This window comes from Candidatus Cloacimonadota bacterium (genome assembly GCA_034722995.1).
GTDB lineage: Bacteria > Cloacimonadota > Cloacimonadia > JGIOTU-2 > JGIOTU-2 > JAGMCF01.
In genome coordinates, this window is sequence record JAYEOL010000048.1 from 1 (window position 1) to 44,895 (window position 44,895).

Below are 44,895 nucleotides of genomic sequence, written 5' to 3' on the forward strand. Positions count from 1 at the left end.
TAATATCAAAAAACTAAATATAATTGGAATTCAAAATTTAGGTAGAATAAATATTGATTGGGAAGAAAATAAAGTTAATGAAATAATAAACAACCAACTAAAAATGACATCCACATTAAAAGATAGCAAATTAGTATATAATTTAGTGGAAACGACACACAAAGAAAAATCAGAACAGTTCAGAACCCTAAAAGAGAACTTCCATAAAATCGGACAATATGATGATGAAGATAAAGCTTATGTTGAATTCAAAAAACATGAATTAAGAGAAGAAAAATCAAATTTTAAGAAGAGAAGATATAATATTAAAATTTATAGTTTATTGTATAAATTATTACGAAGGATATTTTTCTTTCAACAAGAAAATAAGTATGAAAATAATTATAAACGAATTAACAAACTTTTTAATTTGATTTACAAAAAATATTTAAAATATGGGAATATTAAATATAGGTTTAAAAAAATAATATTTGAAGATATGGGTTTATATGGAACCAGCCCGAAAAAAGTTGCAATTAGTATGTTTAAAATTTGGGGCTTTTTTACAGTTGTCTATACAATTTTATCAAAATATATTGTATTAAACTCTAAAGAAATAACCGAACTGCCAGGTTTATTTAAAGCTGCATATTTTAGTGCAATAACTTTTCTTACTATTGGTTATGGTGATTATGTTCCTAACGGAATAATTCGTTTGTTTTCTGGTATTGAAGGATTTTTGGGATTATTCTTAATGGCATATTTTACTGTTGCTTTTGTGAGAAAGGTTTTAAGATAATTTCTAGTATATGGAAAGAGAAACAAACATTTCCCTTTGCTTACACCCCTCACCTGTCATTCCTCCCGATATATCGGGAATTGGGAATCTATAATCAATTCTTTTTGTATTACTCATGAAATAATGAGAACAATAACCAAAAGAAATGGATTCCCGTCCACGATTTCACGAGGACAAGCTTTCACGGGAATGACAAAGGAGCGTGAGTGGAGACAAATTTAAAGGAAATGATACATAATTCCTTGACTAATGGACTAAATATTTCACGGAGTAGTTCTATTATAAAATAATTAACAGGAGAAATCATGAAAGAAAAACAACAAAAACAAATCAAAGTAAACATTCAGAAAGAAGCGGCAGAAGGTATTTATTCTAATATTGTATTTATGAATTTTAATAATTCAGAATTTATTGTTGATTTTGGCAGGATACTTCCAGCAATTCCAGAAGCAAAAATTTATTCAAGAATTATTATGAATCCTCAACATTGCAAAAGATTAATGCATCTACTTGAGAGAAATATTGATAAATTTGAGAAGCAATTTGGAGAAATTTCTTTGCCTGAGCAAAAAGGTGGTGCACGAGATATTGGATTTCACCCAGAGATGAAATAAAAGATAAATTTTAATAAACGATAAATATTTATTAATAAAGTAACTTAATCTCCAATTATTCTTGACTTAAAAATTACACTTTAAAAAATTTAACAAATTTTTCAATAAAAATAATTTGTAAGAGGTTTACTAATGAAAAAGCACTGGTTTCGGACTGTATGTATAATAGTAGTTTTTCTGGTTATAATCTATTATCTATTGCCACTTGTTGCAAAGCAGAAATATGCAATATGCAATTTAGAAGTTTATGACCAGAATAATGAAAAAATATATGAAGTTACCGGACAGGAATATAAGCTTGGCAGTAATAAATTTGGCTTGGATTTCGATAATGCCATAAATAACGCTACAATAAATGATACCATTACAGTTGAAGGCAGATTGCCAGATGAGATTTTACGAAATTTAGATGTAGAAGTTGATTTTACTCAAAAACAATTAATTAAAGCTAAACTTGTTAATAAGGTCTCCAAATCTGTATTGCCATCCTGGTTTAGCAAAAAGGAATTAAAGCTTGGACTGGATTTACAAGGTGGTATGCATTTAGTTCTTGATGTTGATACAGAAGGATTATCAAAAGATGCCGCGGAATCAAGTGTTAAAGGTGCTCTGGAAATTATACGAAATAGGATAGACCAGTTTGGAGTTTCTGAGCCAACGATTCAAAAAATTGGCGCTGAAAGAATTCTTGTTCAGCTACCAGGCCTGCGAGACGCAAATAGAGCCAAGGATTTGATTGGAAAGACTGCACTCCTTGAATTTAGTCTTTTAGCAAATAATGAAGATATTAAACAAACCGTTGAAGCTTTGGATAGTTATTTACAAAATAATTATGAAAAATATGCTTTCTTAAAGAAAGTTGAAGCGGAGAAAGCAACCGCGGTGGAAGAAGCACTTCTTGAAAAACCTGAAGAGCTTGCTGATACAACAAGCGCAGCAGCTGATACAACTGAAGTGATAGAAGATGAATCTGAATATAATAATCTTTTTTCTTCTTTGATTGCTGTTTATGGCTCTGAACTTGTGGTCAAGCCCGAGAATTTACCTTTTTTTAAAAAACTTATCTCCCTTCCTGAAATTAAGAAAATTATGCCAAGTGGAATTAAGATTTTGCTTGGAAAGATAAATCCGAAAGATATTTATGGAGCCCGACCTGTTTATTTTCTATATGATAAAGTAGAGTTGACGGGTGCTTCATTAAAGTCCGCTGATGTACGAATTGGTCAAGGAATGGATCCGAAAACCGCTAATAAGCCTTATGTAAGTTTACAATTTGATAATGAAGGTGCTCGCATTTTTTCAAATGTAACAGGCCAGCATATAAAAGAAAGATTAGCAATTGTGCTGGATAATATTGTTCATTCAGCACCAGTTATCCAGGATAAAATAAGAGGTGGTAATGCACAAATTACAGGGAATTTTAAGATGGAGGAAGCTAAAGATTTAGCAATTGTTTTACGCGCTGGTAACCTTCCTGCACCAGTTAATATAGTTGAAGAAAGAACAGTTGGTCCTTCTCTTGGCTCTGATTCAATTAAAGCTGGATTCAATGCAACTCTTATCGGTATGATAGTTGTGGTGCTTTTTATGATGATTTATTATAAAATTTCTGGAGTTATTGCTAATTTTGCACTTTTATGTAATATATTTATTATCCTGGGAGCTTTAACAATGTTGAATGCGAGTCTGACCTTACCAGGTATTGCTGGAATTATTCTTACTATTGGTATGGCTGTTGATGCTAATGTGCTTATTTTTGAGAGAATTAGAGAAGAAATTAGGTCGGGGAAAACCGTTAGAACTGCAATTGACAATGGATATAAAAAAGCTGTAATTACTATTGCCGATGCAAATATTACTACACTAATTACCGCTATTGTGCTTTATCAGTTTGGTACAGGTCCTATTAAAGGCTTTGCAGTAACATTGAGTTTGGGTATCTTAGCATCAATGTTTACAGCAATAGTTGTAACGAGAGCTATCTTTGATAATATTGTAACTCGTAAAGCCAGGAAAACTCTTAGCATATAAAAAAGGCATGAGCAGACATAAACTGTTACGAACAAAGATTTGAATAAGTTATAAAAAGGAGTTATCAAAAATGAATACTGTAAACTATAATTTAAATTTATCATTAAATTTTCAGCAGGTTTTGGAATTGATAAAGCAATTACCATTTAAGGAAAAAAAAGAATTAAGCAAAGAACTAGAAAAGGAAATGATAGATAAAAAATTATCAGCATTGCTTAATACTTTTAGAACTGATGAATTATCTTATGAAACGATTACTAATGAAGTTGAAAAGGTAAGAGAATCACCGAATTAACACCGAAAATTATTTATTTATTTTTTATTCGGTGTGTTTCGGTGACTTCGGTGGTTAATTTAAAAAACAACTATGATTCAGGTAATAAGAAGGTTATGGCAAAATAATTAATTGGAGATTGAAATGAGATTATTTAAGAATCCAAATTTTGATTTTAATAAAAGACGAAAGATAGGTTTTGTTGTATCTGCAATATTAATTGTTGCAGGAATTCTATCTTTAATTATCAATGAAGGACCAAAGTATGGGATAGATTTCACAGGTGGCACACTATTAGAATTTGATTTTACTCCGGATAATCCTGATTTACCTCCAATTGCCATTCAAGAAATAAGAGATGTTTTATCATTGCAAGGTTATAGTGATGCAGAAATTCAAGAGTTTGGAAATCCTCATCATGTTTTAATCAAAATAAAGACAAGCGAAAGCGCAAGAAAAGATGAATCAAAAGTAATAAGGATTTTACAAGATAAATTTCCTAAATATGCTGGTAATAAAGAAATTGCAGAATTTGAACGAAGAAGCGAACATGTTGGCTCAAAAATCGGTGAAGAATTAAGAGGGAAAGCAGTCATTGCTATTTTAATTTCATTATTAGGAATTATTCTATATATTTGGTGGAGATTTGAACTTACTTATGGATTTGCCGCAATACTGGCTTTATTCCATGATGTTATTATTACAATTGGTCTTTTTTCTATTTTTGGAAGAGAACTAAATATAGCTGTAATCGGCGCATTGTTAGCAATAGTTGGTTATTCTCTTAATGATACTATTGTTGTCTTTGTGCGAATAAGAGAAGACCTAAAAGTTTATCGTAGAGAAAAATATGAATCTATTATTAATCATAGTATTAATGAAGTATTATCTCGTACCGCGATAACCTCCTTAACCACCCTTATTGTTGTTCTTGCATTATTTATATTTGGTGGTGAGGTGATTCACAATTTTGCTTTTGCTCTTTTATGCGGAGTTATTGTAGGAACATACTCTTCTATTTTTATTGCCAGTCCGGTTCTTGTTGCATATAAAAATATGACCTTAAAGAAGTCAGTGACAAGATCAAAAAGAAGATAATAATATTTCATATAAAGTTTTTTTGTGCATTTTATAACCGGTAAATTCAAGGGGCAGAAGATTGACATTCCCAAATCCAATATTCGTCCAACAATGGACAAAGTGAGGGAAGCTGTCTGTTCAATGATAAGAGATAAGATTGCCAATTCTGTTGTTTTAGACCTGTATGCTGGTAGCGGTAGTTTTGGTCTGGAAGCAATTAGCGAAGGAGCAAAAATATGCCACTTTGTTGATAATTCATTTAAAGCTACAAGATGTATAAGAAAAAATCTAAACAAGTTTTGTATAACTGACAATGTGAAGGTTTTTGAAAGTTCAGTTTTAAGTTTTATTAATAGATGTGATTCAAATTATTACGATATTGTTTTTGTTGACCCACCCTATAATGCAAAAGTGATATCAAAAATAGTCAAAGCAATATTAGAAAGAAATATATTGAAGTCAGATGGAGTGATTGTAGCTGAATGTAGAATGGACGAAGATTTATCAAAAATAAAGGATAAAATTATAAAGTCAAAAACTTATGGTGATACAAAGATTCTTCTTATATCTGAATAAATAAATGAATAAAAGTAAAAAGACCGAATTGAAACTATATAATACCTATACAAGAGAAAAAGAGGTTTTTGTTCCCATAAGACCAGATTTAGTAACTCTGTATACCTGCGGATTAACAGTTTATAATTATGCCCATATAGGTAATCTGCGAACATACATTTTTGAGGATGTGTTAAAAAGGGTTCTCTTTTACAATGGATATAAAGTTAAGCATGTTATGAATATCACAGATATTGGTCATCTGACATCAGATGCTGATGAAGGTGAAGACAAAATGGTTCTATCAGCAAAGAAGGAGAAGAAAACTGTTTGGGAAATTGCTGAGTTTTACACCAAAGCTTTTGAAAATGATTTAAAGAAGTTGAATATTATTTTTCCTGATTATCATATTAAAGCATCAGAGCTTATACCTCAAATGATAAAATTAATTCAACGGCTTGAGCAAAAGGGTTACACATATTTTAGGAACGGAAATGTTTATTTTGATATTTCAAAATTTCCTAATTACGGTAAACTTGCAAGACTTAATATGGACAAATTAAGGGCTGGAGCGAGGGTTGCTGTTGATAAATCCAAAAAAAATCCTCTTGATTTTGTCTTGTGGTTTACAAAGTCAAAATTTGAGGACCAAGAGATGAAGTGGGATAGTCCTTGGGGGAAGGGGTATCCTGGTTGGCACATAGAATGCTCAGCAATTTCAATGCATTATCTGGGGGAGCAGTTTGACATTCACTGTGGCGGCATTGACCATATTCCAGTTCATCATACTAATGAGATTGCACAAAGCGAGGCTGCAACAGGCAAAAAATGGGTAAATTATTGGATGCATGGAGAATTTCTTATATTTAATAGAGAGAAAATGAGTAAGTCAAAAGGTGAGTTCTTAACATTAGATTTATTAAATAAGAAAGGGTATTCACCTATGGTATATCGTTATTTCTGCCTTGGTGCTCACTACCGCCAGCAGATTAGCTTTAGTTACGAAGCTCTTGAAACTGCAAAATTTTCTTATAATCGCCTAAGAAACAAAATAATGGAGATAAAATCAAATAAAGAGCAAAGTAAGCCAGATGAAAAATTTGTCAAAACGATAAAGGATGATTTTTTAGAAAGAATAAATGATGATTTGAATATGCCTGAAGCTCTTGCTGTTCTCTGGAAGGTTCTTAGAACAGACAAGATTGGCAATAAAGAAAAATATAACCTTATCGTAGGATTTGACAAGGTTTTTGGATTACTTCTTGAAAGAGTTGAAAAACTTCTCAGTGAGGAGGCAAAACAAAAGGTTGATACAGAATTAGTAGAAAAGTTAGTAAAGGAAAGGGATGAAGCTCGGGCAAGAAAAGATTGGACAAAATCTGATAAAATTAGGGAGAGATTAATTAGAATGGGAATAGAGGTTCGTGACACATCAAAGGGAACAATTTGGAAAGTAAAAGTATAAAGTCGTTAAGGCATATAAGTTTTTTTAAAATTATTTTGTAAAAAAGAATACAAAAAGTTTGACAGTTATTTTTATAATTTACGAAATTGTAAATTCTATAAATTATTTATAGGATTTATATGCCACCATAGCTCAGGGGTAGAGCAGGGGTTTTGTAAACCTCTGGTCGGGGGTTCAAATCCCTCTGGTGGCTCCAGGAAATTTATGTTTGTTTGGGGAATCTAAACAACAGAATTTTTATTAATTTTGGGGAGATACCCTAGTGGTCAAAGGGAGCAGACTGTAAATCTGCCGGCGAAGCCTTCGGAGGTTCAAATCCTTCTCTCCCCACCATTTGCGGGAATAGCTCAGCTGGCCAGAGCATTAGCCTTCCAAGCTAAGGGTCGCGGGTTCGAACCCCGTTTCCCGCTCCAGGCTCATGTAGCTCAGTCGGTAGAGCACCTCCTTGGTAAGGAGGAGGTCACCGGTTCAATCCCGGTCATGAGCTCCAGAAAAAAGTTAAATATCTTAGGAGGATATATGGCTAAAGAGAAATATGTAAGAACCAGGCCGCATGTTAATGTTGGAACCATAGGTCATATTGACCATGGAAAAACAACTTTAACTGCTGCAATGACATTGTGTCTTGAAAAGAAAGGACAAGCAAAGTATGTTACATTTGACCAGATAGATAATGCGCCTGAGGAAAGAAAAAGAGGAATTACTATTGCTACAGCTCATGTGGAATATGAAAGCGATAACAGACACTATGCTCATGTTGATTGTCCTGGACATGCCGACTATATCAAGAATATGATCACTGGCGCAGCACAAATGGATGGTGCAATATTAGTTGTCAGTGCTGCCGATGGCGTTATGCCACAAACAAGAGAACATATTCTTTTGGCAAGACAGGTTGGAGTTCCTTATATTGTTGTATATATGAACAAAGTTGATATGGTGGATGATCCAGAATTGTTAGAACTTGTTGAATTGGAGATTAGAGATTTATTAAATGAGTATGAATTCCCTGGAGATGAAATACCAATAATTCAAGGTAGTGCATTAAAAGCATTGAACTGTGGTTGCGGAAAGCCAGAATGTAAAAATTGTGGGTCAATTGTTAAGCTCATAACAGCTTTAGACGAGTATATCCCATTACCAAAGAGAGATGTTGATAAACCTTTCTTGATGCCAATTGAAGACATTTTCAGTATTCCTGGAAGAGGTACGGTTGCAACTGGCAGAGTTGAACGAGGACAGGTAAAAATTGGAGATAAAGTTGAAAGGGTTGGAATTAAAGAAACCCGTGAGATTGTTGTAACTGGCGTTGAGATGTTTAGAAAGATCCTTGATTCCGGACAAGCTGGAGATAATATTGGTGTGCTTCTGCGCGGTGTAGCAAAGGATGAGGTGGAACGTGGAATGGTTTTAGCAAAACCTAAAAGTATTACCCCACATAAAGTCTTTAAGGGTGAAACTTACATCCTGACAAAAGAAGAAGGTGGAAGACATAAACCATTTTTCAGTGGTTATAGACCTCAGTTCTACTTCAGAACAACAGATGTTACAGGAACATTATCCTTGCCAGAAGGCATTGATATGGTAATGCCAGGCGATAATGTAACAATGTCAGTAGAACTTATTACACCTATCGCTCTTGAAAAAGGTTTGCGCTTTGCTATCCGTGAAGGTGGACACACTGTAGGAGCCGGAGTAGTTGGAGATATTGTTGAGTAGGATTGTCTATGAGAGATATAATAAAGTTGGCTTGTTCCGTGTGTAAATCAAGAAATTATTCAACTACCAAGAACAAAAGAACACATCCTAAAAGAGTTGAATATAAAAAATATTGTCCAATTTGTAGAAAGCGTACTCTACATAAAGAGACAAAATAATCTTTGTAGGCCTGTAGCTTAAATGGTAAAGCAGCGGTCTCCAAAACCGAAGAGTGCGGGTTCAATTCCTGCCGGGCCTGCCATTATTCTATTATATTGAAAAATATGTTTAAAAAAATTGGAAAATTTCTTAGAGAAGTCAGACAAGAATTACACGTTGTTGTCTGGCCCACAAAGCCTGATATTAAAGAAGGAACGACTGTTGTAATCGTATTCTCACTTATTTTAGGTGTGTTTATATGGATTGTTGATAATATATTTAGTCAAATTGTTAGATTTGTACTTTTCAGATGATAAAAAAGCAGTGGTATGTACTACATACTTATGTAAGCAGGGAAAAACAGGTTAAAGAAGCTCTTGAAAAGCTTTTAGAAGATAGTAATCTAAAAGATTATTTTGGTCAGATTATTATTTCTTCTCATAAAACCTTTGTTATCAGAAAAGGTAAGAGGTTAGTGAGAGAAAGAAAGATATTTCCAAATTATCTTCTTATAGAAATGGCTATGACTCCAGAAACTTATAATTTCGTGTTGCGAATTCCCGGAGCAACTAAATTTCTTGGAAGTGGAAAAACACCTAAACCCCTTCCTGAGATTGAAATAAACCGTATTTTAGGCATTAAGCAGGATAAAAGTGAGCTTTCAAAAATTATGAGCTTTATTATTGGTGGGCGTATCAAAATTGTTGATGGACCTTTTAATGATTTTGAAGGCACGGTTGAAAGAATTATTGAAGATAAAGAGAAGTTAGTAGTTAATGTCACTGTGTTTGGACGAATTACACCTGTAGAGGTGAGTTTCAATCAAGTAGAAAAGCTTGATTAAAGGAAAGAAAGATGGCAAAAAAGATCTTGGCTAAGGTAAAATTACAACTCCCTGCTGGACAAGCAACTCCAGCTCCACCAGTTGGCCCAGCTTTAGGACAACATGGAGTTAATATTGGAGATTTTTGTAAGCAATTTAATGAGAAAACTAAAAATGATATTGGAATGATTATTCCCGCTGAAATTAAAATTTATAAAGATAGATCTTTTAGTTTTATCTTAAAAACACCACCGGCTGCTATATTAATTAAAAAAGAGGTTGGTCTAGCAAAAGGTTCACCAATACCTAATCGCGACAAAGTTGGCACAATTACAAAGGAACAGCTTGAGAGGATTGCAAAGACCAAAATGAAAGACCTGAATGCAGCCAATCTTGAAGCTGCGACCAGAATGATTGCTGGAACCGCAAGAAGCCTGGGTGTTACGATAAAAGAGCAATAGATAGCAGGAGACTTTCTAATGAGACATGGCAAAAGATATTTGGAAACAGCAAAAAAGATTGAGAAAGACAAAAGTTATTCTTTAAATGAAGCCATTGAATTGCTTACACATTTACCTAACTCAAAATTTAATGAAACAGTAGAATTGCATTTAAGATTAGGTGTGGATCCGAAAAAAGCTAATCAAATGGTTAGAGGAACTGTTGTTCTTCCAGGTGGTACCGGCAAACAAATAAAGGTTTTGGTCTTTGCTGATGGCGATAAAGCTGAAGAAGCTAAGAATGCAGGGGCTAATTATGTTGGAATGGATGACCTTGCTGAAAAAATCCAAAAGGGATGGACTGATTTTGATGTTGCAATTGCAACTCCTAATTTAATGCGGAAAGTTGGAAAATTAGCAAGAATTTTAGGTCCTAGAAGACTTATGCCAAATCCAAAAACAGGAACAATTACTATGAATGTTGAACAAGCTGTTAAAGAATCCAAAGCAGGAAAGGTTGAATACAGAATAGATAAGTTTTCTAATATCCATGTGCCTGTCGGTAAAATTTCTTTTGAAAAAGAGAAAATTTATCATAATATTTTGACTTTAATGAAAGCAATTTTGAGAGATAGACCACCAGCAGCAAAGGGAAAATATATCAGAAGTATGACTTTGTGCTCTTCTATGAGTCCTGGAATCAAGATTGATTCAGTTTCTTTTCTAAAAGAGATGCAAACAAAGTAGGTGATTTTATGAAAAAGAAATCAGTTAATCCACTGAATATTGAAAGAGTAAGAAAAATAAAAGACAATCTTGAAAATGCCAAATCAATAATTCTTGTTGATTATAAAGGGCTTACAGTAAAAGAAGATACAGAGTTGAGAAGAAAGTTCCGAAAGAATAATGTTAATTATTTTGTTTGTAAAAATACCTTACTGAGGCTTGCAACTCGTGATCTGAAAATCAAAGGTGTGGATGAATATCTCTCTGGTCCAATAGCTGTTACTGTTTCAAAAGATGACGAAGTAATCCCTGCTAAGGTAATAGCTGGTTTTGCAAAAGAACTGTCAGAGGGAAGAAATTTACCTAAATTTAAAGTTGGAATTATTGATAGTAAGTTAATGAATATTGAAGACTTAAATAAAATTGTTACTTTGCCTTTAAAACAAGAACTTTTAGCAAAATTATTAGGAGGATTAAATTCGCCGATTTCAGGACTGGTTTGTACACTTAATAGTATCTTACAAAAGTTAGTTATTGTTTTAAACGAAATAAAGAATAAGAAACAATAATTAAATATTTATTTATTAATATTATCTCTAATTAAAAATTATTATAACTTTGACTCAATAAACTAATAGTAATGAAGAAATACATTTAATATGATAGGAGGATAGATGCCAGAAAGCAATGCAAAAGATAAGATAATTGAGCTTATTAAGAAGCTCAATGTTATGGAGTTAGCAGAATTAGTTAAATCATTAGAAGAGGAATTTGGTGTAACTGCCGCAGCACCAGTTACCATTGCTGCTGGAGCTGCAACTACAGAAGCAGCAAAACCGGCAGAAGAGAAGACTGAATTTGATGTAATACTTTCCTCAGCAGGAGCCAAGAAGATTCAAGTAATAAAAGTAGTTCGCCAGATTACAAAACTTGGATTAAAGGAATCTAAAGCTTTGGTTGATGAAGCACCCAAGCCAATCGTTCAAGGCGTTTCAAAAGATGAAGCTGAAAAGGTTAAAGAGAAGATAGAAGCTGAGGGTGGCTCAGTTGAAATAAAATAATTCATTGTTTAAAATAAACATTATAATCTTTTATGATTTACCTTAATTTCGGTATATTTTAATAACTAAATAGCAAGATAATTTCTTGGATTAAAGATTATAGGGAGAAGATTTGAAGGAAAGAAAATCCTTTTCTAAAATTAAGAAGAGTTTACATGGGTTTAAACTTCCCAGGATTGAGATTCCCAACCTTTTAGCTATGCAGAAAGGTTCTTATGCGCGATTCCTACAAAAGGAAGTTAATCCAACAAAGCGGAAAAATATTGGATTACAAAAGGTATTTAGTGAGAATTTCCCGATTGAAGACCCTCAAAACCAATATCTTCTTGAATTTATAAGCTATTCTATACTTAGAGAAAAGTACACTCCTGACGAGTGTATTGCTCGTAATCTTACTTATCAAGCTCCATTAAAAGTAAAATTCCGTCTTACTGTTTTTGAAAAAACCATTGAAGGTGAATCAAAAAGGATTAAGAATGTGATTGAACAAGACTTATTCCTCGGTGAGATTCCAATAATTACTAACAGAGGAACTTTTATCATTAATGGTGAAGAGAAAGTAATTATAAGTCAATTGCATCGGTCCCCAGGAATTGTTTTTACAAGTGAAACTCACGGTAGTGGAAAAGAACTTTTCAATGCTAAGGTAATTCCTGTAAAAGGCTCATGGTTTCAATTTGTGACAGATACAAAAGATGTTATCTCTGCTCTTATTGATAAAAGGCATAAAGTCCCTGTGACTACAATCCTTCGTTGTGTTGGACTTTCTGATAATAATACAATTCGTGCTACATTTTATAGAAGTGAAAAAATTGATATTACTAAGGACGATTTTAGTGATCGTTTTTTGTTTGAAGACATTATAGATAAAAAAAGTGGTGAAGTTCTGGCAGAAGGTGGAAATCTTATCACTGAATTGATAGTGGATAAATTATTAAATTTAGGAATTGAAAATGTTAAAGTTATTGATAAAAAATGGGAAGATGAAAGGAAAATTATTGAGAGCACTTTAGAGAAAGACCCAACTTCTTCAACTGAAGATGCATTAAAATCTATATATAATATTATTCGTCCTGGAGAAGAGCCATCACTTGATATGGCAAAAGAATTAATTGATAGGATATTTTTTAATGAAAAACGATATAGTTTAGGCGAAGTTGGAAGATTTAAACTAAATAAACATTTGAACTTAGATATTGACCTGAACATACAAATTCTTACACAATCCGATTTTATCGCAATTGTTAAAGAGATAATTAATCTTTATAAAAGTAAAAGTAGAACTGATGATATAGATCATTTATCTAATAGAAGAGTTGGTGGAGTCGGGGAATTAGTAGCGAATCAGTTTTCTATTGGACTCTCTAGAATTGCTCGTATTGCACGGGGAAGAATGACATTAAGTAATCCTGATGAAATTAATATACTTGGTTTGATTAATACAAATGCTTTGATGGCTGTTGTCCATTCATTCTTTTTAACTGGTGAGCTTTCACAGTTTATGGAGCAAACCAATCCTCTTGCCGCAATAACTCATATGAGAAGATTGAGTGCTTTAGGACCAGGAGGTCTAACCCGAGAAAGAGCAGGCTTTGAGGTACGGGATGTGCATTATTCTCATTATGGTAGAATATGCCCAATTGAAACCCCCGAAGGTCCTAATATCGGTTTGTTAACTTCACCTGCTATTTATTCTCGCGTAAATAAGTATGGATTTCTTGAAACACCATATATAAAAGTTAATAATGGAACACTTACTCGCGAGGTTGATTATTTGGATCCAGTACAAGAAGAACATCAGAATATTGCTCAGGCAGGAATTGAGGTCGATAAGGCTGGAGATATCTCTAAAAATACTATATTCTGTTTATCAGGAGGGGACTTTGTCAGGGTTCATAGAAATGAAGTTAACTATATTGATGCATCAAGACAGCAAATTGTTAGTGTTTCAGCAGGACTTATACCATTTTTAGACCATGACGATGCTAATCGTGCTCTAATGGGTTCTAATATGCAAAGACAAGCTGTGCCGTTAATCAAACCAGAACCACCTATAGTTGCCACAGGTATTGAAAAATTGGTAGCTAAAGATTCTGAACTTGCTGTAAAAGCTCCATTTGACGCTATTGTTGAAAAAGTTACTTCTGAACAAATTTTTCTTAAAAGAAATAAGGATACGCGAAAAAAGGATTCTATTTCATCGTTAGAAGAAACAAGAATAATAGAATTAAAGAAGTTTACTCGTACAAATCAAGATACCTGTGTTAATCAACATCCGGAAGTTGTTGTGGGACAAAGGATTAAAAAGGGAAATTTGATATCTGATGGACCCGCAATAAAAAATGGAGAATTGGCTCTTGGTAGAAATATGTTAGTTGCTTTTATGCCCTGGTATGGATATAATTATGAAGATGCTATTATAATTAGTGAACGGGTAGCAAGAGAGGATGAACTTACTTCAATCTATATTCAAGAACTGGAGGTATTAGTTAGAAAAACAAGGGAAGGTAATGAAGAATTAACTAATGATATACCAAATGTGCCTAAATATGCCTTAAGAAATCTTGATAAAAATGGTGTTGTGCGAGTAGGGTCTCATATAAAATCGGGCGATATTTTAGTAGGAAAAATTACTCCGAAATCCTCTGGAATAGACTTATCACCAGAGGAAAAACTTATGAGAGCTTTATTTGGTGAAAGAGCTGGTGACTTTGCAGATACTTCGTTAAAAGCAAAACCAGGAATGGAAGGGGTTGTAGTAGATGTGCAAGTTTTCTCACGACAAGAGGAAGATCAAATTTCCGAAGAAGAGAAAAGCGTAAAACTTAAGGAATTAAAATCTAAATATGACCAAGCGAACAAAAAAGTTTATAAATATATGAATAAAAAGCTATCAGAATTATTAATTGGAGAGACTGCTAATCGAATTACTGAAATAAAAACTGGTAGGTTCTTTATACCACCAAATACTGTTATTACAGAAGAAAATTTTAAAAAGATTAATTTTAAAAAGCTCAATATTGAAAAGGATCTTGTTGTAAATGAGAAGAAGAATGAGTTGATTTACAATGAGATTATCTATGATGTAAAGAGTATATTGGAGGAAAACGAGAATAATTATAGAAAAGAGAGAGACAGGATACGATATGGAGATGAACTCCCTTCAGGTGTTCTAAAAATGGTTAAGATTTTTATTGGGAAAAAACGTCAAATAGAAGTTGGTGATAAAATATCAGGAAGGCATGGCAATAAAGGGGTTATATCAAGGATTGCACCTATTGAGGATATGCCTTTTCTTGAAGATGGCACACAAGTAGATATAATTCTCAATCCTCTTGGAGTTCCTTCACGAATGAATATAGGTCAGATATTAGAAACTCATTTAGGTTGGGCTGCTAAAGTATTAGGTTATGGGGTAGAAACCCCTGTCTTTGACGGTGCAAAAATATCAGAAATTCTTGATCACTTGAAAAAAGCAGGCTTACCTGAAAATGGTAAAGTGGTTCTCTATGATGGAAAAGATGGAGAAGCTTTTCATGAAAAAGTCACTGTTGGCATAATATATATGATGAAACTTAATCATCTTGTTGTTGATAAAATGCATGCGCGATCAACCGGCCCATACTCACTGGTTACTCAACAACCGTTAGGTGGTAAAGCACAACATGGAGGGCAGAGATTAGGAGAAATGGAGGTTTGGGCATTAGAAGCCTATGGTGCTTCTCGTCTACTCCAGGAGATGCTTACTGTGAAATCTGATGATGTTGATGGAAGAAATCATACTTATGAAGCCATTACAAAAGGTAAAGAATTGCCAGCCCCAGGAATACCTGAATCATTTAATGTGTTAGTTAGCGAACTTAAAAGCCTATCCCTTGATGTTAAACTGATCTCAGAAAAATCAGAAAATAACTTGAGCAATTAATCATAACTTTATAAGGAATATTGAATGATTAGAGAATTAAAAAGAGATAAAGTTGTCAAAGATTATAATGCAGTTAGCATCAAAATTGCTTCTCCTGAAAAAATAAGAGACTGGTCTTACGGTGAGGTTACAAGACCGGAAACCATTAACTATAGAACCTTGAAGCCAGAAAAAGATGGCTTGTTTTGCGAGAAGATTTTTGGACCTGTAAAAGATTATGAATGTTCTTGTGGAAAGTATAAGAAGTATAGATTTAAAGGATTGATTTGCGATCGCTGTGGTGTGGAGGTTACAACTTCCAAAGTTCGCAGACAAAGGATGGGTCATATTGGGTTGGCTGTTCCAGTTGCTCATATCTGGTTTGTAAAATCCATTCCAAGCCCTATTCAGCTTCTTTTAGATCTAAAATCAAGTGAATTGCAACGCATTTTGTATTATGAATCATATATCGTATTAAAGCCTGGAGCTTCAGATTACAATATTGGTGATATAGTTGACGAAGTTGCATATATTGAAGCAAAAGATAAATATCCTACCGGGTTTGTTGCTGAAATGGGTGCTGAACCAGTTAGAAAACTTTTAGAACAAATTGATCTAAATGATGAGGCTGATAAGTTACGTACTGCTATTAAGTTTGAAACAAAACAAAAGAAGATAAAACTCATCAAAAAACTTAAAATTGTTGATTCTTTCATAAATTCTGGCAATAAGCCTGAATGGATGATTCTGGAAGTTCTTCCTGTTATGCCTCCTGACTTGCGACCCTTGGTTTATCTTGAAGGTGGAAATTTTGCTACTGCTGACTTTAATGACCTTTATCGTCGTGTGATAACTCGTAATAATAGATTAAAGGCTCTTATGGAAGGTCACGCTCCTGAAGTAATACTCCGAAACGAGAAAAGAATTCTACAAGAAGCTGTGGACGCTCTGATGGATAATAGTAGAAAATCAAGGCCTGTTAAAGGTAGAGGAAATCGTCCGCTTAAATCACTAAGCGATCAACTAAAAGGAAAACGAGGTAGATTTAGACAAAATTTATTAGGTAAAAGAGTTGATTACTCAGGGCGTTCAGTTATCGTTATAGGACCAGAACTAAAGTTAAATCAGTGTGGTTTGCCAAAAAGAATGGCTTTAGAGTTATTTAAACCATTCATTATTGAAAAGATTGAAAAAATTGGTGCCGCAAGCACAACAAAGCAAGCAAAGAGACTAATTGAGGGGAAAAAACCTGAGGTATGGAAAATCCTTGAAGAAGTAATAGAAGATTATCCTGTCCTCTTGAATAGAGCTCCAACATTACATCGTCTAAGTATCCAAGCATTTCAACCAATTTTGGTTGAGGAAAAATCAATCCAACTTCATCCGTTATTATGCTTCCCATTTAATGCTGATTTTGATGGTGACTCAATGTCTGTTCATATCCCTCTATCAGGTGAAGCGCAAATAGAAGCTCGTGTGCTGATGAGCCCCGTTAATAATATTCTCTCTCCTGCTAATGGAAAACCTGTCTTAGTGGCAAGTCAAGATATAGTCCTTGGAGTATATTTTTTAACCTGTGCTCTGTCTGATGAACCTGAAGAGACTAAAAATTTACCTAAATTCAGTTGTGCTAACGAAGTAGAAATGGCTTTTGAAAGAAATAGATCAGAACTTTATGGTAAAAATATAATGGAAGATCGAGATTCTAAGTCTGATAAGATTCATATCCATTCCTGGATTGACTACAAAATTCCAGGAAAAGATGAAAGAGTTATTACAACTGTTGGTAGAGTTATCTTTAATCAGATAGTTCCAGAAGAGTTAGGTTTCCAGAATTATGTCTTTGATAAAGGTAAAATAAATCAGCTAACATACGAAGTCTTTAAATCTATGGGCGCAAGGAGAACTGCAACTTATTTAGATGAATTGAAAGATTTAGGATTCAGATATGCTACAAAGTCTGGAACTACATTTAGCCAGAGCGATATCGTTGTTCCAAAAGGGAAAAAAGCAATATTAGGCTATGCAGATGCTGATGTTGATGAAATCCAGAATGATTATGAGAATGGTATAATTACTGATAGTGAGCGATATGAAAGATTAATTGATAGATGGAAAATTGCAACTGAGGATATTACAGATATAATGATGGAAGAGCTAGAAAAGGATAAAAATGGATTTAATCCTATATGGATAATGTCAAGATCTGGTGCTCGTGGTGGTCGTGACCAAATAAAACAATTAGGTGCAATGCGTGGCTTAATGGAAAAGCCTCAAAGAAAACTTACTGGTGAGATAGGCGAAATTATTGAAAATCCAATTAAATCGAATTTTAAAGAAGGTCTAAGCATATTGGAGTATTTCATATCAACACATGGTGCAAGAAAAGGACTTGCAGATACAGCCTTAAAAACAGCAGATGCCGGTTATCTAACAAGAAGATTGGTTGATGTTGCTCAAACTGCTGTTATTACAGAAGAAGATTGTGGCACAATGGAAGGTGTTGAGATGACACCACTTAAAGAAGGAAATAAGATTATAGAGCCCATCGGTGATAGAATTAAAGGAAGGACGGCAGTTGAAGAAGTTCTTGACCCAGTTAGTGGAGAGATTATTGTAGAGGTCGGGGAAACTATATCTGATGAAAAAGCAAGTCTGATTCAGAAACATGGTATAAGATCTGTTAAAATCCGTTCCGTTCTTACTTGTGAAGCAGAAAAAGGAATTTGTGCAAAATGTTATGGAAGAAATCTTGCAACGAATAAACCAGTTGTCATTGGTGAACCAGTTGGAGTTATTGCTGCTCAAAGTATTGGAGAACCTGGCACTCAACTAACATTAAGAACTTTTCATATTGGCGGAGCCACAAGTACTGCTGTTGAAAAAGCAGAAGTCAATGCTGAAAGTGACGGTCTTATTAAATTTGAGAGACTTGATTATGTTTTTAATCGCGAAAACCAGAAAATCTCAGTTAGTCACTTAGGAAAGATAAAAATAACACACGCGGAAACAAAAGAAGAATTGAATCGTTACGATGTGGAATACGGAGCCAATATTTATGTTTCAGATAATCAGAAAATTGTAAAAGATACATTACTTTTTAGTTGGGATACATATAATAACCCGTTAATTTCTACTGTAAAAGGTACTATATATTTTGAAGATTTCATACCTGATGTTACTTATAAAAATGAATTCAATGAGCTAACAGGAAGAAATGAAATAACTATTATTGAATCTCGCGATGTTGCAAAACAAGCACAGTTGAGAATTGAAACCAAAGATGGTGAGGACGAATTCATCCCTCTACCAGCTGGACTTAATTTAGATGTAGAAGAAGGAAGTATAATATTTCCTGGAGAAATTTTAGGCAAAACCTCACGAGTGACTATCAAACAAAGAGATATTACAGGTGGATTACCAAGAGTGGTTGAATTATTTGAAGCACGCTCCCCACATAATAAGGCTATCATTTCGGAAATTGACGGTGTAGTAAAAATTGGTAAACTTGCACGCCTGGGAAGAAAAGTAAAAATCGTATCTCCAGATGAAAATTACGAGAAAGAATATACAATCCCATATGGAAGAAGAATAATAGTCCATGAAAATGATGTAGTGGAAAGTGGAGACCCGCTTTCAGATGGTCCTTTAGATCCCCATGATATTTTGTCAGCAAGGGGAATTACCACCACTCAAGAGTTTATAACTAACGAGATATTAGAAATATACAGAAAGCAGGGAGTGGATATCAATGATAAGCATATTAGAGTGATTGTTAGTCAGATGATGCAAAAGGTAAAAATTATTGATACAGGCGACACGATTTTTTTAGAGGGAGAAATAGTAGATAAAAATCATGTAAAAAAGGTGAATCAACAAGTTGAAGCTCAGGGCGGCAGAGTTGCAACATTTGAACAATTACTTATGGGTATTACAAAATCTGCACTAATTACCGATAGTTTTATATCTGCAGCATCATTCCAAAATACTACTAAAGTTCTTACTGAAGCTGCAGTAATGGGTAAACTTGATACACTTGAAGGACTAAAAGAAAGTGTTATTATTGGACACAGAATTCCCGCAGGCACAGGTGAAAAATTATATCATGACAAGGTTAGAGACACAATTGAGCAGGAATTAAGTCTGAGGAAAAGTGTCAGAAAATTGCTTAATTTTAGTTAAAAATGAATTTTAAAAATAGGAGGCTTTAGTGCCCACAATTTCACAACTTATTAGAAAAGGCAGAACACGAAGTATGAAGTCAAAGAAATATAAGGCATTGTCAGGCTGCCCCCAAAAACGAGGGGTATGTACAAGAGTGTACACTACTACACCCAAAAAGCCTAATTCAGCATTAAGAAAAGTCGCTCGCGTTAGACTATCAAACGGTATGGAAGTAACTTGCTATATACCTGGTGAAGGTCATAATTTACAAGAACACTCAATAGTTTTAATTAGAGGAGGGAGAGTAAAAGACATTCCTGGTGTGAGGTATCATATTATTAGAGGAACTCTTGATGCAAGTGGTGTAGAAGAAAGAAAAAAAAGCCGTTCCAAATATGGAACTAAATATACTAAAAAATTATAGTGAGGGTCAATGTCAAGAAGAAAAAGAGCTCAAAAAAGAGAAATCCTTCCCGATCCAAAATATCATGATAAAATGATAGCTAAATTTATTAACCAAATGATGGTTTGTGGTAAAAAAAGTCTTGCGGAAAGAAAATTTTATAAAACTCTAGAATTGATTGAAAAGAAAGCAAATGATGACCCAGTTCAGATTTTTAAAAAAGCTGTTGAAAATGTAAGACCAAGAATTGAAGTAAAATCAAGAAGAATTGGAGGATCTACCTATCAAGTTCCCTTAGAGGTGAGACCAGATAGGCAACAAACCTTGGCATTTCGGTGGATTGTAAATTTTGCTAGAAAACGTAATGAAAAAACTGTTGAAGAAAAATTAGCTGCAGAGCTCCTGGCAGCATATAAGAATGAAGGCGCTTCTGTCAAAAAGCGTGAAGAAGTTTGGAGAATGGCAGAGTCAAATAAAGCTTTTGCTCACTTTAGATTTTGAGCCACGAAGAACGCCAAGATACACGAAGGAATTAAATAACAGAAAAATTAGTATTTCTTCGTGCCCTTAGTGGTTAAAAATGAATAACAAAAAAATTAGTGTTTCTTCGTGCCTTTAGTGGCTAAAAAATGAATAGAGATTATCCTTTAGAAAAAATTCGCAATATTGGCTTAATCGCTCATATTGATGCTGGAAAAACTACAGTTACTGAGCGAATCCTATTCTATACAGGCATTTTGCATCAAATGGGAGAAGTTCATGATGGAACTGCAACTATGGATTGGATGATTCAAGAAAGAGAAAGAGGTATAACCATTACCTCAGCTGCTACAACATGTTACTGGAAAAACCATAGGATAAATATTATTGATACTCCCGGTCATGTTGATTTTACTGTTGAAGTGGAACGCTCTCTTAGAATTCTTGATGGAGCTGTTGTTATTTTTTGTGGTGTGGCAGGAGTTGAACCACAATCAGAAACTGTCTGGCACCAAGCTGATAAATATCATATTCCCCGCTTGGCTTTCATTAATAAATTAGATAGAGTTGGTGCAGATTTTAGTTATGCTCTTGAAACTGTTAAATCAAAATTGCAACCTAATTCGTTTCCTATTCAGTTGCCAATTATGAATGGAGAAGATTTTCTTGGTGTTATCAATTTAATTGATAATAAAGCATATATTTTTGATAAAGATGAATTAGGCATAGATTACACAGTTTGCAACATAGCAAATGAAAATGTTAAAGGAATATCTTTGCAACAAAGAGAATTAGCAGAAAATTATCGCAGTCAACTTATTGAAAAGATTGCTGAATATGATGAAACTATTTTAAAAAAATATTTAAATGGTAAAAAAATAAGTGAGAAGGATTTAATTACTTCTATCCGCAAATTAACTCTAAGTTGTGATTTTGTTCCTGTCCTTTGCGGCTCAGCTCTTAAAAATAAAGGTATCCAGCTTATGATTAATGCTATAGTTGATTTCCTTCCTTCTCCAATAGATGTGCCTGCAATTGAAGCTACAATTCCAGATTCAAAAAATAAGAAGAAAATTATAGTAGATGAAACCCTTCCTTTTGCAGCTTTGGCTTTTAAAAATCAAGTTAACCCTTATGTAGGGAAACTTACTTACCTTAGAGCTTATTCTGGAAAGATCAATAAAGGTGATTATGTTCTCAATGTTAATACTGGAAAAAAGGAAAGAATAACTCGTATTCTGCAAATGCATTCAAATAAATCTATTAATAAAAAAGCATTATATGCTGGTGAAATCTGTGCAGTAGCAGGTCTAAATAATGCAGCCTCAGGTGATAGCATAGTTGAACTTGGTAATCCGGTTTTACTTGAAAAAATTGCGTTTGCTGAACCGGTTATGTCTATTGCTATTGAACCAAAGACTAAAGTTGATGAAGAGAATCTTGAAATAACTTTACCAAGATTATTTGATGAGGACCCAACATATCATATAAAGAAAGATAAGGAGACAGGACAAACTTTGATTTCTGGCATGGGTGAGCTTCATTTGGAGATTTTGATTGATAGGTTGAAAAGAGAATTTAAGGTTGATGTGAATGTAGGAAAGCCGAGAGTAAACTATAAGGAAACAATTATAAATCGTGCTGAAGCTGAAGGTATATTAGATCGCAAAGTTGGTGAACATGGACAATACGGGCATGTAAAATTGAGGATAGAACCTTATTCCGACAATTCACGGATTGGAAAATCAAAGTATAAGATTTATTTTGAAAATGCATCCTCAGAGTATGAGATTCCAAAGCATTTTCTAAATGCTATAAAAGCAGGAGTAATTGAATCTGCACAAAGTGGGGCACTTACCGGTAATAAAGTTGAAAATATAAAAGTAGTTGTAACAGGGGGTTCATTCAACCCTGTAGATTCTTCCGAATTAGCATTTAAAATTGCTGGCTCAATTGCCTTCACTAATGCACTTAGAAAAGCTAAATCTATTCTTTTAGAGCCAATTATGAACATTAATATTGTTACACCAGAAGAATATTTAGGCAATGTTATAAATGATTTGAATAGCAGAAGAGGTAAAATTATTGAAGTTTCAGATAAGGAATCAATCAAAATCGTAAATGGTTATGTTCCTTTGAATGAAACATTTGGATATGCAACTAATCTGAGGTCAGTATCTCAAGGTAGAGCTTCTTACTCCATGGAATTTTTTGAGTATGAAAAAGTACCAGAAAATATTTCAAACAAAATCATTAAAAAAATGCGTGGCTATTAATTTTATGAGGAGATAATGGATAAGATAAGAATCAGGCTTAAGGCGTATGACCATTCTCTTTTGGATAAATCTGTTGCAGAAATTGTTAGAAATACTAAAGGAACCGGAGCCAAAATAATCGGTCCGATTCCACTGCCAACCCAGAGACGGCTTTATACCGTTCTTCGCTCTCCACATGTTGATAAAAAATCAAGAGAACAGTTTGAAATGAGGATTCATAAAAGAATCATTGATATTCAGAATGCTACTCCCAAAACTGTAGATGCCATTAAGAACCTAAATATTCCAGCAGGTGTACATATTGAAATCAAAACCTGAGATGACCGTAAGATATTATTCTGTCCGTTCAGGCTTCCCGGTGAAATCGGGGAGACTAAAAGGAGAAAAATGTTAGGATTAATTGGGAAAAAAATAGGAATGACCAGAGCTTTCAGCGAAAATGGGGATTCAATCCCTGTTACCTTAATTCAGGCCGGTTCCTGCACTGTAGTTCAACAAAAAACTCCAAAGAGAGACGGCTATACCGCTCTTCAACTCGGTTTTTTTGAAGTTGACGAAAATAAGATTACCAAACCTTTAGCTGGTCATTTTAAGAGTAATAAGTTAAAGTATTATAAATTTCTAAAAGAGTTTAGGGTTGATAATAAATTGTTGAAAAAGTATCCATTAGGTTCTGTGTTGAATCCAGGAATTTTCAAATCTAATGAGATTGTTAATGTTTCTGGTACTTCTAAAGGACGCGGATTTGCTGGTGTAGTTAAAAGACACAATTTTCATGGCAAGAATATGACTCACGGGACTCACGAGTCATTTAGAGGTGGAGGTTCTATCGGGCAATGTGCGACTCCCTCAAGAGTTGTGCGTGGGAAGAAAATGCCAGGTCATATGGGAAACGAAAGTGTTACCGTTAGAAATCTAAATATATTTAAGGTTGATGAAAAAAGAAATTTGATTATGCTCATAGGTGCTGTCCCCGGTCATAGAAATAGTCTTGTCATTATTAAGAAAATAAAATAGATAAAGGCTTTTGTTATGGAAGTAATAAAATATACAAATAATGGAGAAAAGATCGGAAAGGTTTCATTACCCGTAAATCTTTTTGATGTTGAGATAAATACCAATGTTCTTTATGAGGTTATTAAGCTTTATTTGAAAAATCAAAGGCAAGGCACAAAATCGGTTAAAGGACGATCAGATATAAAAGGTTCTACACGCAAACTATTTAGACAGAAAGGAACTGGAAGGGCTCGTGCAGGTTCTGTTAAAAGTCCAATAAGAGTTGGGGGTGGTGTTGCGTTTGGTCCTCATCCTAAAAATTGGTATTCAAAAATTCCAAAGAAAAAGAAAAGAATTGCTCTTAAATCTGCATTAAGTGCAAAAAAGGAGCATATCGCAATTATTGAAGATTTTGAGTTTGAAAAGCCAAACACAAAGACAGCTAATCAGATAATAAAAAATATGAAAATTCAATATGATAGATGCTTAATTGTTGTGCCGAATAACTCCCTTAATGTTATCAAATCGTTTCATAATCTGAAAAATGTAAATACTATACGGGCTCAGGATCTTTGTTCCTATAAGGTAATGCGGTCAAGTAATTTGATTATAACTGAAAAAGCACTACAAAAGTTGGAGGATACTTTTATCCGTTCTCAGAAAGGTGAAAATGAGTAAGAATCCAAGAAAAATAATAATTCAACCTCTTATAACTGAAAAAGGAACTCATATTACGGAAGATGCAAATGGATACCTTTTTAAAGTTCATAGAGATTCTAACAAGATTGAGATTAAACATGCTGTGGAAGAAATTTTTGATGTAAAAGTAAAGAAAGTAAACACAATTTATTGCAAAGGAAAGCCGAAGAGTTTAGGAAGATATGTTGGCAGAAGACCCAATTGGAAGAAAGCAATAGTTTATTTAGAATCCGGTGAAAGTATTAAGGAATTTCAAGTAATGAAATGATGTTAATTTTCAATAAGTTTGACAGAAAAAAATATAAATTAGGTTCTTTACCCTAATATTTATTTTGGAGAAGTTTTAAATGGCAATAAAAAAATATAAACCTACTACTCCGTCAAGAAGGTTTTATACGGGTTATAAATTTGATGAGATTACAAAGAAGGGACCTGAAAAATCTCTTCTAAAACCTGTAAAAAGAACCGGTGGTAGAAATAATCAGGGACGAATGACTATTCGGCATCGTGGTGGAGGCCATAAAAAATTTTATAGGATTATTGATTTTAAAAGGTATGATAAAAAGAATATTTCAGCACGAGTACACTCAATTGAGTATGACCCGAATCGTTCTGCAAGAATCGCTTTGCTTTATTATGTTGATGGAGAGAAAAGATATATAATTGCACCAGATAAATTGCAGGTTAATGATGTAGTTATGGTAGGAGAAGATGTTGAAATCAGATATGGGAATGCTATGCCTTTAAAGAAGATTCCAATTGGGACAATGATTCACAATATTGAATTCAAACCTAATAGAGGTGCGCAGATAGCGAGAAGTGCTGGTGTAAGCGGTGAAATCATTGCAAAGGAAGATAAATATGTTCATATTAAGATGCCATCCGGTGCGGTGCAGTTAATAAGCGGAGAATGTTATGCATCAATTGGACAGGTGAGTAATATTGAGCATAATAGTATTTCTCTTGGTAAGGCTGGTAGAAAGCGTTGGTTAGGAAGACGCCCGAAAACAAGAGGGGTTGCTATGAATCCTGTTGACCATCCAATGGGTGGTGGAGAAGGAAAGAGCTCTGGTGGTAGGCATCCAGTCTCTCCGTGGGGTTTGCCTGCAAAAGGATTTAAAACAAGAAAAAAGAAAAAGTATTCTGATAAATATATGATTAAAAGTCGGAAGTAGATATCAGGCTTTGATTATGTTCGTTATAATAAGAAATTTTTGGAGGATTCAATAGATGGCTAGGTCAGTTAAAAAGGGACCATTTGTAGATGAGCATTTGATGAAAAAAGTGGAAAAATTAAATAAAGAAGAGCGTAAGCAAGTTATCAAAACTTGGTCAAGACGTTCTACAATAATTCCTGAATTTGTTGGTCATACTTTTGCTGTGCATAATGGAAAAAAGTTTGTTCCTGTCTTTATATCTGAAAGTATGGTTGGGCATAAATTAGGTGAATTCTCTCCGACAAGAACATTTAGGGGCCATAGGGCTAAGAGAGAAAAACTTGCAGCGCGTAGGTAAGAAATGGAAGCAATTGCTAAAGTAAAAAATCAGAGAGGTTCTGCAAAAAAAATTCGTTTGATAGCGGATTTAATTAGGAATAAAAATATCAGCGAAGCAAAAAATATACTAACTTTTTCTAAGAGAAAAGGTGCAAGAATAATCACCAAACTTTTAGATGCTGCAATTGCAAATGCAGTCAGTAAAAAAGGCAAGGTTGAAACTGATAAATTAGTAATAAATAGAATTTTCGTAGATAATGGTATCACAATGAAAAGATATCGCCACCGTGCTCGTGGAAGGGCTGATATGATTAGAAAAAGAACATGTCATATTACGATATCTGTTTCAGATGAATTACAAGCACCAAAAGAAGAGGAGGAAGATATTGGGTCAAAAAACTAATCCAGTTGGTTTTCGTATAGGATATAATAAAAATTGGGAATCTATATGGTTTGCAAATACCAGAAAAGGTTATGTATCACTTTTTTATGAGGATTTAAAAATTAAAAATTATTTAAATAAACGTTTGTCAGATGCTATGGTTGCTAAGATTGAAATCTTGCGAAAAAGTGATAAAATAACTATTATAATTAATACTGCAAGACCTGGAATTGTTATAGGAAGAAAAGGTGTTGAAATTGAAAAGGTTAAACATGAATTGCTTACACTTCTTAATATGTCCAGTCAAGATGATTATTCAAAATTAGCTATTGATGTTAAGGAAGTTAAAAGACCTGAGCTTAATGCCAGGCTAATTGGTATGGATATTGCCAGACAAATTGAGAATAGAATTTCGTATCGTAGAGCAATGAAAAGAGCAATTCAAAGAGCAATGGGTTCCGGAGCAGTCGGTATCAAAATTAAATGCAGTGGCCGTCTTTATGGTGCTGAGATTGCTCGGAAAGAAGAATATCACGCAGGTAGAAATCCTCTTCATACCCTAAGATCAGATATTGATTATGCCGTAAGTGAAGCCATGACAAAATATGGTGTAATTGGTATCAAAGTATGGGTATGCAAAGGTGAGTTGATGAATAAATAAGAAGTTTTATAGATAGGTGCTAAGAAATGTTAATGCCAAAGAAAGTAAAACACAGAAAACAGCAGAGAGGTAAAAGACGCGGTAAAGCATATTCTGGTTCTACCCTTGAGTTTGGAGAATATGGTCTTATGAGCTTAGAAAATGCGTGGATAACCGCCCGTCAAATTGAAGCTGCTCGCGTTGCTGTAACTCATTTTATAAAACGAACCGGAAAAGTCTGGATAAGAATCTTTCCTGATAAACCCTGTACAGTAAAACCGGCTGAAACCAGAATGGGTAAAGGGAAAGGTGCTCCAGAATATTGGATTGCTGTTGTAAAACGCGGTAGAATTATTTTCGAAATTGAAGGTGTTAATTATAATATCGCTAAACGAGCTTTGACATTAGGTGGTCATAAACTACCTATGAAGACTAAATTCATTTCACGCGAAGAAATAAGAGGTTAAGTTGTATGAAACCAAATGAATTGAGAGAGATGAACTTATCTGAATTAAAGCTAAAGGAAAATGATCTTCTTGAGGAAATTTTTAATCTTCGCTTTCAAAAATCAATGAATCGTTTAGAAAATCCCATGAAAATCAAAGAAGTAAAAATAGATATAGCGCGTGTTAAGACTATAATAAAAGAGAAAGAATTAGCTGCAAAGAAAATGTAGGACGATTATGGAAAAAGCTGAATTTAGAAAGAAAAAGCCGTCCAGAATAGGCATTGTTGTAAGCGATAAAATGGATAAGACAATTGTTGTCAGAGTTGAACGACAATTTAAACATCCCCTTTACGGCAAATATATGAGACGACATAAAAAATTTAAAGTTCATGATAAAGATAATCAAGCAAAAATTGGAGATAAAGTAAAAATTGAGGAATATAGACCTGTTAGTAAAACGAAGCGATGGCGATTTGTAGAAATAATTGAGAAGAGGAAGTAGACAAACAGGGAGTTCGTATGATTCAACAAGAAACTGTTCTTAGAGTTGCAGATAATTCAGGAGCAAAGGTAGTAAGGTGTATAAAAGTTTTGGGTGGCTCCAAACGAAGATATGCAAGTCTTGGCGATATAATTGTTATGTCTGTTAAATCTGCAGTTCCACATACCGATATTAAAAAAGGGACTATACATAAAGGAGTTGTTGTCAGGACCAAACAAGCAGTTAGAAGAAACGATGGGACTTATATTCGCTTTGGTGATAATGCGGTTGTATTAATAGATGATTTGATGGAACCAAGAGGAACTCGTATTTTTGGACCTATTGCAAGAGAGCTCCGTGAAAGACATTTTATGAAAATCCTTTCACTTGCTCCTGAAGTCGTATAGGAGATTTATATGAAAATTAAAAAAAATGATAAAGTAAGAGTTATTACTGGTGAATATAAAGGTGTTGAAGGATTGGTCTTGAAAGCATTTCCTAAAATTAATAAAGTTATTATTGAAAAAGTAAATTTTATTAAGAAACATCAGAGACCGACACAGCAAAATCAGTCTGGGGGAATAATTGAAATGGAGGCTCCAATACATATTTCTAATATTCAATTGATCTGTCCCAAATGTGGTCAACCAACCAAACCAAGATTGAAAATTTTAGAAGATAAAAGTAGAGTTAGATATTGTGCTAAATGCGGTGATATGATTTAAAGGGTATAATGAGCAGATTAAAAGAAAAGTATAAAACTAAGATTATAAAAGAGTTGATGAAGAGATTTGATTATAAAAATGTAATGCAAGTACCAAAAATTGAGAAGGTCTCAGTTAATATTGGTGTTGGTGAAGCAACTCAGAATAGGGCTTCGTTGGATAATGCAAGGAAAGAATTAGAAACTATTACAGGTCAACATGCTATTATTACTAAAGCAAAGAAGTCTATTTCAAATTTCAAATTGAGGACAGGAAATCCCATTGGAACAAAAACTACGCTTCGGGGCAAAAAAATGTATGAATTCGTAGATAGACTTTTTAGTATAGTGATGCCAAGAATTAGAGATTTTAATGGAGTTTCCAGAAATGGATTTGATGGAAGAGGAAATTATACATTGGGTATTAAAGAACAGATAGTCTTTCCAGAAATTGTCTTTGATAAAATTGATAAAATAAGAGGACTTAATATCACTTTCGTTACTACAGCAAAAACTGATGAAGAGGGACTTGAATTACTAAGTGCTCTTGGAATGCCCTTTGTGCGAAAATAAAAAATAAGGAATTATATGGCTAAAAAATCTTTAGTAGTAAAAGCTAAAAGAAAACCAAAATTTAAAGTAAGAAAATACAATAGATGCGAATTGTGTGGCAGAGCCAGAGGATATATTAGAGATTTTGGTATTTGTAGATTATGTTTTAGAAAGCTCGCTTCACAAGGGAAAATTCCCGGCGTGAAAAAAGCAAGCTGGTAAACGGAGGAATAATGCCAACTACAGACCCTATTGCTGATATGCTTACTATTATTAGAAATGGAATTCATGCAAAGAAGAAAACAGTAACTATGAATTTATCAAATATGAGAAAAGAAATAGCTCGTATACTTTTTGAAGAAAATTTTATAAGCAAATATACTTTACTTGATAAATCAGAAAAGACCAAAAGAAAATTTGATCAACTCAGAATTACTATTCGTTATACTGAAAATAAAGGACCTGTTATTAAAGAATTGAAAAGAGTTAGTAGACCAGGAAAAAGAGTATATGTTAATTCTAATAATATACCAGTTGTTTACAATCATCTTGGGATTGCCATATTATCAACGAACATCGGCGTAATTACTGATAGTGTTGCACGAAAAGAAAGAGTTGGTGGAGAATATCTTTGTAAAATTTGGTAGAAAGGGTTTAAATGTCAAGAGTAGGAAAAGAACCAATAATTATTCCAGAGAATGTCAAAGTCAGTATACATAAAAATAAGGTTATTGTAACTGGAATCAAAGGAACACTTGAGCATATTTTAAATGATGGAATATCAGCAAAGCTCATTGATAATACTATTGTTGTAAATAGAATTTCTGATGAGAAAAAATACAAAAGCTTACATGGTTTGAATCGTTCCTTGATAAACAATATGGTTATCGGGGTTTCAAAAGGATATTTGAAAAAATTGATGATTGTTGGAACAGGTTATAAAGCTGTGATAAAAGGCAAATGGTTGGTTTTAAGTTTAGGTTTTTCTCATGATATTTATTTTGAAATTCCTGAAGGTATTGATGTAAGTTTGGAAAAAATCGGGCGAGCTGAAGCAAGTGTTATACCTGGATTACAAGTTGTAATTGATTTAAATAGCCATGATAAAGAATTACTTGGTTCAGTAGCTGCAACTATAAGAGGTATCAGACCCCCTGAACCTTACAAAGGAAAAGGTATTAGATATGCTGAGGAACATGTAAGAAAGAAAGCAGGAAAAATTGCTGGTGGAGTAACTGGTTAAGGAGAATTTATGATTAAAAAAAATATAGCTAAAAATAGATTGCTTAGATTCAGACGGAAAAAAGCCATAAGAAAAAAAATTTCTGGAACACCTGAAATCCCCCGTATTTCTGTGTATAGAAGCTTAAAGCACATCTATGCACAAGCTATTGATGACATAAATGGTAATACTTTAGTGTCTGCTTCTACCCTTCAACCAGAATTTAGAGCTCAAAAAAAGGGAGATATAAAACGTGTTGAAGAAGCATTTTTAACAGGAAGACTTCTGGCTAAGAAATGCTTAGAAAAAGGCATAAATCGCGTTTGTTTTGATAGAAATGGTTTTATATATCATGGAAGAGTGAAAGCACTTGCAGATGGTGCTCGTAAGCAAGGATTAAGGTTCTAGGAGAATATATGCACAAGCCAATGGATGATGAGAAAGAAGGATTAGTTTTTGAAAAAGTGGTGGGCACTAATCGTGTGTCTAAAGTAGTAAAAGGTGGAAGACACTTTAGCTTTAATGCAACTGTTGTGATTGGCGATAAAAATGGGACTGTTGGTGTTGGAATGGGTAAAGCAAATGAGGTTATTCCGGCAATTAACAAAGCAAAAGAAATCGCAAAGAAAAGTACATTCAAGGTCCCGGTTAGAAATGGGACTATTCCTCATTCTATTACTGGCAAGTATTGCGGAAGCAAAGTTCTTCTAAAACCAGCAGCGCCAGGCACAGGAGTTATTGCGGGTGGACCTGTTAGAGCGATTTTAGAAGCAACAGGTGTTGAAAATGTACTTACAAAATCTTTGGGCTCACACACTACACATAATTTGGTTAAAGCAACAGTGGTCGCATTGAAATCTCTCCGCTCACACGAAGAGGTTGCTAAATTAAGAAATAAATCAATAGCTGAACTGTTAGCTTAACACATTTATTAATAAAAATAAATATTTTAATAGGATAAGATGAAACTGAAAATTACCCAGATAAAAAGTCAAATCGGACAGAAGTTAAATCAAAAAGAAACTTTAAAAGCGTTAGGTATTCGTAAAATGAATCAGACTGTTATCCATAAAGATATTCCTGAGATAAGAGGAATGATTAATACTGTTAGCCATTTGGTTAAGGTGGAAAAAATTAAGAGGTAGACTTAAGATGAAATTGAATGAATTAAAAATTCCTGCAAATTCAAAGCATAAACGCAAACGACTCGGGAAAGGCAATGGTAGCGGATATGGTAAGACAGCCGGTCGTGGGATGAATGGGCAGAAATGTCGCAGCGGCGCCGGTATCCCCAATTGGTTTGAAGGTGGACAGATGCCTATACATCGCAGATTGCCGGGTAAAGGCTTTACTAATATATTTAAGAAAAAGAATAGAATTGTCTCTCTTAATAGATTAGCAAGAGTGGAAGAAAATATTATTGATATTCCCTTGATGGAAAAACTCGGACTTATTGAAAATCCAAAATATAAAAAATTTCCAGTTAAAGTTTTAGCTAATCATGAAAATAAATTTGATAGGAAAAAAATTATAAAAGCCAACAAATTTAGTGAAAAGGCTGTTGAATTAGTTGAAAAAATTGGCGGGAAAGCAGAGGTTGTATAAGTGTTAAAATCCATAGTTAATGTATTCAAGGTTCCGGAATTAAAGAAAAAAATTCTATTCACACTTGGAATTCTAATTGTATATCGTTTAGGCGGGCATATACCCACACCCGGGATTAATACTGCTGCTATTGGTGAATTTTTCGCACAAAGTTCAAATACACTTTTCGGAATGTATGATTTATTTGTGGGTGGAAATTTAAGCAAAGCAACAATTTTTGCCTTAGGAATTATGCCTTATATTACATCTTCAATTGTTATGCAGTTGTTAGGTGCAATTATACCATTTTTTGAAAAACTTAGAAAACAGGGTGCTGAAGGTCAGAAAAAAATAACACAATATACACGATATGGAACTGTTCTAATAGGAACTTTTAATGCTTTGGGAATTACTGTTTTCCTTGAGAGTATACCTCCAACATCTTTAGGACCAGTTGTTCAATATCCCGGTTTTATGTTTAAATTTATTACTATTATTACATTTGTTGCTGGTACTATATTCATTATGTGGTTAGGCGAGCAGATTACAGAAAAGGGAATCGGGAATGGCATTTCCTTAATAATATTTATAGGTATTATTGCGAGATATCCAAATGGTTTTCTTAATATGGGTAATATGGTTGCAAGTGGTACAATGAGCATAATGCTTGCAGTCTTAATATTAATCATTATGGTTGTTGTTACGGCAGCGGTGATTGTTATTACAGAAGCTATGCGAAAAATTCCCGTTCAATATGCCAAAAGAGTTATTGGTAGAAAAATCTATGGTGGCCAAAGCACTCACATTCCCTTAAGAGTGAACTCAGCAGGAGTTATTCCAATCATTTTTGCTCAGTCAGTTCTTATGTTTCCACAAACTATCACTACATTTTTTAAAGGTAGTGAATTTATGCATACTATATCTAATTGGCTTTCTCCTGGAGCCTTTCTTTATACTTTTTTGTATGTGATATTAATAATTTTCTTCGCTTATTTTTATACCGCAATTGTTCTTAATCCAGTTGAAATTGCAGATAATATGAAAAAATATGGTGGTTTTATTCCAGGTAGAAAACCCGGCAAGAAGACAGCAGAATACATTAATAGTGTTATTACACGAATTACTCTTCCAGGTGCACTATTTTTTGCAATCATTGCTGTTATGCCAACCTTCTTGATGACCTATGCAAGAGTTCCCTTTTATTTTGGTGGAACGGGATTAATCATTATCGTTGGTGTTGCATTAGATACCCTGCAACAAATTGAATCTCATCTTGTAATGAGACATTATGATGGATTTATGAAAAAAGGGAAATTAAGAGGTAGAAGAAGATGACAGGTAAGGGAAAATTGATTATCATATTGTTAGGACCTCCCGGAGCAGGAAAAGGAACTCAGGCTAAGTTAGTTGAAAATAAGTATAATATTCCTCATATATCAACAGGTGATATTTTACGAGATGCAATTGATAAAAATTCCAAACTGGGTAAGAAGGCAGATGTTTATATGCATAAAGGCGAGTTAGTTCCGGATAATATTATTTTAGATTTAGTTGAAAAACGAGTAACTCAGTCTGATTGTGAAAATGGGGCCTTATTTGACGGATTTCCAAGAAATGTTAAACAAGCAACAATGTTTCAAAATATGAAATATGTTAAGAATTCAGAATCATTTTATGTCATCTTAATTGATATCCCGGATAAAGAAGCAATAAAAAGATTGTCTAATCGGAGATATTGCCCTAAATGCAAAAGTATATACAATTTGATTCATAAAGTTCCTAAAAAAAAGAACGATGGAACATACTTTTGCGATAACTGTGGAACCAAATTGATTATTCGGGATGATGATAAGGTTGAAACAATAAAAAGTAGATTAGAAGTGTATCACGAGTCGGTCAAACCTATGATTGATTTTTATAAAAAACATTGTGTAGTACATATTATTGAAGATGCTATGTTCCAAAATGATGTTTTCCATAAGATAACAAAAATAATTGAAGAAGAATCGGAATATGAGCCTACAGCGGGTCATAAGTAGTCATTTGCTCCTACAGAGCGTCATAAATAGTCATAATGACAGCGTAATGTTTGAAAAATGATTTCAATAAAAAATAAAGCTGAAATTGAATTAATGCGTGAAAGTAACAGAATAGTTGCTGAAGTGCTCTATCAATTAGCTAAAATGATGAAACCCGGTATAAGCACATGGGAATTAAACGAAAAAGCGGAAGAAATAATTGCAAGAAATTCTGCAGAAGCTGCTTTCAAGGGTTATCAAATGGATGGATTGAATCCTTATCCATTCTCTATATGTGCCTCAATAAATAATGAGATTGTTCACGGATATTCATCAAAAGATAAAATTCTGCATGACGGCGATATTATTGGAATTGATGTTGGTGCGAAAAAAAATGGCTTTTACGGTGATGGTGCAAGAACATTTGCAGTTGGAAATATCAATGAAAAGAATAGAAAATTGCTTAAAACAACTGAATTGGCATTAAAAAGAGCAATTGAGCAATGTAAAGTTGGAAGTAGAATTGGAGACATTTCATCAGTAATTGAGCAAACAGCAAAACAGAATGGCTTTTATGTTGCAGACGGATTGACAGGACATGGTGTTGGAAGAGAATTACATGAAGACCCTATTGTTCCAAATATCGGTAAAAGTGGTAGGGGACCGAGATTGGTTGAAGGTATGACTATTGCTATTGAGCCAATGTTTAATATTGGTACATCCAGAACTGTTGAAAAAGAATGGGTATTTTTTACTGCTGATAATTCTAACTCTGCACATTTTGAAAATACAGTTTTAATTAAAAAAGAAGGTCCAGAAATTTTGACCTTATTGAAGAGAGATTAATGGCAAAGTCAGGTGTTATTGAGGTTGATGGTGTTGTAAGAGAAGCTTTGCCAGGCACAAAATTTATTGTTGAATTAGAAAATGGTCATCAAGTTTTGGCACATATCTCTGGAAAGATGAGAATGCATTATATCCGTATATTAGTTGGTGACAAAGTAAAATTAGAACTATCACCGTATGATCTGGATAAAGGACGGATTGTGTATAGGTATAAATAAATATATTTTTTGCTGGAGAAATTAATGAAAGTACGAGCATCAGTTAAGAAACTATGTAAGAATTGTAAAATAGTGAAAAGAAAAGGCACTATTTATGTGATTTGTTCAAATCCGAAACATAAACAAAGACAAGGTTGAAAATAGGAGGACTGATTTGGCTAGAATTGTAGGCGTAGATTTACCTAATAAAAAAAGAATAGATATCGGTTTGACTTATATTTTTGGTTTAGGTAGGTCATTGGCAAAAAAGATTTTAGATCAGGCAAAGATCGATAAAAATAAGAGAGTTAAAGATTTGACCGACAAAGAGATAATTTTGTTAAGGGATATAATTCGTAATGATTATGTTATTGAAGGTGACTTGAGGAAAGAGGCATCAATGAATATTAAAAGATTGATGGAGATTGGTTGTTATAGAGGATTGCGTCATAGAACAGGTATGCCCTGCAGAGGGCAAAGCACACATTCTAATGCAAGAACCAAAAAAGGTCCCAGATCTGGAAGGATTGTTAGAAAATAATAATATTAGGAGCACCTTATGGCTGTAAAGAAAAAGGCGGGTAAAATCATTAGAAAGAAGAAAACAAAGCTTCATGAATCAGAAGGTATTGTTTACATAAAAGCATCTTTTAATAATACTATTATAACCATTACAGATTTGAAGGGTAATGTTATTGCGTGGTCAAGCTGTGGTAAAATTGGGTATAAAGGTTCAAAGAAAAGCACCTCCTATGCGGCGCAACAGTCCGCTAAAGATGTTGCAAATACTATTACAAATATGGGTCTTAAAAGAGTTCAAGTTAAAGTTAGCGGGCCTGGTTCAGGGAGGGATTCAGCAGTCCGAGCTTTGCAGTCTCAAGGTTTGAGGATTTTATCTATTATAGATACAACGCCGATTCCTCATAATGGCTGCAGACCTCCCAAGAGAAGAAGAATTTAAGAGGTTATCTAATGGCAAGATATTTAAGATCAAAATGTAAATTATGTAGGAGAGAGGGAACAAAACTCTTCTTAAAAGGTGCAAGATGTTATTCAAATAAATGCAGTTTGGAAAGAAAAAATAATCCTCCAGGAGAGCAAAAGAAAAGGTTTCGTCGTAAAATGAGTGATTTTGGAATACATCTTAGAGAAAAACAGAAAACAAAAAGAATATATGGATTACTTGAAAAGCAGTTTAAAAATTATTTCAAAAAAGCTGCAAAGATGAAAGGCATTACAGGAGAAAATTTGCTCAGGCTTTTAGAAACTCGTTTGGATAATGTGGTTTTTCGTATGGGTTTTGCTCCATCAAGGAATTCTGCAAGACAACTTGTTAATCATGGACATATTCTTGTAGATGCGAAAAAAGTAGATATTCCATCATACATTGTAAAGCAAGGACAGTGCATTGAAATTAAAGATAAGAGTAGACAGATTCCCATAATACACGAGTCAATGGAAACGCACAAGTCTTTAGACCAATTTAATTGGCTTGAAGTTCATGCAGAAGAATTTAAGGGCTATGTAAAAAATTTGCCTACAAAAGATCAACTCCCACAGGAAATTGACGATAGACTTATCATAGAATTTTACTCAAAATAAATTATTAAAATAAACTGTAAAAAGTAACAGATACATAAATAATTTTAGGAGATTAAATGTTAGAATTAGAACCGATTCAATTACCGACTTCATTAGAAAAAGAAGAGGAAACTTATACTGAAAAATATGGTAAATTTGCAATCGGTCCCTTAGAATATGGATTTGGTACAACAATTGGGAACTCATTAAGGCGGGTTTTATTATCATCAGTTCAAGGTGGAGCTGTTCGTTTTGTTCGTGTAAGAGGTATGTTGCATCAATATAGTGCAATTCCTGGTGCAAGAGAAGATTATATAGAATTAATTCTAAACCTTAAAAATCTTGCATTACAGATTAATTCAACCAAAGAAGAAATATTAGAATTGAATGTTAAAGGTCCTGGTAAAATCACAGCAGCTCAAATTAAATGCCCCAAGGTTGTAAAAATTATTAACAAAGAATTATATCTTTTGGAATTGGTTGATGACATTGACTTTTCTATGGAATTATGGGTTGGGAATGGTATCGGTTATGTCAGAGAAAGTGAGCAAGTAGTTGGAGACAGACCTGTTGGGGTCATACCAATTGATTCAATTTATTCGCCTATACGTAAAGTAAATTTTAGTGTTGGAAAACAACGAGTTGATGAGAAAATAAATTACGACAAATTATTTTTGGAAATATGGACAGACGGAAGTATTTTACCTGAAAATTCACTTAGTCTTGCTTCTAAAATTCTTAAAGATTACTTTCTGGCGATTATGAAATTTGAGAAAGAGCCAAAATATATTAAAAGAGAAAAAATTGACCCTGAATTGAAAAACTTGCAGAAGCTTATGAAAATGAAGATTTCTGAATTAGAGCTTAGCGTTAGATGTAGTAATTGTTTATCAGCTGCAAAAATAAAATTTGTTAAAGAGTTGGTTGCAAGAACTGAAAATCAGATGCTTATATTAAGAAATTTTGGGAAGAAGTCTCTTGCGGAAGTAAAAAGTGTTCTGGATCGTTACGCACTTCATCTTGGAATGGATGTCAAAGATATTGAAAAACGGCTTGAAGCACTAAATAAAATTGAGGGTAAAAAGAAATGAAACATCGCATTAAAGGTTCATCAACATTTGGCAGAAGAAAAGCTCAGAGAAAAGCTATGCTTAATAATATTGCCTCTAACCTAATAAGGCAAAATAGAGTTAATACAACAATTGCCAAAGCAAAAGAAGTTAGTAGGATTGCAGATAAATTAGTTACACTTGGGAAAAAGGATACAATTCACGCAAGACGACAGGCATACAAGATTTTAGCAAATAGGGACCTTGTAAAAAAATTGTTTGATGATATTGCTGTTCGTTATCAAAATAGAAATGGCGGTTACACCAGAATTGTTAAAATTGGTTATCGCAAAGGTGATTCAGCGCCGATTGCAATAATAGAATTTGTTGAAGAAGATAAAAAATTTAAAGGAAAAGCTAAGTCGGGCAAAGCTAAAAGCATAAAGGAAAAAATAAGCAGTGAAATTAAAGAAGATAAAAAAGTTGTACAAAACAAAACCAGGTTAAAATCCAGACCTTTAGAAAGTAATAAGACTCAAATGAAAAACAATCAAATTCCTGAAGAAAAAGAAGAGCCAGAGCATAAAGTAAAAGATAAAAAGTCGCGTATTAAGAAAAAAAACTTGACAACTTGAAATATAAGGACATCTTTTTGATTAAATAATTTCCCCCCTAAAGCGGTTGAGAAATCGCTTAAAAGACCTCCTCAGCACAGGTAGCTTCCCCTCTGCCTGTGCTGTTTTTTTGTAAATTATCAATTAAAATTTTGCAAATTATACAACATCCCGAACTGTAAACCACAATCACTTGCATATATTTTCTCAATAGAAAAATAATTAAAAATTTCTTTTAGAATTAAAGAACCAGACAGAAGAATATCTGCCCTTAATGGATCAAAAGGAATTAGTTTTTTCGCTTCTTTATCCGAAATAGTAGACCATAATTTTACAAATTTGATAACATCTACTTTTGTTAATATCTGTTTATGAATTTTTTCAGGAATATATTTTTGTAATTTATTTTTTACAGCAACCAAAGTGGTAACAGTTCCACCAACTCCAATTGTATCAAAACTGAACGAAATTTTATTTTTAATTTTTGATTTGTTTAACATTTGTTTTATATAATTAATTTTTGATTGTGATTTGAGAAATTGATTATTCAGTCTTCTAATGCCAATCTTTAAGCTTTTTTGAACTAAAATATTGTTATCATAGATTAGTATAAATTCTGTGCTTCCGCCACCAATATCAAAGATAAGCATATTATGAAATTCGGGAAATTCTTTGATATTTGCAGAATAGATATATTTTATTTCTTCACTTTCTGACAGGATATAAAAAGGTAAGCCATAATTTATTTTTAACCAGTCAGAAATTTTTGTGATATTTTTCGATTCTCTTGAAGCAGATGTTCCAATTACTATTATTTTATTGCAGTTGAATTTTTTAGAGACGCTGATGTATTCCTTTAGTATATCTTCAGCTCTTTTGATTGCATTTTCTGTGAGCAAGCCATTTTTCATTCCTTTACCCAGCAAAGAAGTTTTTGCATCACGATGTAAAATATTCCAGTTAGTATTTTGTTTTTCAGCTATTAACAAAAGGACGGAGTTTGTTCCAAGGTCAATTATAGATGTAGTTTTTTTCATATTTGATTGAAATTAAAATCCTAAATTATAATTTTTTATATGTTCGTTTTTTATAACTATAATTATAGATATTCTGAATTTATAACTATGAAAATTTTAGTCTAAAAAATCTTTATTTATTTCCTTGATTAATTCATCAACAATACTTTTTTCTTGAATTATTTTTACTTTTTTTCCTTTTCTAAAAAGGAGTGATTGATTTTTACCGCCCGCGATTCCAATATCTGCCTCTTTGGCTTCTCCAGGTCCATTTACAACACAGCCCATTATGGCAATAGTGATATCTCTATTTATACATAATTTGTTGATTTCGGATTCTACTTTTTCTGCAATGCTGATTACATCAATCTCAGTCCGTCCACAGGTTGGGCAGGAAATTATAGTTGGTCCTTTTCGTAGTCCTAATGATTTTAGAATTTCTATTCCAACTTTTACTTCTTCAACCGGATTATCAGTTAACGATACTCGAATAGTATCGCCAATTCCTTCTGAAAGTAGAGTTCCTATCCCGATTGCAGATTTAATTGTTCCTGAAAATTTTGTTCCAGCTTCTGTAATTCCAAGATGAAATGGATAATCAACCAATTTTGCCATTTGTCTATAACTTTCAATTGTAAGAGGCACAGAGGAGGATTTTAGTGAAATTTTGATATCATAGAAGTCAAGTTCTTCAAATAATTTGATTTTTCGCAATGCACTTTCTGTAATAGCTTTAGCAGAAATTCCATATTCTTGTTTCAAATCTTTTTCTAATGAACCAGAGTTAACACCAATTCTAATAGGGATTTTTGCATTTTTTGCTGCAGATATAATTTTTTTTATTTTGTCACGGCTGCCGATATTACCTGGGTTTATACGAAGAGAATCTATGCCGTTTTTTACAGATTGTAATGCTAGGCGATAATCAAAATGAATGTCTGCAATAATTGGGATTGTGGTTAACTCTTTTATTTCAGGAATATTATTTGCCGAGTTCATATCTGGAATTGCAATTCTGACAATATCGCAACCAGCATCTTCCAATTGTTTGATTTGCTTGATTGTTGCTTCAGAATCTCTGGTATCAGTATTAGTCATTGATTGCACAGAGATAGGGGAGTTGCCACCAATTTTTACATTACCGATTCTTATTTCTTGCGTTTTTCGTCTTTTAATCATTTTAGATTTTCCTTTTCAAGAGTTAATAATTGCTTTTTAATTTCTATACCTGCTGAAAATCCGCCTAAACTTCCATCCAATTTTATAACTCTATGGCATGGGATAACAATAAGTAATGGATTGTTGCCAAGAGCATTTCCAACAGCTCTTTGAGCCGTTTTTCTCTTTATGTTTTTTGCAACTTCAAGATATGACATTGTTTTGCCAAATGGTATTTTATAAACAAATTCCCAAACCTCTTTTTGAAATTTTGTTCCGAATAGAAGAGTTGGAAATTCAAATTCTTTTCTAAGACCTGCAAAATATTCTTTCAACTGTGTAAGATAGATATTATTATTTAAGGATTTAATAAAAGCATTTGGAAAAAATTTATCAACCCATTTATCATTATAACAATTAATACTGACATTTAGTAATCCGTTCTTATTAAATAGTAAAAATATATTTCCAATAAAGGAATGCAATTTACTTTTATATATTGTATCCATAATAAGACAACCAACAGAAGAAATATATATTGTCAACTAAAATAACAATTTATTTGACAATAAATTTATGTTTTATATCTAACAGGCAAAAGAGATCATTAATAGGAAATCAAAAATTTGCAATATGAAAAAAAGGAAACTAACATCTTAAAAGATAACAAACAATATAACCTAAATAGTATAATCATGCAATAAATTATTCAGGAGAGAGTATGGAAAATAGACTGATTGATTACTTCATCTCACTGGTCAAAATTGATAGTGAATCCAGGAATGAACTTGCAATGGCAGAAAGAATGCGAGATGATTTAACGGAAATGGGTGCACAAGTTGTTTTTGATGATGCTCACGCAAAAACAAAAGGGAACATTGGTAATTTAATTGCCAGATTTCCAGGGAAGGTTGAAAAGAAACCTCTTCTGCTTTGTGCTCACCTTGACACAGTTAAGCCAGGCAAAGGAATAAAACCTGTGATTAAAGATGGGAGAGTATTTAGTGATGGCACCACAATCTTAGGAGGAGATGACAAATCTGGGATTGCTGAGATTGTGGAAGCAATAAGAAGGTTACAAGAAGAGCACTTTGATTATGCTCCCATAGAGGTTCTGCTCACAATTTCTGAGGAGATTGGATTATTAGGTGCAAAAAATTTAGATTATTCTCTTTTAAATGCAAAGGTAGGTTATGCTTTGGACAGCCATAGAATTGGTTCTGCCACCATACAAGCTCCATCATTAAATGTTATTGAGATTAAAGTTATTGGGAAAGAAGCTCACTCTGGCTCATGCCCAGAAAAAGGTATCAATGCAATCAAGGTTGCTGCTGAAGCAATAGCTAAATTGAAATTAGGTAGAATAGACAAGGAAACCACAGCAAATATTGGAAAAATCAGCGGTGGGCTCGCAAATAATATTATACCAAATACCGTAAGTTTAAGCGGTGAAATCCGCAGTCATAGTGAAGAGAAGTTGGAAAAAGTTACAAATGAGATAATACGAACATTTGAAAAAACTGCTCAGAAATATCAGGTTAATCTTGATGGCAAAGTTTATAAAGCGAAAGTAGATATAAAAGTTGATAGAGATTTTTCAGCAATGAAAATTGATTCTAATGAGCAAATAGTACAAATCGCATTAAAAGCTGCAAAGAATATTGGAATTGAACCAGGAATTGAAATTGGCAGTGGTGGAAGTGATTCAAATATATTTTATGATAAAGGTATCAAAATTCCTATTTTAGGTACCGGTATGAGAGATGTTCATACTTTAGATGAAAATATCAGTATAAACGATTTAGAGAGTGGAACACGCTGGATAATGGAGATAATAAAAGAATATAGTAGAATTTAAATTCTAAAACTGAAACCATAAATACTAAATAAATTTGTGAAAAAATATAATCTATCTACCTATCATTACAACTTTTGAGATTAGGCAGATGAAAGGAGATACAATGAAAAAATATTTACTGTCACCAGGACCTACACCTGTGCCGTCAGAAATATTGCAGGCTATTTCTGAGCCAATGGTTCACCATCGCACCCCAGCCTTTAAGGCGATGGTCGGTCAGGCAATTGAAGGATTAAAATATGTGTTTCAAACTAAAAACGATGTGTTAATTTTCACATCTACAGGAACAGGAGCAATGGAAGGTGCTGTTTCTAATGTGTTGAATAAAGGCGAGAAAGCAATCATTATCCGAAATGGCAAATTTGCTCAACGTTGGGGAGAGATTGCTGAAAAATATGGCATAGAGCCTATTTATGTTGATTTACCCTGGGGTACAGTTGGTCAGCCAGAAACCATAAAAAAATTACTCAACAAAAATCCAGATGTAAAAGCTGTTTATACTCAATTAACTGAAACCTCAACAGGTGTGGTTATGCCTGTTAAAGAGCTTGGGGAAATAGTTAGTAAAACTGATGCATTGCTTGTAATTGATGCAATCTCTGGTTTAGGTGGTCAGGAATTTTATATGGATGACTGGAATGTTGATATATGTGTTGCAGGTTCACAAAAAGGTTTGATGCTGCCTCCGGGACATGCCTATGCTGCTATTAGTGGAAAAGCGTGGAATAAGATTGAGACCTGCACACAACCGAGTTACTATTTTGACTGGAAAACTTATCGTAAGAAATTAGCTAAAAATACAGACCCGTTTACAGGCTCGGTTATTCATATCAAAGGCTTACTAAAAGCCATAGAAATAATTAAAGCGGAAGGTATTAAGGAAAGATTCCGACGCTATAAAGTATTAGCAAAGGCTTGTCGTGCTGCTGCACAAGCTCTTGGTTTAGAGCTATTCACTGGCACACCTTGTGATGTAGTTACTGCTATTAAAGTTCCGGCAGAGATTGATGGATTGGCTTTAGTAAAAAATCTTAGAGATGAATATGGATTTACGATTGCTGGTGGACAAGCCGGAGTCAAAGGCAAAATCTTCCGTATTGCTCATATGGGATATATTGAAAGATTTGACATTATAGCTGTAATCTCTGCATTAGAAATGGTGTTGAAAGATTTAGGCTGGAAATTTGAATGGGGTGCTGGACTTTCTGCTGCACAGAAGATTCTTGCGGAGGAGTACAAGTAAATTTGAACTTAAGGCAAAAATAGTAGTAAGATTAAAAGGCGGGAAAACAAATCCCGCCTTTTATGCACGATTTGTTCCAATATCTTAGATATACGAAAATTTATGTTAAATATTGGTAAGAGGTTGAAAGAGAGGTGATTTATTAGATTGATATTACAGGATTTTTAATCCTGTATTTTTAATAGAAACACCATTGCAAATGGTGTTAGATCAAAATAAAAGAAGTAAATTTACCAGTTTACTAATTTACTAATTTACTAATTTACTAATTCACTAATTTACTAATTCACCAAAACTATGACCCTAAAAATAAAATCTATTACCAAGCAATCTATTGCGAATAATATTGGTATTCAGACTAATGATATACTCCTTTCCATAAACAACCACCCAATAAACGATGTCATTGATTACCGATTCTATCAAGCTAATGAAGTCCTGAGAATTAAAATTGAGCGAAATAATAGACCAAAAACATATTTAATAAAAAAGGGTTATTCAGAAGATTTAGGTTTAGAATTCCATCCAATAAAATATCGCAGATGTAATTGCAACTGTATCTTTTGCTTTGTAGACCAGATGCATCCACAGGCTCGTCCATCACTTAAGATTAAGGATGATGACTATAGGTTTTCATTTTTATTTGGGAGTTTTATATCATTAACAAATTTATCTGAATCTGATTATTCAAGAATTATTAACCAGCGTCTATCTCCGCTCTATATTTCTGTTCATACAACAAATGACAATCTCAGAAAAAAAATTATGCGATATAAAACTCAATTTTCAATTAAGGATAAATTGAAATTCTTTGCTGAGAATGGAATTCAAATGCACACACAAATCGTTCTAATCCCAGACTGGAATGAAGGAAAGGAATTGGAAAGGACAATTTTTGGCTTGGCTGAGTTATATCCTTCTGTTCAGTCAATTGCTATTGTGCCAGTTGGGTTAACAAAATTTAGGGAAGGATTAACAAAAATCAAACCTGTTGATGAAGTTTTAGCAAAAAGAGTGATTTTTGATTCAATGAAATGGCGAGAAAAACTTAAGAAGAAATATGACACGGGTTTAGTAACATTAGCTGATGAGTTTTTTCTTTTAGCAAGAGAAGAAATCCCAGAAGAAGAATATTATGATGATTTTCCTCAAATTGAGAATGGTGTTGGGATGACAAGAAA

Annotated in this window: 57 protein-coding genes and 5 tRNA genes; 59 read left to right on the forward strand and 3 right to left on the reverse strand. The window is 33.5% G+C overall.

Going from position 1 to position 44,895, the window contains the following annotated elements; genetic code table 11:
- From U9R23_05700 to rplQ, 56 genes are all read left to right on the forward strand, one after another.
- On the forward strand, positions 1 to 778 hold a 778-nt coding region (locus tag U9R23_05700; protein MEA3475913.1), incomplete at its 5' end, for a potassium channel family protein.
- A gap of 305 nt (positions 779 to 1,083) precedes the next feature.
- The gene (locus tag U9R23_05705; protein MEA3475914.1) at positions 1,084 to 1,392 is read left to right on the forward strand and encodes a DUF3467 domain-containing protein; all 309 of its coding nucleotides are present in this window, start codon (positions 1,084 to 1,086) and stop codon (positions 1,390 to 1,392) included.
- A 132-nt stretch (positions 1,393 to 1,524) separates the two neighbouring features.
- The gene (gene secD, locus U9R23_05710) at positions 1,525 to 3,423 is read left to right on the forward strand and encodes a protein translocase subunit SecD (protein ID MEA3475915.1); all 1,899 of its coding nucleotides are present in this window, start codon (positions 1,525 to 1,527) and stop codon (positions 3,421 to 3,423) included.
- Between the two features lie 70 nt (positions 3,424 to 3,493).
- On the forward strand, positions 3,494 to 3,718 hold the full coding sequence (locus U9R23_05715; protein MEA3475916.1) for a hypothetical protein: 225 nt from the start codon (positions 3,494 to 3,496) through the stop codon (positions 3,716 to 3,718).
- A gap of 123 nt (positions 3,719 to 3,841) precedes the next feature.
- Positions 3,842 to 4,795: a protein translocase subunit SecF gene (gene secF, locus U9R23_05720; GenBank protein MEA3475917.1), complete on the forward strand. Its 954-nt coding sequence runs from the start codon at positions 3,842 to 3,844 to the stop codon at positions 4,793 to 4,795.
- Between the two features lie 24 nt (positions 4,796 to 4,819).
- Positions 4,820 to 5,353: a 16S rRNA (guanine(966)-N(2))-methyltransferase RsmD gene (gene rsmD / locus U9R23_05725; protein MEA3475918.1), complete on the forward strand. Its 534-nt coding sequence runs from the start codon at positions 4,820 to 4,822 to the stop codon at positions 5,351 to 5,353.
- A 4-nt stretch (positions 5,354 to 5,357) separates the two neighbouring features.
- The gene (gene cysS / locus U9R23_05730) at positions 5,358 to 6,797 is read left to right on the forward strand and encodes a cysteine--tRNA ligase (GenBank protein ID MEA3475919.1); all 1,440 of its coding nucleotides are present in this window, start codon (positions 5,358 to 5,360) and stop codon (positions 6,795 to 6,797) included.
- Positions 6,798 to 6,918: 121 nt separating this feature from the next.
- Positions 6,919 to 6,993: transfer RNA gene (locus U9R23_05735), tRNA-Thr, on the forward strand.
- Between the two features lie 52 nt (positions 6,994 to 7,045).
- A tRNA-Tyr gene (locus U9R23_05740) sits at positions 7,046 to 7,130 on the forward strand.
- Between the two features lie 3 nt (positions 7,131 to 7,133).
- Positions 7,134 to 7,210, forward strand: a tRNA-Gly gene (locus U9R23_05745).
- Between the two features lies 1 nt (position 7,211).
- Positions 7,212 to 7,287: transfer RNA gene (locus U9R23_05750), tRNA-Thr, on the forward strand.
- 29 nt (positions 7,288 to 7,316) lie between these two features.
- Positions 7,317 to 8,516 (forward strand): elongation factor Tu, encoded by a 1,200-nt coding sequence (tuf, locus tag U9R23_05755; GenBank protein ID MEA3475920.1) that lies wholly within the window; start codon positions 7,317 to 7,319, stop codon positions 8,514 to 8,516.
- Between the two features lie 8 nt (positions 8,517 to 8,524).
- Positions 8,525 to 8,674 (forward strand): 50S ribosomal protein L33, encoded by a 150-nt coding sequence (gene rpmG / locus U9R23_05760; protein MEA3475921.1) that lies wholly within the window; start codon positions 8,525 to 8,527, stop codon positions 8,672 to 8,674.
- 7 nt (positions 8,675 to 8,681) lie between these two features.
- Positions 8,682 to 8,757: transfer RNA gene (locus U9R23_05765), tRNA-Trp, on the forward strand.
- Positions 8,758 to 8,779: 22 nt separating this feature from the next.
- Positions 8,780 to 8,968 carry a preprotein translocase subunit SecE gene (gene secE / locus U9R23_05770; GenBank protein ID MEA3475922.1) on the forward strand — a complete coding sequence of 63 codons (189 nt, stop codon included), beginning with the start codon at positions 8,780 to 8,782 and terminating at the stop codon, positions 8,966 to 8,968.
- Positions 8,965 to 9,498, forward strand: a complete 534-nt coding sequence (gene nusG, locus U9R23_05775; protein ID MEA3475923.1) for a transcription termination/antitermination protein NusG — start codon at positions 8,965 to 8,967, stop codon at positions 9,496 to 9,498. Before secE ends, nusG begins: the two co-directional genes overlap by 4 nt.
- Positions 9,499 to 9,509: 11 nt before the next feature.
- Positions 9,510 to 9,938 (forward strand): 50S ribosomal protein L11, encoded by a 429-nt coding sequence (gene rplK, locus U9R23_05780; GenBank protein ID MEA3475924.1) that lies wholly within the window; start codon positions 9,510 to 9,512, stop codon positions 9,936 to 9,938.
- 18 nt (positions 9,939 to 9,956) lie between these two features.
- On the forward strand, positions 9,957 to 10,664 hold the full coding sequence (gene rplA, locus U9R23_05785; protein ID MEA3475925.1) for a 50S ribosomal protein L1: 708 nt from the start codon (positions 9,957 to 9,959) through the stop codon (positions 10,662 to 10,664).
- Positions 10,665 to 10,672: 8 nt separating this feature from the next.
- Positions 10,673 to 11,212 (forward strand): 50S ribosomal protein L10, encoded by a 540-nt coding sequence (gene rplJ, locus U9R23_05790; GenBank protein MEA3475926.1) that lies wholly within the window; start codon positions 10,673 to 10,675, stop codon positions 11,210 to 11,212.
- Positions 11,213 to 11,317: 105 nt separating this feature from the next.
- Positions 11,318 to 11,704 (forward strand): 50S ribosomal protein L7/L12, encoded by a 387-nt coding sequence (gene rplL, locus U9R23_05795; GenBank protein ID MEA3475927.1) that lies wholly within the window; start codon positions 11,318 to 11,320, stop codon positions 11,702 to 11,704.
- 112 nt (positions 11,705 to 11,816) lie between these two features.
- The gene (rpoB, locus tag U9R23_05800; GenBank protein ID MEA3475928.1) at positions 11,817 to 15,629 is read left to right on the forward strand and encodes a DNA-directed RNA polymerase subunit beta; all 3,813 of its coding nucleotides are present in this window, start codon (positions 11,817 to 11,819) and stop codon (positions 15,627 to 15,629) included.
- Positions 15,630 to 15,653: 24 nt separating this feature from the next.
- Positions 15,654 to 19,790 (forward strand): DNA-directed RNA polymerase subunit beta', encoded by a 4,137-nt coding sequence (gene rpoC / locus U9R23_05805; protein MEA3475929.1) that lies wholly within the window; start codon positions 15,654 to 15,656, stop codon positions 19,788 to 19,790.
- Positions 19,791 to 19,818: 28 nt separating this feature from the next.
- Positions 19,819 to 20,196, forward strand: coding sequence for a 30S ribosomal protein S12 (gene rpsL, locus U9R23_05810; GenBank protein ID MEA3475930.1), 378 nt, complete (start codon positions 19,819 to 19,821; stop codon positions 20,194 to 20,196).
- Positions 20,197 to 20,205: 9 nt separating this feature from the next.
- Positions 20,206 to 20,676, forward strand: coding sequence for a 30S ribosomal protein S7 (gene rpsG / locus U9R23_05815; protein ID MEA3475931.1), 471 nt, complete (start codon positions 20,206 to 20,208; stop codon positions 20,674 to 20,676).
- Positions 20,677 to 20,804: 128 nt separating this feature from the next.
- On the forward strand, positions 20,805 to 22,931 hold the full coding sequence (gene fusA / locus U9R23_05820; protein ID MEA3475932.1) for an elongation factor G: 2,127 nt from the start codon (positions 20,805 to 20,807) through the stop codon (positions 22,929 to 22,931).
- A 15-nt stretch (positions 22,932 to 22,946) separates the two neighbouring features.
- A complete protein-coding gene (rpsJ, locus tag U9R23_05825; GenBank protein ID MEA3475933.1) occupies positions 22,947 to 23,249 on the forward strand; it encodes a 30S ribosomal protein S10 in 303 nt (100 codons plus the stop codon).
- Positions 23,250 to 23,318: 69 nt separating this feature from the next.
- On the forward strand, positions 23,319 to 23,948 hold the full coding sequence (gene rplC, locus U9R23_05830) for a 50S ribosomal protein L3 (protein MEA3475934.1): 630 nt from the start codon (positions 23,319 to 23,321) through the stop codon (positions 23,946 to 23,948).
- Between the two features lie 15 nt (positions 23,949 to 23,963).
- Entirely contained in the window at positions 23,964 to 24,605 is a 642-nt protein-coding gene (gene rplD, locus U9R23_05835) for a 50S ribosomal protein L4 (GenBank protein ID MEA3475935.1), read from the forward strand.
- The gene (gene rplW / locus U9R23_05840) at positions 24,598 to 24,894 is read left to right on the forward strand and encodes a 50S ribosomal protein L23 (protein ID MEA3475936.1); all 297 of its coding nucleotides are present in this window, start codon (positions 24,598 to 24,600) and stop codon (positions 24,892 to 24,894) included. Before rplD ends, rplW begins: the two co-directional genes overlap by 8 nt.
- Positions 24,895 to 24,973: 79 nt before the next feature.
- A complete protein-coding gene (gene rplB, locus U9R23_05845) occupies positions 24,974 to 25,801 on the forward strand; it encodes a 50S ribosomal protein L2 (GenBank protein ID MEA3475937.1) in 828 nt (275 codons plus the stop codon).
- A 55-nt stretch (positions 25,802 to 25,856) separates the two neighbouring features.
- Positions 25,857 to 26,141 carry a 30S ribosomal protein S19 gene (gene rpsS / locus U9R23_05850; GenBank protein ID MEA3475938.1) on the forward strand — a complete coding sequence of 95 codons (285 nt, stop codon included), beginning with the start codon at positions 25,857 to 25,859 and terminating at the stop codon, positions 26,139 to 26,141.
- Positions 26,142 to 26,144: 3 nt separating this feature from the next.
- The gene (gene rplV, locus U9R23_05855) at positions 26,145 to 26,525 is read left to right on the forward strand and encodes a 50S ribosomal protein L22 (protein MEA3475939.1); all 381 of its coding nucleotides are present in this window, start codon (positions 26,145 to 26,147) and stop codon (positions 26,523 to 26,525) included.
- Positions 26,509 to 27,165, forward strand: coding sequence for a 30S ribosomal protein S3 (gene rpsC / locus U9R23_05860; GenBank protein MEA3475940.1), 657 nt, complete (start codon positions 26,509 to 26,511; stop codon positions 27,163 to 27,165). The genes rplV and rpsC overlap by 17 nt, the downstream gene beginning before the upstream one ends.
- Positions 27,166 to 27,191: 26 nt before the next feature.
- Positions 27,192 to 27,611 (forward strand): 50S ribosomal protein L16, encoded by a 420-nt coding sequence (rplP, locus tag U9R23_05865; protein ID MEA3475941.1) that lies wholly within the window; start codon positions 27,192 to 27,194, stop codon positions 27,609 to 27,611.
- Between the two features lie 5 nt (positions 27,612 to 27,616).
- Entirely contained in the window at positions 27,617 to 27,820 is a 204-nt protein-coding gene (gene rpmC, locus U9R23_05870; GenBank protein MEA3475942.1) for a 50S ribosomal protein L29, read from the forward strand.
- Between the two features lie 7 nt (positions 27,821 to 27,827).
- Positions 27,828 to 28,094 (forward strand): 30S ribosomal protein S17, encoded by a 267-nt coding sequence (rpsQ, locus tag U9R23_05875; GenBank protein MEA3475943.1) that lies wholly within the window; start codon positions 27,828 to 27,830, stop codon positions 28,092 to 28,094.
- 17 nt (positions 28,095 to 28,111) lie between these two features.
- The gene (gene rplN, locus U9R23_05880) at positions 28,112 to 28,480 is read left to right on the forward strand and encodes a 50S ribosomal protein L14 (protein MEA3475944.1); all 369 of its coding nucleotides are present in this window, start codon (positions 28,112 to 28,114) and stop codon (positions 28,478 to 28,480) included.
- Between the two features lie 9 nt (positions 28,481 to 28,489).
- Positions 28,490 to 28,798, forward strand: coding sequence for a 50S ribosomal protein L24 (gene rplX, locus U9R23_05885; protein MEA3475945.1), 309 nt, complete (start codon positions 28,490 to 28,492; stop codon positions 28,796 to 28,798).
- Positions 28,799 to 28,806: 8 nt separating this feature from the next.
- Positions 28,807 to 29,349: a 50S ribosomal protein L5 gene (gene rplE / locus U9R23_05890; GenBank protein MEA3475946.1), complete on the forward strand. Its 543-nt coding sequence runs from the start codon at positions 28,807 to 28,809 to the stop codon at positions 29,347 to 29,349.
- A gap of 15 nt (positions 29,350 to 29,364) precedes the next feature.
- Positions 29,365 to 29,550: a type Z 30S ribosomal protein S14 gene (locus U9R23_05895; protein ID MEA3475947.1), complete on the forward strand. Its 186-nt coding sequence runs from the start codon at positions 29,365 to 29,367 to the stop codon at positions 29,548 to 29,550.
- Positions 29,551 to 29,561: 11 nt separating this feature from the next.
- Entirely contained in the window at positions 29,562 to 29,975 is a 414-nt protein-coding gene (gene rpsH / locus U9R23_05900) for a 30S ribosomal protein S8 (GenBank protein MEA3475948.1), read from the forward strand.
- 11 nt (positions 29,976 to 29,986) lie between these two features.
- A complete protein-coding gene (gene rplF, locus U9R23_05905) occupies positions 29,987 to 30,571 on the forward strand; it encodes a 50S ribosomal protein L6 (protein MEA3475949.1) in 585 nt (194 codons plus the stop codon).
- Positions 30,572 to 30,580: 9 nt separating this feature from the next.
- Complete coding sequence (rplR, locus tag U9R23_05910; protein ID MEA3475950.1) at positions 30,581 to 30,958, forward strand: 50S ribosomal protein L18; 378 nt, start codon at positions 30,581 to 30,583, stop codon at positions 30,956 to 30,958.
- Between the two features lie 8 nt (positions 30,959 to 30,966).
- Positions 30,967 to 31,473 carry a 30S ribosomal protein S5 gene (gene rpsE / locus U9R23_05915; GenBank protein ID MEA3475951.1) on the forward strand — a complete coding sequence of 169 codons (507 nt, stop codon included), beginning with the start codon at positions 30,967 to 30,969 and terminating at the stop codon, positions 31,471 to 31,473.
- A 39-nt stretch (positions 31,474 to 31,512) separates the two neighbouring features.
- Positions 31,513 to 31,695, forward strand: coding sequence for a 50S ribosomal protein L30 (rpmD, locus tag U9R23_05920; protein ID MEA3475952.1), 183 nt, complete (start codon positions 31,513 to 31,515; stop codon positions 31,693 to 31,695).
- 7 nt (positions 31,696 to 31,702) lie between these two features.
- The gene (gene rplO / locus U9R23_05925; GenBank protein MEA3475953.1) at positions 31,703 to 32,155 is read left to right on the forward strand and encodes a 50S ribosomal protein L15; all 453 of its coding nucleotides are present in this window, start codon (positions 31,703 to 31,705) and stop codon (positions 32,153 to 32,155) included.
- Positions 32,156 to 33,469, forward strand: coding sequence for a preprotein translocase subunit SecY (gene secY, locus U9R23_05930; protein MEA3475954.1), 1,314 nt, complete (start codon positions 32,156 to 32,158; stop codon positions 33,467 to 33,469).
- A complete protein-coding gene (locus U9R23_05935) occupies positions 33,466 to 34,173 on the forward strand; it encodes an adenylate kinase (protein MEA3475955.1) in 708 nt (235 codons plus the stop codon). The genes secY and U9R23_05935 overlap by 4 nt, the downstream gene beginning before the upstream one ends.
- Before the next feature lie 57 nt (positions 34,174 to 34,230).
- A complete protein-coding gene (gene map, locus U9R23_05940; protein MEA3475956.1) occupies positions 34,231 to 34,998 on the forward strand; it encodes a type I methionyl aminopeptidase in 768 nt (255 codons plus the stop codon).
- Positions 34,998 to 35,216 carry a translation initiation factor IF-1 gene (infA, locus tag U9R23_05945; protein MEA3475957.1) on the forward strand — a complete coding sequence of 73 codons (219 nt, stop codon included), beginning with the start codon at positions 34,998 to 35,000 and terminating at the stop codon, positions 35,214 to 35,216. Before map ends, infA begins: the two co-directional genes overlap by 1 nt.
- A 24-nt stretch (positions 35,217 to 35,240) precedes the next feature.
- Positions 35,241 to 35,354 carry a 50S ribosomal protein L36 gene (gene rpmJ / locus U9R23_05950; protein MEA3475958.1) on the forward strand — a complete coding sequence of 38 codons (114 nt, stop codon included), beginning with the start codon at positions 35,241 to 35,243 and terminating at the stop codon, positions 35,352 to 35,354.
- Between the two features lie 16 nt (positions 35,355 to 35,370).
- A complete protein-coding gene (gene rpsM, locus U9R23_05955) occupies positions 35,371 to 35,736 on the forward strand; it encodes a 30S ribosomal protein S13 (GenBank protein ID MEA3475959.1) in 366 nt (121 codons plus the stop codon).
- A gap of 18 nt (positions 35,737 to 35,754) precedes the next feature.
- Positions 35,755 to 36,156 (forward strand): 30S ribosomal protein S11, encoded by a 402-nt coding sequence (gene rpsK / locus U9R23_05960; GenBank protein MEA3475960.1) that lies wholly within the window; start codon positions 35,755 to 35,757, stop codon positions 36,154 to 36,156.
- A gap of 11 nt (positions 36,157 to 36,167) precedes the next feature.
- The gene (gene rpsD, locus U9R23_05965) at positions 36,168 to 36,797 is read left to right on the forward strand and encodes a 30S ribosomal protein S4 (GenBank protein ID MEA3475961.1); all 630 of its coding nucleotides are present in this window, start codon (positions 36,168 to 36,170) and stop codon (positions 36,795 to 36,797) included.
- Positions 36,798 to 36,853: 56 nt separating this feature from the next.
- The gene (locus U9R23_05970; protein ID MEA3475962.1) at positions 36,854 to 37,867 is read left to right on the forward strand and encodes a DNA-directed RNA polymerase subunit alpha; all 1,014 of its coding nucleotides are present in this window, start codon (positions 36,854 to 36,856) and stop codon (positions 37,865 to 37,867) included.
- Positions 37,864 to 38,460 carry a 50S ribosomal protein L17 gene (gene rplQ / locus U9R23_05975; GenBank protein MEA3475963.1) on the forward strand — a complete coding sequence of 199 codons (597 nt, stop codon included), beginning with the start codon at positions 37,864 to 37,866 and terminating at the stop codon, positions 38,458 to 38,460. Before U9R23_05970 ends, rplQ begins: the two co-directional genes overlap by 4 nt.
- Before the next feature lie 119 nt (positions 38,461 to 38,579).
- Here rplQ and U9R23_05980 read toward each other — a convergent pair whose 3' ends face one another.
- The 3 genes from U9R23_05980 to U9R23_05990 all read right to left on the reverse strand — a co-directional run bounded on the left by U9R23_05980 (position 38,580) and on the right by U9R23_05990 (position 41,122).
- Positions 38,580 to 39,476: a hypothetical protein gene (locus U9R23_05980; protein MEA3475964.1), complete on the reverse strand. Its 897-nt coding sequence runs from the start codon at positions 39,474 to 39,476 to the stop codon at positions 38,580 to 38,582.
- Positions 39,477 to 39,572: 96 nt separating this feature from the next.
- Positions 39,573 to 40,634 (reverse strand): flavodoxin-dependent (E)-4-hydroxy-3-methylbut-2-enyl-diphosphate synthase, encoded by a 1,062-nt coding sequence (gene ispG, locus U9R23_05985; protein ID MEA3475965.1) that lies wholly within the window; start codon positions 40,632 to 40,634, stop codon positions 39,573 to 39,575.
- Positions 40,631 to 41,122, reverse strand: coding sequence for a methylated-DNA--[protein]-cysteine S-methyltransferase (locus U9R23_05990; GenBank protein MEA3475966.1), 492 nt, complete (start codon positions 41,120 to 41,122; stop codon positions 40,631 to 40,633). Before U9R23_05990 ends, ispG begins: the two co-directional genes overlap by 4 nt.
- 212 nt (positions 41,123 to 41,334) lie before the next feature.
- Here U9R23_05990 and U9R23_05995 point away from each other — a divergent pair, with 212 nt between their 5' ends.
- The 3 genes from U9R23_05995 to U9R23_06005 form a co-directional block, all read left to right on the forward strand.
- Positions 41,335 to 42,471, forward strand: a complete 1,137-nt coding sequence (locus U9R23_05995; GenBank protein MEA3475967.1) for a M20/M25/M40 family metallo-hydrolase — start codon at positions 41,335 to 41,337, stop codon at positions 42,469 to 42,471.
- 103 nt (positions 42,472 to 42,574) lie between these two features.
- Entirely contained in the window at positions 42,575 to 43,714 is a 1,140-nt protein-coding gene (locus tag U9R23_06000; protein MEA3475968.1) for an alanine--glyoxylate aminotransferase family protein, read from the forward strand.
- A gap of 297 nt (positions 43,715 to 44,011) precedes the next feature.
- The coding region (locus tag U9R23_06005; GenBank protein ID MEA3475969.1) for a DUF512 domain-containing protein at positions 44,012 to 44,895 on the forward strand (884 nt) is incomplete at its 3' end.

Coding starts and splice junctions, on each gene's coding strand:
- rpmC (MEA3475942.1), top strand. CDS start 27,617: ATGAAACCAAATGAATTGAGAGAGATGAACTTATCTGAATTAAAGCTA.
- rplJ (MEA3475926.1), top strand. CDS start 10,673: ATGAAAAAGAAATCAGTTAATCCACTGAATATTGAAAGAGTAAGAAAA.
- rplP (MEA3475941.1), top strand. CDS start 27,192: ATGTTAATGCCAAAGAAAGTAAAACACAGAAAACAGCAGAGAGGTAAA.
- U9R23_05970 (MEA3475962.1), top strand. CDS start 36,854: ATGTTAGAATTAGAACCGATTCAATTACCGACTTCATTAGAAAAAGAA.
- secE (MEA3475922.1), top strand. CDS start 8,780: ATGTTTAAAAAAATTGGAAAATTTCTTAGAGAAGTCAGACAAGAATTA.
- map (MEA3475956.1), top strand. CDS start 34,231: ATGATTTCAATAAAAAATAAAGCTGAAATTGAATTAATGCGTGAAAGT.
- rpsK (MEA3475960.1), top strand. CDS start 35,755: ATGGCTGTAAAGAAAAAGGCGGGTAAAATCATTAGAAAGAAGAAAACA.
- rplA (MEA3475925.1), top strand. CDS start 9,957: ATGAGACATGGCAAAAGATATTTGGAAACAGCAAAAAAGATTGAGAAA.
- rplR (MEA3475950.1), top strand. CDS start 30,581: ATGATTAAAAAAAATATAGCTAAAAATAGATTGCTTAGATTCAGACGG.
- secD (MEA3475915.1), top strand. CDS start 1,525: ATGAAAAAGCACTGGTTTCGGACTGTATGTATAATAGTAGTTTTTCTG.
- rplC (MEA3475934.1), top strand. CDS start 23,319: ATGTTAGGATTAATTGGGAAAAAAATAGGAATGACCAGAGCTTTCAGC.
- rpmD (MEA3475952.1), top strand. CDS start 31,513: ATGAAACTGAAAATTACCCAGATAAAAAGTCAAATCGGACAGAAGTTA.
- cysS (MEA3475919.1), top strand. CDS start 5,358: ATGAATAAAAGTAAAAAGACCGAATTGAAACTATATAATACCTATACA.
- nusG (MEA3475923.1), top strand. CDS start 8,965: ATGATAAAAAAGCAGTGGTATGTACTACATACTTATGTAAGCAGGGAA.
- rpoC (MEA3475929.1), top strand. CDS start 15,654: ATGATTAGAGAATTAAAAAGAGATAAAGTTGTCAAAGATTATAATGCA.
- rplB (MEA3475937.1), top strand. CDS start 24,974: ATGGCAATAAAAAAATATAAACCTACTACTCCGTCAAGAAGGTTTTAT.
- rpsG (MEA3475931.1), top strand. CDS start 20,206: ATGTCAAGAAGAAAAAGAGCTCAAAAAAGAGAAATCCTTCCCGATCCA.
- U9R23_05980 (MEA3475964.1), bottom strand. CDS start 39,476: ATGAAAAAAACTACATCTATAATTGACCTTGGAACAAACTCCGTCCTT.
- rplV (MEA3475939.1), top strand. CDS start 26,145: ATGGAAGCAATTGCTAAAGTAAAAAATCAGAGAGGTTCTGCAAAAAAA.
- rpsJ (MEA3475933.1), top strand. CDS start 22,947: ATGGATAAGATAAGAATCAGGCTTAAGGCGTATGACCATTCTCTTTTG.
- rpsH (MEA3475948.1), top strand. CDS start 29,562: ATGCCAACTACAGACCCTATTGCTGATATGCTTACTATTATTAGAAAT.
- rplL (MEA3475927.1), top strand. CDS start 11,318: ATGCCAGAAAGCAATGCAAAAGATAAGATAATTGAGCTTATTAAGAAG.
- rplF (MEA3475949.1), top strand. CDS start 29,987: ATGTCAAGAGTAGGAAAAGAACCAATAATTATTCCAGAGAATGTCAAA.
- rpmG (MEA3475921.1), top strand. CDS start 8,525: ATGAGAGATATAATAAAGTTGGCTTGTTCCGTGTGTAAATCAAGAAAT.
- U9R23_05705 (MEA3475914.1), top strand. CDS start 1,084: ATGAAAGAAAAACAACAAAAACAAATCAAAGTAAACATTCAGAAAGAA.
- rplE (MEA3475946.1), top strand. CDS start 28,807: ATGAGCAGATTAAAAGAAAAGTATAAAACTAAGATTATAAAAGAGTTG.
- rplX (MEA3475945.1), top strand. CDS start 28,490: ATGAAAATTAAAAAAAATGATAAAGTAAGAGTTATTACTGGTGAATAT.
- secF (MEA3475917.1), top strand. CDS start 3,842: ATGAGATTATTTAAGAATCCAAATTTTGATTTTAATAAAAGACGAAAG.
- rplD (MEA3475935.1), top strand. CDS start 23,964: ATGGAAGTAATAAAATATACAAATAATGGAGAAAAGATCGGAAAGGTT.
- rplW (MEA3475936.1), top strand. CDS start 24,598: ATGAGTAAGAATCCAAGAAAAATAATAATTCAACCTCTTATAACTGAA.
- U9R23_05715 (MEA3475916.1), top strand. CDS start 3,494: ATGAATACTGTAAACTATAATTTAAATTTATCATTAAATTTTCAGCAG.
- infA (MEA3475957.1), top strand. CDS start 34,998: ATGGCAAAGTCAGGTGTTATTGAGGTTGATGGTGTTGTAAGAGAAGCT.
- rplQ (MEA3475963.1), top strand. CDS start 37,864: ATGAAACATCGCATTAAAGGTTCATCAACATTTGGCAGAAGAAAAGCT.
- rpsE (MEA3475951.1), top strand. CDS start 30,967: ATGCACAAGCCAATGGATGATGAGAAAGAAGGATTAGTTTTTGAAAAA.
- tuf (MEA3475920.1), top strand. CDS start 7,317: ATGGCTAAAGAGAAATATGTAAGAACCAGGCCGCATGTTAATGTTGGA.
- U9R23_06000 (MEA3475968.1), top strand. CDS start 42,575: ATGAAAAAATATTTACTGTCACCAGGACCTACACCTGTGCCGTCAGAA.
- U9R23_05895 (MEA3475947.1), top strand. CDS start 29,365: ATGGCTAAAAAATCTTTAGTAGTAAAAGCTAAAAGAAAACCAAAATTT.
- rpsS (MEA3475938.1), top strand. CDS start 25,857: ATGGCTAGGTCAGTTAAAAAGGGACCATTTGTAGATGAGCATTTGATG.
- U9R23_05935 (MEA3475955.1), top strand. CDS start 33,466: ATGACAGGTAAGGGAAAATTGATTATCATATTGTTAGGACCTCCCGGA.
- U9R23_05990 (MEA3475966.1), bottom strand. CDS start 41,122: ATGGATACAATATATAAAAGTAAATTGCATTCCTTTATTGGAAATATA.
- ispG (MEA3475965.1), bottom strand. CDS start 40,634: ATGATTAAAAGACGAAAAACGCAAGAAATAAGAATCGGTAATGTAAAA.
- fusA (MEA3475932.1), top strand. CDS start 20,805: ATGAATAGAGATTATCCTTTAGAAAAAATTCGCAATATTGGCTTAATC.
- rplK (MEA3475924.1), top strand. CDS start 9,510: ATGGCAAAAAAGATCTTGGCTAAGGTAAAATTACAACTCCCTGCTGGA.
- rpmJ (MEA3475958.1), top strand. CDS start 35,241: ATGAAAGTACGAGCATCAGTTAAGAAACTATGTAAGAATTGTAAAATA.
- rpsD (MEA3475961.1), top strand. CDS start 36,168: ATGGCAAGATATTTAAGATCAAAATGTAAATTATGTAGGAGAGAGGGA.
- rplO (MEA3475953.1), top strand. CDS start 31,703: ATGAAATTGAATGAATTAAAAATTCCTGCAAATTCAAAGCATAAACGC.
- rplN (MEA3475944.1), top strand. CDS start 28,112: ATGATTCAACAAGAAACTGTTCTTAGAGTTGCAGATAATTCAGGAGCA.
- rpsQ (MEA3475943.1), top strand. CDS start 27,828: ATGGAAAAAGCTGAATTTAGAAAGAAAAAGCCGTCCAGAATAGGCATT.
- U9R23_05995 (MEA3475967.1), top strand. CDS start 41,335: ATGGAAAATAGACTGATTGATTACTTCATCTCACTGGTCAAAATTGAT.